The following is a 56,013-nucleotide window of genomic DNA, read 5'->3' as shown; positions in this document are numbered from 1 at the left end:
GGTGGCGGTGTCCATCAGCGTCACCCGCCCGTCCCGCCCGCCCGGTCGCCCGCCGATCGCGAACGCCGCGATCAGGACGAACGGCAGGACCGCCAGCACACCCCCGACCACCAGCGTGCGCCGCCGCCGCAGCTGCCGCGCCGCCTCGACCCGCAGCGGCAGGGTGCGCCCCGCCCGGTACCCGGGCGCGGCGGCCGCCGGCGTGCTCGTGCCTGCGGTCATGAGGGGCCTCCGATCAGGGTCAGGAACGCGTCCTCCAGCCGCCGGTGCGGGCCCACACCCGTCACCGGAACCTCCAGCCGGACCAGTTCCACCAGCAGTTCCGGGGTGCTCGCGCCGTCGAGGCGGACCAGCAGCCCGCTCTCCGCGCGGACGGCCGACGCCACGCCGGGCAGCGCGCCGACCTTCTCGGCGACGGCCTCGGACACCTCGCCCGCCACCCCGACCAGCAGCGTCTCGCCCGAGCCGGTGATCTCCGCGACCGGGCCCGCCGTCACCAGCCGGCCCCGGTCCATCACCACGAGGTGGGTGCAGCTCTGCTCGACCTCGGCCAGCAGATGGCTGGACACGATCACCGTGCGCCCGGCCGCCGCGTACCGGATCATCACCTCGCGCATCTCGCGGATCTGCGGCGGGTCCAGGCCGTTCGTCGGCTCGTCCAGGATCAGCAGGTCCGGCAGGCCCAGCATGGCCTGGGCAATGGCGAGCCGCTGCCGCATGCCCTGCGAGTACGTGCGGACGGCCCGGTCCAGCGCCGAACCCAGCCCGGCGATCTCCAGGGCCTCCTCGGCGTGCGCGTCCTCCGCCGGGCGGCCGGTGGCCCGCCAGTACAGGTCCAGGTTGGCCCGGCCCGACAGGTGCGGCAGGAAACCCGCGCCCTCCACGAACGCCCCGACCCGCGACAGCACGGGCGCGCCCGGCCGGATCGCGTGCCCGAAGACGCGCACCTCGCCGCCGTCCGGCCGGATCAGCCCCATCAGCATCCGCAGCGTCGTCGTCTTGCCCGCGCCGTTCGGCCCGAGCAGCCCGAGCACCTGGCCGCGCTCCACCCGGAACGACAGATCGCGGACGGCGTACCGGTCCGCCGACTTGGCGTACCGCTTGCTCAGCCCGTCGATGACCAGCGGCACGTCCGCGAGCGCCGGGTCCGGCGCCGGGACGGGACCGCGCCGCCGGCCGGTCAGCAGCAGCGCGACGGCGACCACCAGCCCGCCGGCCGGCAGCCCCCACGTCCACCAGGGCAGCGCCGCCGAGCCGGTACGGACGCCGGGCGCGGTGGGCACGCTCAGCTCGCGGTCCGCGAGGGAGACGGTGTACGAGGCCGGGGCCGTCGGCGAGGCGTAGCCGAGGTCGGTCGCGGAGAGGACCAGCCGCATCCGGTGCCCGGCCTCGAAGACGTGGTCGACCGCGGGCAGCCGCACCTCTACCGTCCGGCCGCCCTTGGCGTCCGTCACCCGCAGCGGGGTGACCAGCTGGCCGGGCAGCTGCTGCCGCCCGTCCGGGCCCACGTCGTACACCTTCGCGAACAGCACGGCCTCGCCGCTGTCCGAGGCCACCCGGACCCGCGCGACCGGTGTGCCGGTGGCGCGCACGCTCTCGGTGAGCTTCGGGGAGTCGAACCGCGCGTACTGGCCCGGGAAGTCGAGCGACACTCCGACGCCCAGGCCGGAGAGGCGGGAGAGCCCGCCGAGCCCCGGCACGGCGGACACCGCGGGCGGCGAACCGCCCGCCGGGTTGCCGAAGCGCCGCTCGCCGCCGGTCAGCGGCACCGGCCGGGTGTCGGCCCGCAGGCCGGGGTAGCGGCCGGCGGTCGCGCCGCGCAGCCGCGCGGTGCCGTCGGTGGTGTCCAGGCCGCCGGTCCGGCTGATCCGGAACGCGGGCCCGGTGCCGGCGTCCTCGTCGTCCTTGAGGTAGCGGTCGAACCAGGCGCGGGTACGGGCGGCGACGCGGTCCTCCTCGTCCGATCCGCCGGTGTCGTGGCCGCCCGCGATCCAGTCGACGGCCACGGGCGCGCCGTTGCGGGCCAGGGCCTCGGCGGCCCGGTCCGACTCCGTGAGCGGGAACAGGGAATCGCTCTGGCCCTGGACGAGCAGGGCCGGCACCTTGATCCGCCCGGCCACGGCCGACGGGCTGCGGCGCTCCAGCAGTGCCCGGGCGTCCGCGTCCGGCCGCCCGGCGACGGCGACCCGCTCGTACATCGCGCACAGCTCCGGTGCGAACCGGCCGCAGCCGCCGCCGGAGCCCTTCGCACCGGTGGCGGTGGAAGTGGAGCCAGTGGTGAAGAAGACGCCCGCCCAGAGCTTCTTGAACACGTCGTTCGGGAAGAGGGCGCTGTTCAGGTCCCAGTAGGTGATCTCCGGGGCGATCGCGTCGACGCGCTTGTCGTGCCCGGCCGCCAGGAGGGCGACGGCGCCGCCGTACGAGGCGCCCGCGATGCCGACCCTGGGGTCGCCCTTACGGTCGAGCCGCACCTCCGGGCGCTTGGCCAGCCAGTCGATCAGGCGGCTGACGTCGGCGACCTCGCGGTCGGGGTCGTTGAGGCCGATGCGGCCGGTGGAGTCGCCGAAGCCGCGGGCGGACCAGGTGAGGACCGCGTAGCCCTGCCGCGCCAACTCCTCGGCGCGGCCGCGGAGATCGTCCTTGTCGCCGCCGAAGCCGTGGGCGAGGAGGACGGCGGGTCTGCGGGTGTCGCTGTCGGTGGTGAAGAACGAGGTGTCGACGCGGACCGTCGCCTTGGTGCCGTCGGCCGTCGACTCCGGCATCGTGAGGAAACGGTCCTCGCGGTGCACCGGGGGGTCGCCGCCGGTGGCCTCCGCCGCTGTCCAGGTGCCGGCGCCGGCGAGGACGCCGAGCGCGGCCAGGGCGGCGGTCAGGCGGCCGCGGCCGCGGCTTGGGCGCCGGGGGCGGGGCAAACGCAGCTTCATGTCGCGAATGGTATGCGGGGCGCTGCGCGGGCTGGGCGGATGGGGGTTTGCCCCGGCCCCTCCCCCAGAGGGGGCACCCCCATTCGCCGTTTCCTGCGGGGCGAGCCCCCGCGCCCCCACAGCACGCTGCGCGCGCTGTCCTCAAACGCCGGACGGGCTGGAAAGGGCTGGTGGCGGTCGTCCGTCCTCTGTTAGCTTGATCCTTATGCAGCGCGCCAACCAGCACTCCACGACGACGCCGGATCCGTCCCGGCGCGCTGACAGCTGACATTGTCCGAAGCCCCGGGGCGAGTGCCCCGGGGCTTCGCGCTGCTGCGGTCACTCGCCTCACCGCTCCTGAGGAGACCGCCGTGCACGACCACCGCCGACTCGGCCGTGAGCTCGACCTGTTCGACACCGATCCGCTGATGGGCGCGGGCCTCCCGTACTGGCTGCCCGACGGTGCCGCCGTGCGGCACGCGCTGGAGGAGTACATCCGGGAGGTCGAACGCCGGGCGGGGTACCGGCACGTGTACTCGCCCGTGCTCGGGAAGCGGGAGCTCTACGAGATCTCGGGCCACTGGGCGCACTACGACGACGACATGTTCCCGCCGATGGACCTCGGCGGTGAACAGGTCGTGCTGCGGCCCAGCATGTGCCCGCACCACGCGCTCATCTACCGCTCCCGCTCCCACAGTTACCGCGAACTGCCGCTGCGCTTCGCCGAGCTGGGCGGCATGTACCGTTCCGAACTCTCGGGCGTCCTCGGCGGGCTGACCCGGGTCCGGGCGATCCAGCTCAACGACGGGCACATCTTCTGCACCCTCGACCAGGTGGCCGAAGAGGCAGCCGGAGCGCTGGAGCTGATCCGCCGGGCGTACGAGGCGCTGGGCATCGTCCCGGCCCGCTACCGGCTGTCCCTGCCCGGGCCGGGCGGCAAGTACGTGGCCGCGCCCGAGCTGTGGGAGCGGTCCGTCGCCCTGCTCACCGACGTCCTGGACCGGTCCGGGCTGCCGTACGAGGCGGCCGAGGGGGAGGCCGCGTTCTACGGGCCGAAGATCGACGTACAGATCGCCGACGCGGCGGGCCGTGAGGCGACCCTGTCCACCGTCCAGATCGACTTCCACCAGCCCGAGCGGTTCGACCTGCACTACATCGGCGCGGACGGCGCCCGGCACCGCCCGGTGATGGTCCACCGCGCGGTCATCGGCAGCGTCGAACGGGCGGTGGCCCACCTCATCGAAGCGCACGGCGGGGCGTTCCCCGCCTGGCTCGCCCCCGTCCAGCTGGTCCTCCTCCCCGTCTCGGAGGCGGAGCTGCCCGCCGCCGAGTCGCTCGCCCGGCGCTGCCTGGAACTCGGCCTCCGCGCCGAGGTCGCCGCACCGGACCGCGGCACCCTCGGCGCCCGGATCCGGGAGGCCCGGCTCGTCCCGTACCAGGCCGTCCTCGGCCCCCGGGAGGCCGCCGCCGGGCAGCTCGCCGTCCGGCTGCGCGACGGCCGCAGGCTCGCGCCGCTGCCCGCCGACGCGTTCCTGTCCCGGGTCCTGGGCCTGGTCGAGGCGCACCGCACCGACCTGTGGGACGAGCCGGCGGCCGGGTGACGGTCAGAGCGCGTACGGGTACAGGGCCACCCGCGTGGCCGGGCACCGCAGTTCCACCCACCCGCCGTCGGCGGCGTCCGGCGGCGGCCCGGTGACGTCGAGGAGGACGACCGCCGGGCCCCAGGCGAGCCACGCCGTGCCGTCCGCGCCGGCGTGGAGGCGTCCGCGCAGCACCACCTGGCCGCCTTCCGGCCACAGGCCCGGCGCGGGCACGGCGGCCGGGCGGGTGTTCCGTCCCCACACGACGTCGTCGTCGACCGTCCACTCCACGGGGTACGCGCCGTCGGCCGCGCCGGGCGGGCCGCACCAGCGCACGACGGCCCGCCCCCAGGCCGTGCGGACGCGTGCCCGGGGCGGGTCGTCGCGGAGGAGCCGGACGGCGGCGAGCATGCCCCGATGATGCCGGACGCCGCCGGCACCCGCCGCGCGGGGGAGCCGCGTTCCGCCGCGCGGCGGAGGAGCATCGGCTCCGGGGACGAGGTGCCGCCCGCGTGGGCGGCGGCAGGGTGGTGTCCGGCCGGGGGAGAGCCCCGGCGGACCGCCTCACCGCCCGTCTCACCAACTCGTCAGGAGAACCCCGATGCCCCGCGCCCGCCGCCCCCTCACCGCCGTCGCCACCGCTCTCGCCGGCGTCACGGCGATGGCCCTCACCACCGGCGCCGCGAGCCCCGCCACGGCCGATGGCCCCGGGCGGACCGCCGCCGCCCGGACAGCCGACGAGCCGTCGCTCACCGGCACCGGCAAGCTCGCGCGGAAGCCCGGCGACGACGTCCACTTCACCTTCGACGCCCACGGCTTCCTCGACAAGGCGCACGGCACCTTCCAGGTGAGCCACCGCTACGGCCCGAAGTGGAGCGCCGCCTTCAAGGGCCGCGTCGACTGCCTCGTCACCGGCGGCCCGGTCGCCGTCGCCACGGGCGTCGTCACCGAGTCGCACGTCACCGACGCGCCCGGCATGCCGAGGATCGGCGACCTCAAGGGCAAGCGGTTCGGGTTCACCGTCCTCGACCAGGGTCGTAAGGACCGGCTCGGCTACAGCTGGGCCCTGGACGGGCTGCCGCGGAACAGTGTGCCCAAGTGCGTGGGCAGCGCGCCCTTCGAAACCCTGGCGAAGGGCGACTACAAGGTCCACCACTGGATGCCCCGGCGCTGACGTCGGTCCGGGGCGCCCGTGTACGGCTCCCGTTCCGGAGGGGGGAGCGGGAGCCGTACACGGGCGCCCCACGCCCTTGCCACCCCGGCACTCCGGTGCTGGCATGGAAGCCGGCCGCGCTCCGCGGCAGCCTGCGGGTACCCCCCACGGACCACGGCGAGGTTCCATGGACACTCCGTCAGCCCCGCCCGCTGCGGCGCACTGCGCCCACGACCGCGGACACGTCGTCGACTCCCTGTTCCACGGCAACGCGTACGGCACCCCGGCCAGCCGCCGGATCTTCTGCGACCGCTGCCGGCTGCAGCGGTGGCTGTATGTGGAGGCGGTGCTGGCCGCCAGCCAGGCCGAGACCGGGATGCTGCCCGCCGCGACGGCCGAGGAGATCGTCCGCGCCTGCGCGCCGGGGAGGGTCGATCTCGACGCGCTCGCGCCCGAGTTCCGGCGCACCGGGCACTCGCTGGTGCCGCTGCTGCGCGGGGTGGAGGCCGTCTGTACCGGGGGCCGGGGCGAGATGGTGCACCTGGGGGCCACCACCCAGGACATCCAGGACACCGCCCAGGCCCTGGAGATGCGTGACGTCCTGGACGAGGCCGACCGCGAAGTGGCCGCCATGGTGGCCCGGCTCGCCGACCTCGCGGAGGAGCACCGCGACAGCCTGATGACCGGGCGCAGCTACGGGCAGCCCGCCGTCCCCATCACCTTCGGGCTGAAGGCGGCGGGCTGGCTCGACGAACTGCTGCGGCACGCCGGGCGGCTGGCGCGGCTGCGCGAGGAGGCGCTGGTGGCGCAGCTGTTCGGCGGGGCCGGCACCATGGCGGGCTTCGGTCCGTACGGCGGGGCGCTCCTCGACGTGTTCGCGCGGCGGCTCGGTCTCGGCGTCCCGGACGTCTGCTGGCACACCGCGCGCGACCGGCCGGCCGAGTTCGGCACCGTCCTGGCCCTGCTCGCCGCCGGCCTGGCCCGGATCGCCAACGAGGTGCACACCCTGTCCCGGCCCGAGATCGGGGAGCTCGCCGAGGGCTGGGAGCACGGGCGGGTCGGCAGCAGCACCATGCCGCACAAGCGGAACCCCGAGCGCTCCGCCCAGGTCGTCGTCCTCGCCCGGCTGGCCCGCGCGAACGCGGCGCTCGGCATCGAGGGCATGGTCCAGGAGCACGAGCGCGACGCCCGGGGCCTGCGCATGGAGTGGGTCGCGCTCGCCGACGTCTCCCACCACACCCTCGCCGCCCTCGCCGCGCTCAACACCGTCCTCGCCGGCCTGCGGGTGGACCGCGAACGGATGGCGGAGAACGCCCGGCGGATGGGCGAGCAGCTCTGCAGCGAGACCCTGATGCTCGCCCTCGGCCGCGCCATCGGCAAACAGAGCGCCCACGCCCTCGTCTACGAGGCGAGCCAGCACGCCCAGGACGACGGCGGCTCCTTGCGGGCCGCCCTCGCGCGGCACGACGTCGTGGGCCGGTACGTCGACGCCGCCGCCCTGGAGGAGCACCTCGACCCCGCCCGCTACCTGGGCGCGTCCGGGGAGCTCACCGACCGCACCGTCGAACGGGCGCGGCGCTGGCTGGCCGCCGCCGCACCGGCACCCGCCCACCGCTGACGCCCCGGAGGCCCGTATGACCGGCTACCTGCGCTTCGACGGCGACCGCGCCACCGAGGCCGACGCCGAGGCCCACACCCCCGAACTCACCGGCCAGCGCGCCCACCTGCGCTCGCTGCTCGCCCTCCGCCCCGGGGAACGCGTCCTCGACGCCGGCTGCGGACCCGGGTACCTGCTGGAGGAGATGGCCGGCGAGGTCGGCCCGGACGGTGTCCTCCGGGGCGTCGACGTCAGCCCGTCGATGCTGGACCTGGCCCGGCGGCGGTGCGGCGGCGACGGGCGCGTGGGCCTGGAGGAGGGGCGCTGCGAGGAACTGCCGTTCCCGGACGGCTCGTTCGACGCGGTCGTCTCGTCGCAGGTGCTGGAGTACGTCGAGGACGTCGAGGGCGCTCTCGCCGAGTTCGCGCGTGTGCTGCGGCCCGGCGGCCGGGTGGTGATCCTCGACACCGACTGGGACTCGCTGGTGTGGCACACCCGTGACCGGGCCCGGATGCGGCACGTGCTGCGGCTGTGGGACGACCATGTGGCCGACCCGCGGCTGCCCGAACGGCTGGGCCCGCTGCTGGCAGGGGCGGGGCTGCGGGAGGAGCGGCTGACGACCCTGACGTTCGTCAACCGCGCCTGCCACCCCGGCGTCTACAGCCACTGGCAGCTGGGCTTCATCGAGGCGTTCCTCGCCGGGCACCCCGGGGCCGACCCGGAGACCACCCGCGCCTGGGCCGGCGAGCAGCGCGAACTGGCGCGCACCGGGCGGTACTTCTACAGCCTGGGCCGCTACGCGTTCACCGCCGTCCGGCCCGCCGGCTGACCTTCACCCGCGCGTACCTCACCCACGCGTGCCTCACCCGTGGCTGCGCTCGTACTCGCGGAGGAAGCCGGCCAGGGCCCGGACGCCGGCCGGGGGCATCCCGTTGTAGACGGAGGCGCGGATCCCGCCGACGCTGCGGTGGCCGGCGAGCCCCCGCAGCCCCTCCGCCTCCGCGCGGCGCAGGAAGTCGGCGGTGGCCGGGGCGTCGGGCAGCCGGAAGGTGATGTTGGTGACGGACCGGTGGCCGGGATGGGCGGTCGAACGGTAGAGCGCCGACCGGTCCAGCTCCCGGTAGAGCAGGTCCGCCTTGTCCCGGTTGGCGCGCTCGACGGCGTCCAGGCCGCCCTGCTCACGGACCCAGTCCAGGACGAGGGAGAGGACGAACAGGGCGAAGGTGTTGGGCGTGTTGTGCAGCGAGCGGCTCTCGGCGTACACCGCGTAGTCCAGCAGGAGCGGCGTCCCGGGCAGGGCGTGCCCGAGCAGGTCGTCCCGGATGACGACCAGGGCCAGGCTCGACGGGCCGAGGTTCTTCTGGAAGCCCGCGTAGACGACGCCGAAACGGGAGAAGTCCAGCCGCCGGGAGAGGATGTCGGAGGTGGCGTCGGCCACCAGCGGGGCCGGGAGGCCGTGCGGGAAGGAGTGCCACCGCGTCCCGTACACCGTGTTGTTGCTCGTCAGGTGGACGTACGCGGCGTCCGGCGGGCAGTCCTCCGGGCGGACGGGCGGTATGCGGTCGAAGCCGGTGTCCGCGCTGCTGGCGATCACGGCGGCCGTGCCGTGGCGGGCGCCCTCCGCCCGGGCCTGCCGGGCGAAGAGGCCGGTCTCGACGTAGCCGGACGTGCGGCTCGGCGAGCGGGAGACGAGGTTGAGCGGCACGGCGGAGCACTGCATGCGCGCCCCGCCGTGCACGAACAGCACGTGGTGGCCGTCGGGTATCCCGCACAGTTCCCGGAGCCGGGCCACGGTCGACTCCAGCAGCGCGGTGAACCGGGGGCTCTTGTGGCTGATCTCGACGATCGAGGCGCCGTCGTCCGCGTGCGCCGCGAACTCCTCGCGGACCCGGCGCATCACCGACCGGGGCAGCGTGGCCGGCCCCGCGCAGAAGTTGTACGCGTACCGGCTCCTGGCGCCCTCGCCCCCGGCCATCGCGTCACAACCGCAGCCGGTCGACGAGCGCCTCGACGCCGTGCCGCTCCAGGCAGGCGACGGTGTCGGCCGACGGGCTGGTGCGGTCCGCCAGCCGGCGTGCCAGCGGCGCCAGTTCGTCCGCCGGAGCCACCGGGTCGCGCCGCAGCGATGCCTCCGCCAGGTCGAACGCCGCCGCCCCCCACTCCGGGAGCGGCCGCCCCCGCAGCCGGGCCGACCAGCCGTTGGCCAGGACGTCCTCCGTGGCCGACCGGACGTCGTCCAGCGTCCACTCCGCGGTCAGGGCGCGGCAGCCGTCCAGGTCGCCCAGCCAGCCCAGGAGCATCGCGAGCCACGCGAACGTCTCGGCACGACCCATCGTCGGCAGGTGCCGGATCTCGACGAAGCAGCCGCGCCCGCCGTCCGCCAGGACCTCCTCGGCCCGCCCGGCGGCCACCGCGGCGACGAGGTCCGGCACGTCGAGGGTCTCGTCCAGGCGCAGCCGGATCCGGACGGCCGGCCAGTAGTAGACCAGTCCGGCGGCCAGGTCCGCGGGCGTGCAGCGCAGCGTCCGCTTCACGCCCTGCCGGTCCACGAAGTCCGCCCGGCCCGCGGCCGCGAACTCCGCCGTCGTCAGCCCCGCGTCGACCGGGCTGTGGACCGCGCCCTCCCGCTCCACCTGGAACACCGGACGCGCCCACGCCTCCCGCACGTAGTCGGACAGATCGCGGTAGAGGTGGTGGGGGAGGAGCAGCCGGTGCGCGAAGAACGGGTTGGACGCGGCGAGTTCGGTGTAGCCGCGGAGCCGGAGGGAGTGCCACGGCCGCACGGTCCCGCCGAAGACCGCGTCGTTGGACCCCCAGGCGAAGATCAGCGGCGTGAGCTTGATCAGCGTGTCGCAGGCGGTGACGGCCGCGGCCAGGGGGACGTCGACGTTGAACTGCACCGCCGCGAAACCGGGCCACGCGTCGGCCGCGTAGTGGCCCGGGTACCGCTCGGCCCGCTCCAGCCAGAGCCGGTAATGGTCCTTGTCGGCGAGCCAGGGCGCGCCCAGGGTCTCCGTCCGCGGCTGGCAGCCGTGGCCCAGCGCCGACAGCCCCTCCGCGGCGAGCGCCGGCAGCAGCACGTCGTCCAGGCAGGCGTGCCACGCCGCCTTGGCCCGGACGAAGTCCTCCTCCGGCGGCAGGGCCGCCTCGACGGTGCAGAACCCGTAGTCGGTGCCGATGTCGAGCGTCCCGCCGGGGAGCGCCGCCCGGACGCCCAGGGGCTCCCCGCCCGGCCGGTCGGCATACGAGCGGAAGCCGTCCCGCCCGGCGAGGCGGCGGAACACGGCCCGCACCGCCTCCCGCCCGGCCGCGAAGCCGTGCCGGTCGACCACGGGCAGTTCCGACTCGATGCCGATCTTCATCTGTGCGGGCCTCCGTCGCGCGGGGTGGGGGTGACGGGGGACACGCTAGGGGCGGTGGGGACCGGGCGCTCGTCGATGAGCTGGTCTTCACACTTGACGGTGACCTCCAGGCCCGCGCCGACGGGGACCACTTGACTGCGGGCGTCGGACAGCCCGGCGAGGTGCCGCCGGTAGCCGGCGATCACCACCGCGTTCTTCTTCGGGGTCAGGATGTTGTCGGCCACGACCAGCCCGCCCGGCGCCACGGACGGCCAGCACGCCTCGAAGTCGCGCACGTACAGCTCCTTCCAGTGGTCCAGCAGCACCAGATCGAGCGGCGCGGGCAGGGCGGGGACCAGCGCGGGCGCCTCGCACGCCGTCAGCTCGACGACGTCCTCCAGCCCGGCCGCCCGCAGGTTCGCCCGCTGCTCGGCCCGCTTCCCGTCGTCCGGCTCGATGGAGTACACCCGGCCCCCGGTCGCCCGGGCCGCCTCGGCCAGCCAGACCGTCGAGTAGCCCACCGATCCGCCGACCTCCAGCACGGTCCGGGCCCGGACGGACCGCACCAGGGTGTTCAGGAACAGGCCCGACGCGGGGCCGACGTCCAGCATGAACTCCGCCGCCCGCTCGCGCAGCGCGCCGGCCGCCCGCAGCGCCTCCATCTCCGCCCGCTCCTTGTCCGACCGCTCCTCCAGGGCGCGGAGGACCGAGGCGACGCGCGGGCCGAGGCCGGACGTGACGGCGGCCGTCCCCGCCGTCCCCGCCGTCTCCGCTGTCCCCGCCCTCTTCGCCGGGTCGCCGGTCACGGGACGGCCGGGTCCTCGGCCGCGGCGCCGTAGAAACGGAGGGCGTTCTCGTACAGGATCTTGCGCTTCTGCTCCTCGCCGACGTCCTTGCGGTCCGACAGCCCGGTGACCGCCCCCGGGAAGACGGCGTCGAAGTGCGGGAAGTCGCTGGCGAACAGCAGATTGTCCTCCAGGCCCTGGTCGATCAGCATCGGCAGCAGCGGGTCCTCCGGCTCGATCCCGAGGTAGCACTGGCGCTTGAAGTACGCGCTCGGCGGCTCCGGCAGCGGCGGCCGGTCCTTGGCGAACTGCAGCACGTGGTCGTCCATCCGGTGCAGCCAGAACGGCGCCCAGCCGGCACCGCTCTCCATGAAGGCGAACCGCAGCCCCGGGAAGCGCTCCAGCACCCCGCCGGTGATCAGCAGCATCACCGCCGTCATGTGCTCGAAGGTGTGGCTGACGAGATGGCCCTGCATCGTGTCGTGCGTGCGCTCCGTGCCGATCCGCGGGATCTTCGCGACCCCGAACCCCTCGTGGAACGCCACCGCCGTGCCGTGCCGCTCGCACTCCTCCCACAGCACGTCGTAGACCTCGTCGTCGACGTTCGTGCCGGCGACCGTGTTGGGCCGCAGGATGACGGACCGCACGCCCTTGGCGCGCACCCGCCGCAACTCCTCGACGGCGAGCACCACGTCGTGCTGCGGCAGCACCGCCACCGGGACCAGCCGCTCGGGAGCGGCGGCGCAGTAGGAGACCGCGTAGTCGTTGTACGCCGCGGCGAGCGCGGCGGCGAAGGCCGCGCTGCGCAGCGCGGGCAGCAGCCCCAGGACCTTGGACGGGAAGACGAACGCCTTGTCGATGCCCTCGTGGTCCATCGCGGCGATCCGGTCGCGGGGGTCGAGCCCGCCGCGTTTCAGCGCGCTCAGCACCTCCACCACGGCCGGGTCCTCCAGCGCCCAGCTGCCCGGCGTGTAGGTGGCCCCCTGGGTACTGCCGAACCAGGCCGCCTGGGTGGGGCGGCCGTGGAAGGTGGGCGACGGCGTCTCGATGATCCGGCCCTCGGCGACGAGCACGTCGTTCTCGTAGCGGGGCATCCACGGCGCGTACTTCTCCGGAAGGCTGTCCCGCCACCAGACGTCGGAGTCGGGGAGCACGATGTGGCAGTCGGCGTCGAGCACAGGATGATCAGGGCGTGCGGTCATGGCACCACTCCAGGGGTCTCTGCGCTGATCCCCGGACTCTCTACCCGGTCTACCCGGGTAGACCACCCGGAACGCGGGGGTCCGCCCCCGGGGCCTGATGTCGGCGCGAACCCGGCGGGGCGCCGCCGGGTGTGAGGTGTCGGGTGTTCCGGGGCGTTGGCCCGAACGGGGGGCGCGCCCCCAAAGCCGTCCGGCCGGCCGCGCGGCCTTCCTAAGGTGAGGGGAACGGCCGTCCCCTCCCCGCCTGGAGGTCCTGTGCCCGTCGAGCGGATCACCCCTCTGCGCCCGCGTCCGGCCCGCGGCTCGCGGGTGTCCGGTGGCGGACCGTTCCTCCAGGGCGCGGCCCACGCGGTGGGAGCCGCCGTCGGCTACCTGCCCGTCGCCGCCGCCTTCGGCGCCATCGCCACCCGCGCGGGCCTGCCCCTCTGGCTGTCGGTCCTGATGTCCGCGTGGGTCTACGCGGGCGCGGCGCAGATGGCCGGGCTCCAGGCGCTGGCTTTCGGACAGCACCCGCTGCTCGTCGCGGCGGGCATGCTCGTCGTCAACCTGCGGCACATTCCGATGAGTCTGGCGGCCGGGCCGCTGCTGCGCCGGGCGCGGCCGGTGGGCCGGCTGGCGCTCGCCCACACCCTCACCGACGAGTCGTTCGCACTGGATCTCGGGCGGCCCGAGCGGCCCACCGGGTTCCGGTACGGGGTGCACGCCGCTTGCTGGACGGCGTGGGCCGGCGGGACCGCCGTCGGGGCGGCGCTGGGGCCGGTCGTGCCCGAGGGCGCCACCGCCTTCGCGCTGCCCGCGCTGTTCGTCGCCCTGGCGGTGGACGCGCTGCGGGCGGTGGACGGGTGGTGGGGGCGGGTGTGGGTGCCGGTCGTGGCGGTCGCGGTGGTGGTCGCTTGTCGTCCGGCGGGGAGCTTCGCGGAGCTTGCGGCGATGGTCGTCGTGACCGGGCTTCTGGCGGTGGCGGACGGGCGGGGGGCTCGCGTCCGGCCCCCCGGGGGCGGGGAGGTGGTGTGAGTACCTCCGCCGCTCTGCTGGCGTCCGCCGTCGCGGGTGCCGGGACGCTTCTCATGCGGCTCGCCGGTGTGACGCCTCTCAGCCGCCGCCTTGGGGAGGTTCCCTGGATACGGCATGTGCCTTTGGCGGTGCTGCTGGTGCTGGCGGTGTCCGCTGTGGCGGGGGGCGAGGTTGCGGTGCCGTCGCCTGCTGTTGTCGCGGGTACCGCCGTGGTGGCTGGTGCGGCGGCTTGGCGGGCGCCGCTGTTGGTGAGTGTGGTGGTGGGGTGTGGGGTGTATGTGGCTGTGGGGGTGGGGTGGCCGGGGTGGTGAGGCGGGGGTGGGGTTGGGGGTTTCGCCCCGGTCCCTCCCCCAGAGGGGGCACCCCCATTCACCGTTTCTTGCAGGGGCTGCGCCCCCGCACCACCCGAAGCGCGCTGCGCGCGCTGTCCTCAATCGCCGGACGGGCTGGTGGGTCGCATCCGTAGCGTCACGATCTCGAACGGGCGTAGTGTCAGCTCCACCTTCCCGTCCGTCGACTCCGCCTTCTCCAGCGGGCGTTCCAGCAGGTCGCAGCGGTGCACGGTCGCCGTCGGGAAGTCGAGTGCGACGGTCGTGCGGGCGCGGCCGCCCAGGGATTCGTAGAGGCGGACGACCACGTCGCCGCTCCCGTCGTCCGCCAGCTTCACCGCCGACACCACCACCGCCTCGTCGTCCACGTGCACCAGGGACGGCGTTCCCCGGTCGCCCGGGACGCGGCGTTCCGGGATGCCGAGGCGGTGGCCCTCGCACACGGCGTCGTCGATGCGGGCGCCCGGCACCAGGGCGTAGCCGAAGCGGTGTGTGCCCTGGTCGGTCCGGGGGTCGGGGAAGCGTGGGGCGCGGAGGAGGGACAGGCGGAGGGTGGTGGTCGTTCCGGGGGTGGACGACTCCGGAGCCCGGGCCGTGCGCGTCACGTCGTAGCCGTACGTCGAGTCGTTCACCAGCGCGACGCCCCAGCCGTGCTCCTCCACGTGGACGAAGCGGTGGGCGCACGCCTCGAACTTGGCCGCGTCCCAGCTGGTGTTGGTGTGTGCCGGACGGTACAGGTGCCCGAACTGGGTCTCGGCGGCCACCCGGTCCGCGTGCACGTCCAGCGGGAAGGCGGCCTTCAGGAACTTCTCCGTCTCGTGCCAGTCGACCTCCGTCGTGAAGTCGACCCGCCGCACCCCGTCCGGCAGGGCGATCCGCTGCTCGGCCCGGGACGCGCCGAACGCGCGGACCACCCGGACCGCGCCCTCGTCCGTGAGCTCCATCGACTCCACGTCCGTGAGGTCGGTGACGGTGTTCCGGTAGAACCGGTCGACGTCCCACGCGTCCCACATGTTCGGGAAGTCCTGGTGCAGTTGGAGGAGGTTGGCCGCCGTGCCCGGGGGGATCGTCTCGCGGCCGGTCTCTTTGTCGACAACGGAGACGACGAGGCCGCGGGCGTCGATCTCCACCCTCAGCAGGCCGTTCTCCAGGACGTACCCGCCGCCCTCGCGGGCCATGGCCGTCGCCGCCACCGGGCGCGGCAACTCGTCCGCCGGCCTGGCGGACCGGGCCGGGACGCAGGCGCGGCCGTGCGGCGCGGCGTTGAAGACGACCGTGCCGCCCGCCGAGGCGTCCCCGGCGAGGGCCGTCAGCGCGTCCGCGATCAGCGACTCCAGTTCGGCGGCGACCGCCGCGTACGTGGCCGCGGCCTCCCGGTGCACCCAGGCGATCGACGTGCCCGGCAGGATGTCGTGGAACTGGTGCAGCAGCACGGTCTTCCAGAGGCGGTCCAGTCGCTCGTACGGGTACGGGAAGCCGGTGCGCACCGCCGCCGTCGCCGACCACAGCTCCGCCTCGTACAGCAGCCGCTCGGCCCGGCGGTTGCCCTGCTTGGTGCGGGCCTGGCTGGTGAGCGTGGCCCGGTGCAGCTCCAGGTACAGCTCGCCGGCCCAGACCGGCGCGTCCGCCGCGTACTCGGCGTGCGCCTTCTCGAAGAACGCCGACGGCCGTTCGAACACCACCCGCGCCGAGCCCTCCAGATCCGCGAGCCGCCGGGCCCGCGCCAGCATCTCGCGTGTCGTCCCGCCTCCACCGTCCCCCCAGCCGGTCGGGGCGAGGGAGCGGGTGGCGCCGCCCTTCTCCCGGAAGTTGCGGACGGCGTGCGCCAGTTCCTCGCCGGAGAGCTGGGCGTTGTAGGTGTCGATGGGCGGGAAGTGGGTGAAGACGCGGCTGCCGTCCAGGCCCTCCCACCAGAACGTGTGATGAGGGAATTTGTTGGTCTTGCTCCAGGAGATCTTCTGGGTCAGGAACCACTTCGAACCCGACAGCCGCACCAGTTGCGGGAGCGCGGCCGAGTAGCCGAACGAGTCCGGCAGCCACACCTCCTCCGTCTCGATCCCGAACTCCTCCAGGAAGAACCGCTTCCCGTGGACGAACTGCCGGGCCAGCGCCTCCGACCCCGGCATATTGGTGTCCGACTCCACCCACATCCCGCCGACCGGCACGAACCGCCCGTCCGCCACCGCCTTCTTCACCCGCGCCCAGACCTCCGGCCGGTGCTCCTTCACCCACGCGAACTGCTGCGCCTGCGACATCGCGTAGACGAAGTCCGGCTCCTCCTCCAGCAGCGTCGTCATGTTGGACGTGGTCCGGGCCACCTTGCGGACCGTCTCGCGCAGCGGCCACAGCCACGCCGAGTCGATGTGGGCGTGCCCGACCGCGCTGATCCGGTGCGCCGACGCCTGGGCCGGGGCCGACAGGACGCCGGCCAGCAGCTCGCGGGCGCGGCCGGCCGTTCCGCCGACGTCCTGGAGGTCCACGGCGTCCAGCGCCCGTTCCACCGCCCGCAGCACCTCCCAGCGGCGCGGCGACTCCTCGGACAGGCCGGTCATCAGCCCGTCCAGCACCTCCAGATCGTGCACCAGTTCCCACACGGCGGCGTCGAACACGGCCAGGTCCATGCGGCCCAGCCGGTAGCGCGGGCGGCGGTCGGCCGTCGCGAGGTCGCCGAGCTCGGTCGGGCGGAACGGCTCGTAGTCGAGGATCACCGGGTTGGCGGCGGCCTCGACGTGCAGGCGCACCTCCTCGCCGCCGGCCACCGGGGCGCCGATCCGGACCCACTGGTTGCGCGGGTTGAGGCCCTTCACCGGCGAGCCGTCCGAACGGTAGACCAGGCCTTCGCACTGGAAGCCGGTCATGTTCGGGTCGAACCCCAGGTCCAGCAGCGCCTCGACGGTCCGCCCCGCCCACGTGGCCGGCACCGTGCCGGTCACCGTGAACCAGCTCGTCCCCCAGGCCGGGCCCCAGACGTCCCCCGGCCCGATGGGCTCGCGCGGCGCCGCCAGACCCTCCGCGACGGGCACGGGCTCACCGGGCGCGTGCCACACGCCGACGGTCAGCGGCACCGACTCGGGGTACACGGCCGGGCGGATGCGCTCCTCCAGCACCCGCCGCAGGCGGTCTTCGGTGGTGGTGCGGTCGTTGTGCATCGAGTGTCCTTACCGATCGGGTTACCGGGGGCTCGTTACCGGGGTTTGTTACGGGAGTTCGTTACCGGGACTTCTGGTTCGGCCAGCGGAACCGGACGACGGCGGGGGCCGAGGAGGTGTACAGCTCGTCCACCGCGCGCACCTCGACGCACGTGACCGCCTCGCCGGCCGTACGGCGCAGCTCCGGAACGTAGGAGGCATGCCCACAGGTGCCGCCGAGGAAGCGGACGCCGCCACCCGGCAGGCGCTGGTGGAGGAGGTAGTGGCGGACGGGCCGGGGGGGACGCGCCCCAGGCCAGGCGGAGGGCCGCGGTGCCGCCGGGGCGGACGGCCGCCGCGGTGATCTCCGGGCGGCCCGGTCGTCCGGGCGGCCTCGGGGCGCCGTCCCGTACCGCCAGCCGGCCCAGCCGCCAGCGCACCGGCCCGCCGCCCGGCGCGGTGAGGCGCACGCCCAGCGTGCGGAGCGTGCCCCGGGCGCGGCCCCGCAGCAGCGCGCCTGCCCGGACGGTCACCGTGGTCCACGCCGGCCCGGCCCGCCCGGCGGCCAGGACACCGGCGCGCCCGTCTCCCGCGTCCGCGACGAACTCCACCCGCACCGGCGCGCTCCCCGCGTCCGTGCGGTACGTCAGCTCGACGATCGTGGATGGCGACAGCGGCAGCCGGGCCGCGTACAGCTCCACCGTCGCGGGCTCCGGGAGCGGGCCGGCGACCAGCAGGCTGCCGCCGCCGTGCCAGGCGTCGGCGAAGTCGTAGCCGACGGACGGGGCCGGGTCCGGGCCGGCCGTCACCCGGCGGCGGCCGGGCAGCCGGTCCTGGAGGCCCAGGTGGTGCCAGGGGCCGGACGGCACGGGCCGCCCCCGCTCGTACCAGCCGAGCCCGTGGCCGGTGTTGAACACGGTCGCGAAGGGGAGGGCGGTGAGGGTGGAGCGGTCGGCGACGGACGCGGCGGGGGCGCGCCAGGTGCCGTCGGTGAGGGTCCAGAAGCGGTCGTCGCGGGTGTGGAAGGCGGCGGGGGAGCGGTCGGCCGCCTGCTTCCAGGTCCACTCGGGGCGGTACAGGCCCAGCGAGGTGACGTGCGGACGGTCGGGCGGGAGGACGGCGTCCCAGTCGACGCGCGTGTCCCGGCCGCGCGCCTCCACGTCGACGCCGGCCCACAGCTCGTACCGGTCCCGGCCCATGGCCTCGGCCCGCTCCCCGGACGACCGCAGGCCCCCGCGCGTCCAGCCAAAGTTGACGAACATCGTGCCGGCGGCGCGGAAGAAGGCGTCGTTGCGGTCGTTCAGCTCGTTCTGCCAGGCCACGTCCCCGGAGATCGCCAGCGCGTCGTACCAGGTCACGCGGAGCCCGGTGGCGCGGAGACGCGCCACGAAATCGCGCATGTCCGCGCCCAGCCGGGCGTCGCCGCCCTCCGTCTCGGCGTTGAGGAACCAGCCGTCGAAGCCGTACGCGCGGGCCACCGCGGCCAGCCGGCCGGCCAGCGGGAAGCCGCCGTCCGGCCCCCGGCGCAGCAGGTCTCGCGTCCACTCCAGCCGGCCGCCGAAGGCCGCCGGGGGCAGGAACACCGTGCCCAGGACGGGCACGCCGTGGCGGTGGGCGGCGTCCACGACGGGCGCGGTGGGCGCGAGGATCAGGCCCTCGCCCGAGGAGCCGCCCCAGAAGACCAGCTCGTCGAGGTGGGCCCAGTGGGTGAACGCGTAGTGGTCGGCGGTCGGCCCGCCCTGGGACGGGTGGCCGGAGGTGGGGGCGAAGGAGACCAGGGCGCTGATCCGGGCCTGCCCGGCCCGGGCGCCGTCGCGAGGTGGGGGAGTGAAGCGCGGGGCGAGCGGGACGGACGAGCGGTTGAAGGGGAGGTCGGGGTCGTCCTCGGGTCTCCACCGGGCGAGGCTGCGCCAGACGACGCCGGGCGGGGGCGTTCCGGGCGGAGGGGTGTCGGGGAACCAGTAGGCGGCGTACGGCTGGAGGTCCGGGGGCGCGTGCGCCGCACCGGCACTCGGTGCGCCGCCCCCCGCCGCGCCGCCCCCCGGAGAGACCGCCCGCCCGGCGGCCCGTGCCGCCGACGGCCGGGCGAGCGGCGCGGCGAACGCGGTCGCGAAACCGGCGGCGAGGACGGCACGGCGTGCGGGACCGTCGGCGGCAGGCGAGTGGCGGGTGGGTCCGGTGGGGGCCGACCGGCGGACGGGGGCGTCGGCCCCGGCTGGTACGGGTCCGTGGGCGGGCGCGGGCGGGACGGATCGGTCGGCGGCCTCGGCGGCTCCAGCGACCTCGGCAGCCCCGGCGGGAGCGGCGGGAACGACTGGGTGGGCGGATCCGGCGGTTCCGGCGCCGGCGGTCGGCCGGGCGGACCCGGTGGGCCCGGATCGGTCGTTCGGTTCGTGCATGAGGCTCCTCCGAGGGGATATGCGGAGGGACAGCCCCCGGCCCCGGGGATCGCGCCCTCCTCGTTCGGCTCCGGGTCCGCGGGCGGACCGGGCCCGCGGCGGTGTCCGGCGGCGGTCAGGGGAGCCGGTCGACGGCGACGGTCTCCTTGATGCCCCGGCCCGCCAAGTGGCCCGGTTCACCGATCCGTTGGGCGAGCACCACGGCCGGCCGGACACCGTTCGCGGCGTTCCGCATCCACGCCTCGAAGAAGGCTCCGCCCGGCGCGCACAGTGGCCGCAGCGGCGCGCTCTCCACGTCGCCCGCGTCCAGGATCAGCGCCGTGCGCCGGGGCGCGGGTTCGGCGTACGCGCCTTCCCTGCACTCCCGTACGACCCGGGCCAGTGCCTCGCCCGCCGGTTTGAGCCGGCGGTCGTTGGTGAACAGCCCGAGGTCGTACTCCAGCGCCGGGAAGTCGGCCAGGGCCCGGTCCACATCGTGCGAGCACCACCAGGTGACGCCCCACAGCCCGGGGCAGTCCAGCGCGTTGCGGACCGTGGTGCGCGTGAACTCGGCCGCCCGCGCGGGCGGTACGTGCGGCGCGGGCGCCCCGACCTCCTGGAGCCAGACCGGGCGCGCCGGGTCGTCCGCCCACGCCTTGGACAGCTCGATCAGGTACGCGGCGTGCAGCCCGGTCGCCGCGCCGTCCGGGCCGTGCCGCTGGGCGGTGCCGTTGAACACCCAGGAGTGCACGGCGGTCATGGCGCCGATCCGGGCCGCGTGCGCGGGCGTGAACGGGTGCGTGCCGTCGTACCAGGCGGCGTCGTACGCGGCGTGCAGATGCGTCCGGCCGGGCGCGGCCCGTTCGCACGCCTCCGTCATCCGGCGCAGCCAGTGGCCGGCTTCGGCGGTGGTGACCCGGTCCGGGTCGGGGTGCGGGTCGCCGGCGAACTGGTTGGTCTCGTTGCCGACCGTCATGCCGAGGAAGTTGGACCGTCCGGCGAGCGCCCCCGCCAGCTCGGCGAGGTAGCGGGCCTGGGCGTCGACGACGTCGGGGTCGGTGAAGAGGTTGCGGCGGTGCCAGGTGGTCACCCACGAGGGCAGGAAGTCGAAGCTCGACAGGTGTCCCTGGAGCCCGTCCACGGCGACGTCGAGTCCGCGCTCCCCGGCCGCGTCCACCAGCCGGACCAGCTGCTCGACGGCGCGCGGCCGGATCAGCGTCCGGTTCGGCTGGAACAGCGGCCAGAGCGGGAAGACCCGGACGTGGTCCAGGCCCAGCGACGCCACACTGTCCAGGTCGGCGCGGACGTCGTCGAGGTCGAAGTCGAGCCAGTGGTGGAACCAGCCCCGGCTCGGGGTGTAGTTGACGCCGAAACGGACGCTCATGGAGCTCCTCTCCGGAGAACGGGGTCGGGGGGCCGGGTCAGCCCTTGACGGCGCCCTCGCCGGTCCCGCGGAAGAAGTACCGCTGGAGGCAGGCGAACAGCACCACGAGCGGGGCCACCGCGATGACGGTCCCGGCGGCGACGAGCCGGGGGTTCTGCTGGAAGGTGCCGTGCAGGAAGTTCAGGCCGACGGTCAGCGTGTAGCGCTCGGAGTCCGAGAGGACGATCAGCGGCCAGAGGAAGTCGTCCCAGGCGCCCATGAACGCGAAGATCGCGACGACGGCCAGGGTGCCGCGCACCGACGGCAGCGCGATCCGGGTGAACCGCTGCCAGGTGTTCGCGCCGTCGACGACCGCCGCCTCCTCGATCTCGCGCGGGATGCCGGCGAACGCGTTCCGCATCAGCAGGACGTTGAGCGCGCCGACGGCCCCGGGCAGCACCACGGCGGTGAGGGTGTTGTTGAGGTGGAGGTCGCGCATCATGGTGAACTGCGCGACGACCAGGGACTCCGCCGGCACCAGCAGCGCCGCCACGAAGGCCAGCCCGGCGAGACCGCGGCCCCGGAAGCGCAGCCGGGCCAGCGCGTAGCCCGCCGTCGACGCCCCGGCCAGGTTGGTGAGCACACTGGCCGCCGCCACCTTCAGCGAGTTCAGGGCGTAGTCCCAGACCGGGACGATGTCCGCCACCTCGGCGTAGTTGTGCGCGGTCGGGTGCTCGGGCAGGAAGCGCGGCGGCGAGGTGTAGACGTCCTCGGTGGTGCCCTTGAACGAGGTGGACAGCTGCCAGAGGAACGGGCCGACGGTCAGCGCGAGCACCGCGAGCAGCAGCACGTAGCGGAACACCTTCTCCGCCCACGACATCCTGGTCACCGGCGCTCCTCCCGGTCCGCCGCGTCCCCGCCCCGGCCGGCGCGCAGCACCAGCAGCATCAGCAGCAGCGCGATCACGAAGACGACGAGGGAGAGGGCCGAGGCGTAGCCGACGCGCCCGTCGAGCCCGGTGCCCGTCCGCTGCACCAGCATCACGAGCGTGGTGTCCTCGCCGGCCGGCCCGCCGGTGGGTCCGGCCAGCAGGAACACCTCGGAGAAGACCTTGAACGCGGAGACCGACGACAGGGCGCCGACCAGCACCATCGTGGAGCGGACGGCCGGCACGGTGACGCTGGTGAAGCGGCGCAGCGGGCCGGCGCCGTCGACGGCCGCGGCCTCGTGCAGCTCGCGCGGCACGTTGGCCAGCGCGGCGAGGTAGATGACCATGTAGTAGCCGAGGCCCTTCCACACGGTCAGCGCCATCGCGCTGAACAGCAGCAGCCAGGAGTCGCCGAGGAACGACACCGGTCCGGCGCCGAGGACCTTGAGGATGCCGTTGACCAGCCCCCGGTCGTCCAGCATCCAGGACCAGATCAGCGCCACCGCCACCACCGACGCCACCACCGGGGTGTAGAAGGCGGCCCGGAAGAAGCCCGTCCCCGGCAGCCGCTTGTGCACCAGCAGCGCCAGCAGCAGCGGCAGCAGCACGGTGAACGGGACGACGAGGACCACGTACAGCGCGCTGTTCCGCAGGGCCACCCAGAACTGCTCGTCGTGCAGCATGTCCCGGAAGTTCCGCAGCCCGACCCAGTGCCCGGGGACCAGCGTCCGGGCGTCGGTGAACGCGTCGTGGACGGTCGTCAGGAACGGGAACAGGCTGAACGCGGCGAGGACGCCGAGTCCGGGCAGCAGGAGCAGCCAGGGGGTCGCGGGGTGGTGGAGGCGGACGCCTCTGCGGGCCACGCCTCTGTGGGCCACGCCTCTGTGGGCCACGTCTCCGCGAGTCATGTCTCTGCGGGCCATGGCCGGATCACTTCCGCCGCAGCAGCCGGTCGCTCTGCGCCACCGCGTCGTCGAGCGCCTCCTTCGGCGACTTCTTTCCCTGGAGGGCCTTGGCGACCTCGTTCCGCAGAATCGTCTTCATCTCGTCGCTCATCACCACGGGTGTGTAATTCACGGCGCCTTTCAGCGCTTTCGCGGAGGCGACCCGGACCCGGCCCTCGTCCGTCCCGTCGTCCTTCGTCCAGTACGGGTCGTCCAGCGAGCCCTTCGTGCTCGGGAAGACGGCCACCCGGTGCGCGAACGCCTCCTGGTTCCTCCGGTCGGTCACGAAATGGGCGAAGGCGATGGCCGCGGCCTTGTGTTTGCTGTTCTTGTTGACCGCGAGACCCATGACGTACATGTTCGGCTTCCCGGTGTTGTTCGGGGCGTCGGTGATCCCGAGATCGCGGTACAGACTCGGCGCGTTCCTGCGGAAGTTCGCCAGGTCGTTGGCGCCGCCCGGATTCATGGCGACCTTCTGCTCCAGGAATTTCCGGCCCGCCTGTTCCGGGGTGCTCGTCAGCGCCTGTGGATCGAGCCCGCCGTCGTCGTACAGCCGCTTGTAGCGGGTCAGCAGCTCGACGCCCTTGGGCTCGTTGTACGTGAACCGGGTGGCGTCGTCGTCCATCAGCCGCACGCCGTACCGGCCGAAGTCCTCGATCGCCGGAGTGCCCGCCAGGGTGGCCGTCCGGCCGCCGGACCGGCGGGACATCTCCGCCGCCGCGGTGAACAGCTCGTCGTAGGTGCGCGGCGGCTTCTCCGGGTCCAGGCCGGACTCCCGGAACAGGGACTTGTTGTAGAAGAGCGGACCCGTGGTGAGGTACCAGGGGAACGCGTAGGAGCCGCCCAGCCCCGGCAGCGTATTGCCCCGCCACGCCTCCGCCGTGTACTCGTCCCGGAACTTCGCGGCCACCGGCTCCTTGTCGAGATTCAGCAGCACGCCCGCCTTGGCGAGCGGATAGGAGAGGTCGGGGGAGACGTTGACGACATCGGGCAGGGTGCCGGCGGCGGCATCCGCGCCGAGTTTGTCCGCGTAGTGCTCGGCGGGCTGGTCCAGCCATTTCACCGTGACATCAGGATGCTGTTTCTCGAATTCCTTCGCCAGGGACTCGAAGTAGTCCTTGTAACCGGCCCGGAGGTTCCAGGTCTGGAACGAGATCCGGCCCTCGATCCGCCCGTCCGCCGCCGAACCGCCACCCCCTCCGTCATCGGAACCGCAGGCGCTCAGCGCCAGCGCGAGGGCGAGCAGCGGAACGGCCGGCCGGACGGTTCTCCGGACGACTCCACGGGACGGGTGCATGGCCGGGCTCCTTCGGTCGGGCCGGAAGGTGGCGGTCCAAAAGGTGCACCCGGAAAGGGAGTCACGTCAATACTTCCGTCAACGACTAATGCGCTTTAGTGTGTTGGGGCCCGGGCCGGTGCCGGGCCCGCTCCGGACGCCCGAGGAGACCCCCATGCGCCGCCTGCCGGCCCGCCGCCCGACCATCCGCGACATCGCCCGCCGCGCCGGGGTGTCGGAGAGCGCGGTCTCCTTCGCGCTCAACGGCCGCCCGGGCGTCTCGGAGGGCACCCGCGAGCGCGTCCGGCGCGTCGCCGAACAGCTGGGCTGGCAGCCCAGCACGGCCGCCCGCGCGCTGTCCGGCGAGGGCTCCGCCACCGTCGGCCTCGTCCTCGCCCGGCCCGCCCGGACCCTCGGCGTCGAGTCGTTCTTCCTCCGGCTCGTCTCCGGCGTCCAGGAGGCGCTCGCCGCGCGCGGGCTCGGCCTGCTCTTCCAGGTGGTCGAGGACGTGGCCGCCGAGTGCGCCGTGCACCGCCGCTGGTGGGCCGAGCACCGCGTCGACGGCCTCCTCGTCGTCGACCCGCGCGCCGACGACCCCCGGCCCGCCCTGCTCGCCGGGCTCGGCCTGCCCACCGTGGTGATCGGCGCAATGGACGACCCCGCCTGGGAACCGGCCCCCGACGGCGCCCTCTCCAACCTCTGGGCCGACGACGCCGAGGCCATGGACTCCGTCGTCGCCCGGCTGGGCGCCCTCGGCCACCGCCGCGTCGCCCACGTCGCGGGCCTCGGGGAGCTCGCCCACACCCGGCGCCGCGCCGCCGCCCTGCGCCGCGCCGCCGAGCGCCACGGCCTGCTGGTCACCTCCGAGACCACGGACTACTCCGACGCGCAGGGCGCCGAGGCCACCCACCGGCTGCTCGCCGCGCCCCGGCCGCCCACCGCCGTCGTCTACGACAACGACGTGATGGCCGTCGCGGGCCTCGCCGCCGCCGCCCGCCGCGGCCTGGCCGTCCCCGCCGACCTCTCGATCGTGGCCTGGGACGACTCCGTCCTCTGCCGCAGCACCCACCCGCCCCTCACCGCCCTCGCCCGCGACACCGCGGCCTTCGGCCGGCGCGCCGCCGAGGAACTCGTCGCCCTGCTGGACGGCGGCCCGGCCCGCCGCACCCGCGACGCGACGCCCCGGCTGGTGGAACGGGGATCGACGGGACGGCCCGTGGGCTGACGGCCCGCGGCCACCTGACACACCCCGCCCACCTGGCGTACCCCTGCCACCTGAGACCCACCTGACACACCTCTCCCACCTCGATCATGGCCACTCCGCGCGATGCGATTTAATTGCGAGGTATTCGCAACAGCAACCGAGAAGTGAACTGGGGTGGAGGGCATGACGGCCCGGTCCATACGGGTGACGGCCGCCATGGTCGCGGCGGGCACGCTGGCCACGGGCGCCGCCGCCTGCGGCAAGCCCGGCGGCGGAAACGGCGGGAACGGTTCCGGCGGGGTCAGGGACTCCCTCGTCGTCGGCATCGCGAACGAGCCGGAGACCCTCAGCCCCCTGCTCGGCTACGGCAAGGACGGCAACTCCAAGATCTTCGACGGCCTGCTGCGCCGCGACGCGGACATGAAGCTCCGCCCCGCCCTCGCCGCGTCCCTCCCGAAGGTCACCGACGACGGCCGCACCTACACCTTCCCGCTCCGGCACGGCGTGAAGTTCAGCGACGGCAAGCCCTTCACCGCCGAGGACGTCGTCTTCACCTACCGGACGATCCTCGACGAGAAGACCAACAACGCCGACAAGGGCGAGCTCGCCGCCGTCGACAAGGTCACCGCCCGGGGCGACGACACCGTCGTCTTCTCCCTCAAGTACCCCTACGCGCCCTTCGCCGAGCGCACCGTCCTGCCGATCGTCCCCGAGCACGCCGCCAAGGGGCAGGACGTCAACACCGGCCCCTTCAACACCAAGCCCGTCGGCACCGGCCCCTACGTCCTCACCGGCTGGAGCAAGGGCGAGAAGCTGACCTTTAAGGCCAACCCCGAGTACTGGGGCGGCGAGCCGAAGGTCAAGAAGCTCACCATGGCCATCATCAAGGACGACGACGTCCGGGCCACCCGGCTGCGCAGCGGCGACCTCGACGGCGCCATCCTGCCGCCCAACCTCGTCAAGGGCTTCCAGGGCGACGACGGCAAGACGACGATCACCGCGAAGACCACCGACTTCCGGGCCGTGACCCTGCCCACCGCCAACAAGGTCACCGGCGACACCGCCGTCCGCCGCGCCCTCGACCTCGCCGTCGACCGCGACGCCATGGTCAAGAGCCTGCTGGAGGGCGCCGGCCGGGCCGGCTACGGGCCCGTCCCCACGAACAGCGACTGGTTCGCCAAGGGCACCGAGCGCCCGTACGACCCGGAGAAGGCCAAGAAGATCCTCGACGACGCGGGCTGGAAGCCCGGCGGCGACGGCGTCCGCGAGAAGGACGGCGTACGCGCCGAGTTCACCCTCTGGTTCCCCGCCGGCGACAAGCTCCGCCAGGAGCACGCCCTCGCCTTCGCCTCCGACGCCAAGAAGATCGGCATCCGGGCGAAGGTGCAGAGCGGCACCTGGGAGGTCATCCAGCCGCGCATGAAGGACGACGCCGTCCTCGCCGGCGGCGGCAACCCGGCCGACCCCGACTTCGACCTCTACAACCTCCTGCACTCCTCCCTCGCCCTCGACGGCTTCAACAACATGGCCGCCTACAAGAACCCCGAGGTCGACAAGGCCCTGGAGGAGGGCCGCCGCAGCGGGGACAAGGCCGTCCGCAAGGCCGCGTACGACAAGATCCAGCACGCCCTCGCCGACGACCCCGGCTACGTCTTCCTCACCCACGTCGACCACCTCTACGTGATGAAGGACAACTGGAAGGACCTCACCACCCAGGTCGAGCCGCACGACCACGGCCTCGGCGCCGGCCCCTGGTGGAACGTCGAGGACTGGCAGCCGAAGCGGTGAGCACCCGCGGGACCCGCAGGAGTCGTAGGACGGCCCTGCCCTGGGGGCCGATGGGCCGCATGGCGGGACGGCGGCTGCTCGCCGCCGTCCCCGTCCTGCTCGTCGTGACCTTCGCCGTCTTCGCCGTCGCCGCCGCCTCCCCGTTCGACCCCGCCCGGGTCTACGCGGGCGGCGGCGGCCCCGGCACCGGACAGGACGTCCTCGACCAGCTCCGCCACAACCTGGGCGCCGACCGGCCGTTCGCCGCCCGCTGGTGGGACTGGCTGACCGCCGCCCTCGGCGGCGACCTCGGCGTCTCCACCACCCTGCGGCAGCCCGTCGCCCAGGCCATCGGCGAACGCATCGGCTGGTCCGTGCTGCTCTGCGGCACCGCCTTCGCCGCCGCCGTCCTGGCCGGCACCGCGCTCGGCGTGCTCGCCGCCCGGCGCCGCGGCGGGCTCCTCGACCGGGCCGTCACCTCCCTGGCGTACGTCCTGGAGGCGGCGCCGCCGTTCTGGCTCGGCCTGCTGGCCGTCTGGTTCTTCGCCCTCAAGACCGGCGCACTGCCCGCCGGCGGCCTCACCGACACCGGCAGCGACACCGTCACCGCCGGCCAGGTCGCCTCCCACCTGGTGCTGCCCTCGGCCGTCCTCGCCGTCACCCAGCTCCCGTGGTTCGTGCTGTACGTCCGCCAGGGCGTCGGCGACGCGCTCGACGAGGACCCGGTGCGCGGCGCCCGCGCCCGCGGCCTCTCCGAACGCACCGTGCTGCTGGGCCACGCCCTCCGCTCCGGACTGCTGCCGGTCCTCACCCTGATCGGCTCCCGCGTCCCCGAACTGATCACCGGAGCCCTGCTCGTGGAGACCGTCTTCAGCTGGCCGGGCATCGCCTCCGCCACCGTCGACGCGGCGACCGGCGCCGACTTCCCGCTGCTCGCCGCGCTCACCGTGCTGGCCACGGCCGCCGTACTGATCGGGAACCTGCTGTCCGACGTGCTGTACGGGCTGGCCGACCCGAGGGTGGGCTTCGATGGCTGAGCTCGCGATATCCGCCCGGCGCCTCCCCAAGGGCGCGGTGAGCGCCGCCCTCGTCGCGGTCACCGTGCTCACCGTCCTCCTGGTCCCGCTCTTCGTCCCCCTCGACGAACAGGCCGTCGACCTGGCCGCCAAGCTCCGGGCGCCGAGCGCCGCCCACCCCTTCGGCACCGACGAGGTCGGCCGCGACCTGCTGCTCCGCTCCGTCTACGGGCTGCGGGTCTCGCTCCTCGTCGGCGCGGTCGCCGCCCTCGTCGCCACCGTCGTCGGCACGGCGGTGGGCGCCCTCGCCGGGGCGCTCGGCGGCTGGGCCGACCGCGTCGTCATGCGCGTCGTCGACCTCTTCTCCTCCGTGCCGCACCTGCTGCTCGGCATCTTCGTGGTGGCGATGTTCCGCCCCGGCGTCGGCCCGGTCATCGCGTCCATCGCCGTCACCCACTGGCTGTCCACCGCCCGCATCGTCCGCGCCGAGGTGCTGTCGCTGCGCTCCCGCCCGTTCGTCGACGCGGCCGTCTCCGGCGGCTCGTCGCGGCTGCGGATCGCCGTACGGCACCTGCTGCCGGGCGTCCTGCCGCAGGCCGGGCTGGCCGCCGTGCTGATGATCCCGCACGCGATCTGGCACGAGTCGGCCCTGTCGTTCCTGGGTCTGGGCCTGCCCACCCACCAGGCCAGCCTGGGCAACATGGTGCAGGCCGCGCGCGGTTCGCTGCTGGCCGGAGACTGGTGGCCGACCCTCTTCCCCGGCCTGTTCATCATCGTCCCCACCCTGGCCGTCGCGGGCCTGGCGGCCGCCTGGCGCGAACGCCTCTCGCCCCGGCGGCGATCGGAGCTGACGCTGTGACGGTCCCCACCCCGCCCCGACCCGATTCCCGCGGGGGAAAGCCCCCGCGCACCCCCCGGACGCCCGGGGACTCCACCCCCCGCCCCCCGCAACCGCGCTCCGCGCGGCCGGCCTCAAGCGCCGGCCGGGCTGAATCGGCCGCCCCGGTGCCCCGGGCCGAGCCGACCGATCGGCGCGTGCGGGCCACGCCGGCCCGGTCGGCACCTGAGGCCGAGCGGCAGGCGCACGAGCGAGGCGTACCAGCCCGGCCGGCGCTTGAGGCCGAGCGGCGCAGCCGCGACGAGGCGGGGGCGCGCGGGGGCGCAGCCCCTGCGAGAAACGGGAAGGGGCGGGACCGGGGCACAGCTCCGCAGGACACCACCCCCCTCCTGGACGTCCAGAACCTTTCCGTCCGCTTCCGCATGCGCGGCGCCCGCGACATCGCCGCCGTCACCGACGCCACCTTCCGCCTCCACCGAGGCGAATGCCTCGCCCTCATCGGCGAAAGCGGCTGCGGCAAATCCGTCCTCGCCTCCGCCCTCCTCGGCCTCCTGCCGGGCAACGCCCGCACGGAAGGCCACGCCTGGCTCGGCGGCGGCGACGACGGCACTGGCGACGGCAGCGGTGACGGCAGTGGCGCCCGCCTGGACCTCCTCGCCGCGGACGAGCGCACGCTCGCCCGCACCGTGAGAGGCCGCCGCATCGGCCTCATCCCGCAAAGCCCCGCCGCCCACCTCACTCCCGTCCGCACCGTCCGCTCCCAGCTCCGCGAGACCCTCCGCGAGCTGACCGGCCGGCGCGACGGCGAGGAGGCCGCCGCCGAACGCGCCGCCTTCCCCGCCGACCACCTCGACCGGCACCCGCACCAGCTCTCCGGCGGTCTCGCCCAGCGCGCCGCCACCGCCCTCGCCCTCGTCGGCGACGCCCCGCTGCTGCTCGCCGACGAGCCGACGACCGGACTCGACCGCGAGCTCGTGGACCGCACGGTCGACGCACTGCGCGCCCAGGTGGACCGGGGCCACACGCTCCTGATGATCACGCACGACCTGGCGGCGGCCGAGCGGATCGCCGACCGCGTCGCCGTGATGTACGCCGGCCGCATCGTCGAACTCGCCGACGCGGCAGCCTTCTTCGGCGAACCCGGCCCCCGCCACCCCTACGCCCGCGGCCTGCTCGACGCCCTGCCCGAACGCGCCTTCACCCCCATCCCCGGCATGCCCCCGGAACTCGGCGACCTGCCCGCCGGCTGCGCCTTCGCCCCCCGCTGCCCGCGCGCGGCGGACGCCTGCGCCGCCGTCCCGCCGCTCACGGACGGCGTCGCCTGCCACCACCCGAGGAGCGACCGTGCTTGAGCTGCGCCGCGTCACCGCCGGCTACGAGCCGCGCCGGCCCGTCGTCCGTGACGCCTCCCTCACCGTGGCCGCGGGCGAGGCGGTCGGGCTGCTCGGCCCCAGCGGCTGCGGCAAGTCCACCCTGGCGAGGGTCGCGGCGCTGCTGCACCGCCCCGACGCCGGCACGGTGACCCTGGACGGCGAACCCGCGCGCGGCTGGCGGCACCGCGCGCCGCGCGAGCAGCGCACCGCGTTCGGCGTGGTCTTCCAGCAGCCGAGGATGTCCGCCGACCCCCGGCTGCGGCTCCACGACCTGATCGCCGAACCGCTCCGCGCGACCGGCCGCCGCGCCGAGGCCCCCGACCGCGTCCGCGAACTCGCCGCCGCCACCGGCCTCACCACCGACCTGCTCACCCGCCGCCCGCACGAGGTGAGCGACGGCCAACTGCAACGCGCCTGCCTGGCCCGGGCCCTGGCGCTCCGGCCGCGCTGGCTGGTCTGTGACGAGATGACGGCCATGCTCGACGCCTCCACGACGGCCGCCCTGGTCGCCGTCGTCGAGGACTACCGCCGGGAGACCGGCGCCGGCCTGCTGGCGGTGGGCCACGACCCCGTCCTCCTGAACCGCTGGTGCGACCGGACGGTCCGCTGGCAGGAGGTGGCCGGCGAGCCGGCCGGGGCGGCGCGGACCGGTGAACGGGCGGCGGCCGCGGCGGTTCCGTCGGCCCGGGAGGTGGCCTCCGACGCGCGAGCGGGCAGGAGCGAAGGGCCCCCGCCCCCCGACTGACGGCCGTTCACCGCCCCGTGTCGTGCTCGACCACCGACCCCTCTGCCCCGCCAGGCGGAGCCGCCCCCCGTCCGGCGGGGACGAACCCGCCCCTGGGCCCGCGCGACGGTCACCGCATCCGGCCGCCGCCCTGACCGATGGCCGCTTGCATCCCGATCGCGGGCCCGGAGGGCGCCGGGCGGTCCGCTCGGCGGGGGCTGACGGGCCCGGGCCTGGGCGACAACGCCGCGGTCCTGTACCGGCCCGCCCTCCCGTCCGACGCCACTCCTCTCCGCTCCGTCCCTGACCAGGAGGACCCCCATGACCGCGCCCGCCAGGAAACGCCCCCGCCGCGCCGACACCGCCGCGTCCGCGGCGGACCGCTGCACCGTCACCGTCTGCCGCGGCTGCTGCTGCGGCACCCCCAAGATCCCCGGCGTCGACCACGCCGCCCAGCTCCGCGAGCTGCGCCGGGCCCTCGACGGCACGGCCACCGTGCGCGTCACCGACTGCCTGGACGTCTGTGAACAGGCCAACGTCATCGTCGTCCAGCCGTCCCGGGCCGGCCGCGAGGCCGGTGGCCGTCCGGTCTGGCTGGGCCTGTGCAACGATCCCGACGTCCCCGCGGACGTCGCCGCCTGGACGGAGGCGGGCGGCCCCGGCCTCGCCGACCCGCCGGGCGTCCTCGACCTCTACGTCTTCGCGCCCTCCCGGCGGGTGCGCGGAGGCGTGGCGGACTAGCCGGCCGGTGGCGGCCTCCCGCCACGCCCCTCTTGGCCGAAAGCCCTTTACGGGAGCGCATCCGTGTGATGACCTTGCCCGGCCGACGAGAACGGCCGATACGAGAACAGCGGATACGCGCACGGCTTCCGGGGGCGGGGCCGTAGGGGTGGGGGAGAACACACCGGTGCCCGACACCACAGAACGGACGACCGGGACGTGCCCGCGGTGCGGGGCCGAAATCCGGGCCGACGAACGGTTCACCGCCTGGTGCGCCGCCTGCGACTGGAACGTGGACCCGGCGCGGCCCGAGGAGCGGCCGGGCCGGCGGGAACGGACGCAGCGGGCGCTGGCCCGCCGGCACGGCGAACGGCTGCACGCCGAGGTGACGTCCGGCCGGCCGCTGCGGCCCCGGCGCGACGCCTCCGCGGTCCTCGCGCAGGTGATCGCGCTCGCCGTCCACGCAATGACCGCCGTCCTCGCCGTGGCGGGCGTCTGGCTCCTCCTGGCCGGCCTGGGCGGCGCCGGAATGGTGCTGGGGCCGGTCCTCCTGGTGCTGGCGTGGGTGCTGAGACCCCGGTTTCCCGGGCTGTCCGCGAAGGGCCCCGTCCTGCGGCGCGCCGACGCTCCCGAGCTGTACGCGCTCGTCGACGAGATCGCCGCCGTGGTCGGCACCCGGGGCGTGGACGCGATCGCGGTCGACACCGACGTCAACGCGAGCGTGACGACCTACGGAGTGCGCGGCCGCCGCCTGCTGACGCTGGGCCTGCCGCTGTGGGAGACCCTCACCCCGCAGCAGCGGATCGCCATCCTGGGCCACGAACTCGGCCACTACGCCCACGGGGACACCCGTCACGGGCACGTGGTGGCGACGGCCTACTGGTCGCTGACCACCTGGCACTACATGCTCGCCCCGATCGCGCGCCCGTCCCTCGCCGAAATGGCCGCGAACGTCTTCGGCCTCGTGCCGCGCCTGCTGGTCCGGGGCTTGCTCACGCTGCTCGACCACCTGACGCTGCGGGCCACCCAGCGGGCGGAGTACCTGGCCGACGCCGCTGCGGCCAGGGCCGGTTCCACCGAGGCGGCCGTGGGCTTCATGGACCGGCTCCTGGTCGCGGAGTCCGTGGTCACCGCCCTGCGCCGCGAGGCCGGTACCGCCCGGACGGGCCGGCGCGACGCCGGTCGCGACGAGGCCGCCCGGGCGGACGGGCTGTGGGCGCGTCTGGCCGAGCACACGGAGTCCATCCCCGAGCACGAGTACGAGCGCCGCCGCCGGGCCGGGGCCCTGCGGGGCCACGCCGTCGACTCGACCCATCCCCCGACCCACCTGAGGCGCGCCTGCCTGCTGCACGGTGAGCCTCTGCCGCCGGCGGTGACGGCGGACGACGGAAGGGAGCGGCGGATCGCCGCCGAACTCGCCGACGCCCGCGGCGCGCTGGCGCGGGAGCTCGTCCGTTACGGCGTGCGCGGTTAGCCGGGGAGGCACCGCTCACCCGGCCCGCTCACCCAGGCCCCCGCTCACCCACGCCCGCTGAACCAGACCCTCGCTCACCCAGGCAGCCTCACCGGTGCCGCACCAGCGGGAACGGCAGTGTCTCCCGGATCGACAGCCCCGTCAGGAACATCACCAGCCGGTCCACCCCGATCCCCAGCCCGCCCGTCGGCGGCATCGCGTACTCCAGGGCGCGCAGGAAGTCCTCATCCAGTTCCATCGCCTCGGGATCGCCGCCGGCCGCCAGCAGGGACTGCGCGGTCAGGCGGTTGCGCTGCTCCACCGGGTCCGTCAACTCCGAGTAGGCCGTGCCCAGTTCCGTACCGAACGCCACCAGGTCCCAGCGCTCGGCGAGCCGTGGGTCCGCGCGGTGGGGGCGGGTGAGGGGGGAGACGTCGGTGGGGAAGTCCTTGTAGAAGACCGGCAGGGTGGTCCGTTCCTCGACCAGCCGCTCGTACATCTCCAGGACGACGTCCCCGCGCCCCTGTTCCGGCCGGTGCGGCACCCCCGCCGCGTCGCAGTGCCGCCGCAGCTCCGCCTCGGGGGTGTCCGCGGACACCTCCTCGCCGAGCGCCTCCGAGAGCGCGCCGTACACCGTCCGTACCGGCCACACCCCGGAGATGTCGTGCCGGACGGTCTTCCCGGACTCCTCGGTGCGCACGGCCACCGCCGTGCCGTGCGCCGCGACCGCCGCCTCCTGGATCAGCTCCCGTGTCAGGTCCAGCATCACGTCGTAGTCGGCGAACGCCTGGTACGCCTCCAGCATGGTGAACTCGGGGTTGTGCTTGTAGGAGACGCCCTCGTTGCGGAAGGTGCGGCCCAGCTCGAAGACCTTCTCCAGGCCGCCCACGCACAGCCGCTTCAGATACAGCTCGGGGGCGATGCGCAGGTACAGGTCCAGGTCGTAGGCGTTGATGTGGGTGGTGAACGGGCGGGCGTTGGCGCCGCCGTGCACCTGCTGGAGCATGGGCGTCTCCACCTCCAGGTAGCCCCGCTCCAGGAGCCCCGCGCGCAGCGCCTGCACGGCCGCGCTGCGCGCCCGTACCGTCCGCCGGGCGTCCGGCGACACGGCGAGGTCCACGTAGCGCATCCGCACCCGGGCCTCCGGGTCGCTGAGGCCGTGCCGCTTGTCGGGCAGCGGGCGCAGGCACTTGGCGATCAGCCGGGCCCGGGTGACGAAGAGGGTGAGCTCGCCGCGGTCGGTGGTGCCGATCTCGCCCTCCGCCTCGATGTGGTCGCCGAGGTCGAGCCGCGTGAAGCGGCGCAGCAGCTCGGGACCGGAGCCGTCCCGCGTGACGGTGAGCTGGAGATCGCCCGACCAGTCGCGGAGCACGGCGAAGGCGATCCCGCCGTGGTTGCGCAGCAGCAGCACGCGGCCCGCCACGGCCGCCCGCTCCCCGGTGCGCACGCCGGGCGCGAGCCCCGCGTGCGCCGCGCGGACGGCGGCGGCCGTGTGCGTCCGGTGGGCGTCCGGCGGATACGGGTCGACGCCCTCCCGGCGGAGCCGCTCCAGCTTGCGGCGGCGCACCCGCACCTGCTCGGGCAGCCGCTCCAGCTCGTCGAGGACCAGGTCGCCCCCGGCCTCGGGGCCGCCGAGGCCCAGTTCGGACAGCGGCGGCAGTCCGGCCGTCGACGCCGGGCTGGCCATGCCGCGCGCCCGCCCCCGGCCCCACAGCTGCCCCAGGCTGGGCACCGAGACGAAGCCCTCGGCGATGCCCGAGGCCAGTCCGATCCGGGCGAGGGCGCCGGCGTCCGCGTAACAGAGGAAGCGGGGATGCCACTCGGGGTTGTACTTGACGTTCGACCGGTAGAGCGCTTCGAGCTGCCACCACTTGGAGAAGAACAGCAGCAGCCTGCGCCAGAGCCGTAGCACCGGCCCCGCGCCGATCCGGGCGCCCTCCTCGAACGCCGAGCGGAACACGGCGAAGTTGAGGGAGATCCGCTTGATCCCGAACCGGCCGGCCTGCGCGCACAGCCGCGCCACCATGAACTCCATGACGCCGTTGGGCGCCGCCCGGTCGCGCCGCATCACGTCGAGGGAGACCCCGTCCCGCCCCCAGGGCACGAAGGACAGGAGGGCGATCATCCGCCCCTCGCTGTCGAACGCCTCGACCAGCAGGCAGTCCCCGTCCGCCGGGTCGCCCAGCCGCCCCAGGGCCATCGAGAAGCCGCGCTCGGTCTCGGTGTCCCGCCAGGCGTCCGCGCGCCGGATGACCTCGCGCATCTCCTCGTCGGAGAGCGCGGCGTGCCGTCGTACGCGGACGGACGCGCCGGTGCGCTCCACCCGGTTGACGGCCTGCCGGGTCACCCGCATCTCCCGGCCCTCCAGGTCGAACGAGGCCACCTGGAGGATCGCCTCGTCGCCGAGCTGGAGCGCGCCCAGGCCCGAGCGGGCGTACGCCCGGGCGCCCTCCTCCCCGGCGCCCATCACCGCCGGCTGCCACCCGTACCGTCCGGCCAGCTCCAGCCAGGCGTCGATGGCCGGAGTCCACGCCTCCGGGTCGCCCAGCGGATCGCCGGAGGCCAGGCAGACGCCCGCCTCCACCCGGTAGGTGACGGCGGCCTTGCCGCTGGGGGAGAAGACGACGGCCTTGTCCCGGCGCGTCGCGAAGTAGCCCAGCGAGTCGCGGCCGCCGTACCGGGCGAGCAGGGCGCGGATGCGCGGCTCCTCGTCGCCGTGCAGCGCGGCCTCGAGGCGCTGCGAGCGGAACAGCGTCATCGTCGCGTTGAGCAGCGCCAGCGCGCCGAACAGGCCGAGCAGGAAGTACACCGGGTGCGGCGGGTGCCCGGCGAAGTGCCGGTTGCTGACCAGCCCGCCGCACACCTTGTTGGCCACGAACAGCAGCCGGTTCCCGCCGCCGCGCTCCAGCGACCCGGGGAACAGCTCCACCAGCCCCCAGCCCACCAGCGTGCCCGCCACGAGCCCGGCCACCAGCACCAGCAGCGCCCGGACGAACGCGCCCCGGCGCACCTGCGCGTAGAACTCGCGGCGCGCCAGGACGAGCAGGGCCATCGCGGCCAGCGACAGGACCAGGGACGGGATCGTGTCCCAGTAGCCGACGGCGAGCAGCAGCGCGTCCGCCAGCACCAGCAGCGTCAGATAGGCGAGCACGAACCAGAGGGCGGGCCGTTTGCGGGCGGCCGTCGCGGTGGCGAGCAGCAGCAGGAACACCGCGTACGCCAGGTTGGGCGCCGTGGGGACGGTGAGGGTGTCCAGGGCGTTCGTCAGCGGGTGCGCCGCGCGGCGCAGCGGGGGGATCAGCGAGGTGAGCGCGCAGAACAGGCCGAGCAGGCCGAAGAAGAGGGCGAAGGCGCCGGGCACCCGGCGCAGCGGCCGACCGGGAGCCGGTCCGGCTTCCTCCGCGTCCCGACCGCCGGCGTCGCGCGCCGGTTCCCGCTCCACCGCGGTGCGCCCGCGCTCCCGGACTGTGCGGCTCATTCCGTCAGCCTAGGCAGGCCCGCGGCCGCACGCCCGTCGAACACCCCTGGAACGTAGACACGGGACATCACCCGTCCCGTGGCGTGGCTCGGACCACCCACTGACCCGATCGGGAGTTTGTCACCCGAAGGGAGGACATGTGCCATGCCGGGGCGCATGGCGCGATACGCGAGACTTGCGGACGACCGAAGCTCCGCCGAGGAGGCAACCATGGCCGTTTCCATCTCCGTGATCCTGCTTCTCGTGATTCTGGCCGTGGTGTTCCTGCGCAACGGGGGCCTGCGGGCGTCCCACGCGCTGGTGTGCGTCCTGCTCGGGTTCATGCTGGCCAGCACCAGCATCGCCCCGACCATCTCGCACGGCATCACCGCGACCGCCGACCTGGTCGCCAGCGTGCGGCCCTGACTCAGGGTGGCGGGGCAGCGTCGCATCGGCGCCGCACCGCGGTACCGAGGCGCCGTCCGGTGCGGACGGCGCCTCGTCGCTGCCCGGGGGCTCACGGCGGGTTTATCCGACGAAGACCCCGATGCCGTTGGGCACCGCCCGCTCCGCCCCGCCCGACGGGTGGTTGCGCACCGCCGCGCGCCCCCCGGAGCCCCGGGTGACCAGCGTGCTCGACCCGCCGCCGTCCAGGTTGAACGCGTCGACCGCGCCCAGCTTCCGCAGGGCGGCCGCCAGTTCGGCCAGGGTCAGCCCGGCGCGGTACTCGGCCCGGCCGTCCAGCGCCAGCAGATAGAGGCGCCGGCCGTGGTCGGCCACCCCCGCCGCGGTGCGCACCGCGGCCGTCGTGGCGTCCAGCCCGCCGAGGGCGCGGCCGTCCCGCAGGATCGGGAAGCCGCCCAGCGCGAAGCGCACCGCCCCGGACTCCCGCGCGCGCAGCCGCTTCGACACCTCCACCCGGTCGCCGACCTCCAGCCGGTTCAGGTCCCGGGCCCCGCCGTCCCGGCCCAGCAGCACCACGGAACCCCGGGGGACCGCGCCCTTGCCGGGCCGGTGGGAGACCGCCGCCACCCGGCCGTTCCGGACCGTGACCTCCGTCGTCGTCCGGCTGCACGGCGCGCCGCGGTCGGTGTCGGTGCCGCAGGTGGCGCGCAGCCGGGACGCCGGACCCCAGTCCGGGGTGTACGCGCCCACGCCGCCGACCGGCAGCGCGTACTGGTTGAAGCCGCTCAGCTCCAGCTCGTCGCCCCCGGACCGGACCACCCCCTCGAACCGCAGCCGGTCCAGGCGCGCCACCCGGTCGGTGCCCACCGCGAGGACGTCCTCGGTGGTGACCCCGCGCGGCATCGCCGGGCCGAAGCGCTGGCCGTCCAGGACCGCGGACTTCAGCGCCCGGCCGCCGGCCACGGCGGGGCCCACGGGCGCGCCGGTCGCGTCGACTCCGGGATGCTGCTCCTCCGCGATGTTGAAGAAGTCGCCGTTCACCCCGCCGACGGCGCCCCGCCGGTCCGCCAGCCGGGAGACGCTCTCCCGCGCCCCGACCACACCGGGGTACAGCAGGTCGACGGAGACCCGTTTCTCCCGCAGGTCCACGGTCAGCAGGTGCCCGTGCGCCGGCCCGTGACTCCCCCTCAGCGAGAACTCCCGGTAACCCACGCCGGGCGCCACCGCCGCCGGGGCGCCCAGCGACAGGGCGTCCGGCGCGCCGCTCACTCCGTCCGGCCCGGCCCACGCGCTGGCCCCGCCGGCCCCCGCGACCAGGGACACCCACGCCACCAGTCCCGTCAGCACCGCGCGCACGCGGCATCCGCGTCTCATCACCGTCACCCCTGAAGACCCGTCGACTGCACCACACCACAAGGGGCCCTATCCCTGCCCCGGAAGAACGGCGGCGAAAGCACCGGCGTCGAACCCGGCAACTCTCGGCACGTCCCTCCCGAACAGCCCTTCGGGCCCCGATACTTCACTGACAGCAACACGCGCAGCACAGGCGTATCCCGCGCACGGCCCGCGTGCGCGTTCCCCGAACTCCCGCTCCCCTGGAGGGACCGTGACCCCGTCCGTCTCCGGCCGTCCCGGACCGTCGCGCCACACCCGCCGCGCCGTCGTCGTCACCCTGGGCGCCGCCCTCGCGGGCACCGTCGCCCCGCCCGCCCTCGCCGGCACCGCCCGGGGCAGACACACCCCGCCGCCCCTGCGCCGCGCGCACGCCCACAACGACTACGAGCACCCGCACCCGCTCACCGACGCCCTCTCCCACGGCTTCGGCAGCGTCGAGGCCGACATCTGGCTCGTCGGCGACCAGCTCCTCGTCGCCCACGACCCCGCCGGCCTCGACCCGCGCCGCACCCTCGCCGCGCTCTACCTCGACCCGCTGCTGCGCCGCGTCCGGGCCAACGGCGGGCACGTATACCGGGGTTACGACACGTCGCTGCAACTGCTGATCGACATCAAGTCCGCGGGCGACGCCACGTACCGCGCCCTGTCGCGGGAACTGCGCCGCTACCGGGAGATCCTCACCGGCTGCGCGGACGGCCGGGTCAGGACCGGCGCGGTGACGGCCGTGGTCTCCGGCGACCGCGCGGCCCGCGGGCCGCTGGAGGCGGAACGGGTGCGGTACGCCTTCTACGACGGGCGGTTGACGGACCTCGGCACCGCGGCGCCCGCCTCGTTCCTCCCGCTCGTCAGCGACAACTGGGGGCAGAACTTCCGCTGGCAGGGGGCGGGGCCGATGCCCGCCGGGGAACGGGCGGCGCTGCGGGGGATCGTCCGGCGGGCGCACGCCGAGCACCGGCGGGTGCGGTTCTGGGCGACGCCCGACCTGCCCGGCCCGGCGCGGGAGGCGGTGTGGCGGGAGCTGCTGGCGGCCGGCGTCGACCACCTCAACACGGACGATCTGGCGGGTCTGGAGGCGTTCCTCCGCGCAGCTCGCTGAGCACGTGGCGGAACGCCTCCTCCGGCACCCGGGGCAGCAGCAGAGCCACGGCGTGGAGGAGCTTGCCGAGCAGGAACGTGGTGTCGGGCGTGGTCCGGACGAGCTCACGGACCGCGTCCCGGTCCTCCCGCCACACCGACTCCAGCAGCAACGCGACATCGGGCGCCGCCTCCTCGTCCGTCCGGACCCAGCCGGGCTCGTCCGGCGACCGGCCGGCGAGGTGCCGCAGCACCCGGTCGGCGACGCCGGGCCGGTACACCTTGCGGACCGCCTCGTTGGCGATCCAGACGAGGGCCGCGACGAGGTACCGGGCCTCGTCCGCCGCCATGTCGCCGGGCAGGCCGTCGTCGAAGGCGCGCTGGTTGCCGTGCCGGAAGGCCAGCAGGAGGCAGGCGGCCCGCGCCTTCGCCGCGGCGACATTCTGGTGCATATCGACTGTCATCCGGAAAATCGTACGGTCGGATCGTCGGGCCGGTGGGGTGCGCCACGCGGGCGGGAGCGGGGACCAGGACGGCGCAGGGGACCAGGACGGCGCAGGGGACCATGGCGACGCAGGGGACCGTGACGGAATGTCATGCTCCCGCGCGGGACGTGTGACGGTCCTGTCACCCCGCGGTGGCGGCGGCGCCCGGCGGAGGACGCTGGACGCATGGCCACCCCGCCCCAGCCGCCCCGTGACCGCCCGCCCGGCCCGCCGCCGGGCCCGCCGCCCGGCGCCTTCGGTCCCGCGCCCCCGGGCTGGCCGCCGCCACCGCCGCCGCCCGGGACGGGCCCGGAGGACGGCACGGACGGCGGGGAGGGCGGGGGCGGTTCGCGCCGGCGGTGGCTCCTGCTCGGCACGCTCGTCGGGGTGCTGGTGGGCGGGATCGGGCTCGCCGTCGCGCTGGTCGCGAAGGACGACCGCGACCGGCCCGCACCGGACGGCACCCCGACGGCCGGCGCCTCGGCGGGCCCGTCGCGGGACGTGTTCCCCACGTCCCTGCCGAGCCGGCTCCCCACGAGCCTCCCGACCCGGCTGCCCTCGGGCTTCCCGTCCCGGCTGCCCTCCGGGTTCCCCACGGAGCTGCCCACCGGCTTCCCGACCCGGCTCCCGCGCCTGCCGACCGCGCTCCCGACGGCCCTGCCGCCCGGGCTGCCCGGTGGGGTGTCGGCGGTCGGGGCGCGGTGAAGCGACGCCCCTCACCGGCGAGGTGACCACCTGTCGGGCGCTCGGAATCACCCGGCGCCCGGCCGGCTCCCGGCGCTACTGTGAGCGCCGGCCCCGGACCGTCGCACCGTGCGCCGGTGGCCGGGCCGGGGGAGGGATGGCCGATGAGGACGAGCGATACGGTCGAGGCGGGCGACGAGCGGGCGCGTCCGGTGAGCGGGCCGGACCACGAGGGGCGGTTCAGGGCCGGCGCGTGGGGACTGATCCGCCGGGACGACGGGCGGGTGCTCCTGCTGCTCCACGCCCGCGCGGGCGTGTGGACGCTGCCCGGGGGCCGGGTGGAGCCGGGGGAGACGCCCAAGGAGGCCGCCGTGCGGGAGGTGTGGGAGGAGACCGGCCTGCGCGGCACGGCCGGCCGGCTGCTGCTCGTCCGGCACGCGCGGGCCGGCACCTGGTTCGGCCCGCTGCGGCGCACCGCCGACGCCCTGCACTTCGTCTTCGCGATGGACGTCCCTGCCGGCCGGTTCGCCGACTTCCGCCTGCAGGAGGAAGAGGCCCTGGACGCGTGCTGGTGGGCCCCGGGCGAGCCCGTGAACGGTACGGACGCGCCGCTTCCGGCGCTCGTCACGGCCGCGGTCGAGGCGGCGGCGGGACGGCTGGAGGCGGCCGTGTACCTGGAGGACGAAGAGGTGAGATGACCCCTGGGGGGTGCGTCAGCGACGCGGCCCCCGGAGCGTCACGAGCTCGGCCAGCTCGGCGTCGCTCAGCTCGGTCAGCGGGGCGACTCCGCCGTCCCCGGCCGTCAGGACGGCGTCCGCCAGCGCCTGCTTGCGGCGCAGCAGTGCGGCGATCCGGTCCTCGACCGTGCCTTCGGTGACCAGCCGGTGCACCCGTACGGTCCTGGTCTGGCCGATGCGGTGGGCGCGGTCGGTGGCCTGGGCCTCGACGGCGGGGTTCCACCAGCGGTCGAAGTGCACGACGTGCTCGGCGCGGGTCAGGTTCAGGCCCGTGCCGGCGGCGCGCAACGACAGGAGCAGCACCGGCAGTTCACCGCTCTGGAAGCGCCGGACCAGGTCCTCCCGGCCGGCCACGGGAGTGCCGCCGTGCAGCAGGCGCGCGGGCACGCCGCGGTCGGCGAGGTGCCGTTCGAGGAGGCGGGCCATCCGCACGTACTGGGTGAAGACCAGGACGCTCGCACCGTCGGCGAGGGCGGAGTCGAGCAGGCCGTCCAGCAGCTCCACCTTGCCCGAGCGGCCCGCGAGGCGCGGTGCTGTGCTCTCCTCGCTCCCTTCGGCCTCCTTGAGGAACTGGGCCGGGTGGTTGCAGATCTGCTTCAGGCTCGTCAGGAGCCGGACGACCAGTCCGCGCCGCCGGGGGCCGTCCGCCTCCGTGATCTCGGCGAGCCGTTCGCGCACCACGGCCTCGTACAGCCCGGCCTGTTCGGGCGTCAGCGGTGCGACGAGGTCGGTCTCCGCCTTGGGCGGGAGCTCGGGCGCGATGCCCGGGTCGGACTTGCGGCGGCGCAGCAGGAACGGCCGGACGAGCGCGGCGAGGTGCCGGGCCGCGTCCGGGTCGGTGCCGGACTCGACGGCCCGGGCGTGGCGCCGGCGGAACGCGTCCAGCGGGCCGAGGAGGCCGGGCGTCGTCCAGTCGAGGATGGCCCAGAGCTCGGTGAGGTCGTTCTCCACGGGGGTACCGGTGAGCGCGACGCGCGCCTGCCCGGGGACGGCGCGCAGCCGGCGGGCGGTGGCGGAGTGCGGGTTCTTGACGTGCTGAGCCTCGTCGGCGACGACCAGACCCCACTCGGTGCTCTGGAGGTCGCCGCCCCGGAGGTCGCCGCCTTGGAGGCCGCCGCCCTGGAGGTCGTCGCCCTTGAGGTCGTCGGCGGACCGCCGCACCGTGCCGTACGTCGTGAGCACGAACTCGTCGGCCGACAGGCCGGCCAGGGAGCGGGACGTGCCGTGGAAGCGGCGGACGGGGACGCCGGGGGCGAAACGTTCGATCTCCCGCTGCCAGTTGCCCAGGACGGAGGCCGGGCAGACGACGAGCGTCGGACCCGCCGTCCCGGGCCGGGCGCGGCGGCGCAGGTGCAGGGCGATGAGGGTGACGGTCTTGCCCAGCCCCATGTCGTCGGCCAGGCAGCAGCCGAGACCGAGCGAGGTCATGCGGTCCAGCCAGGCGAGGCCGCGGAGCTGGTGGTCGCGCAGGGTGGCGGCGAGGCCGGCGGGGTGGGACACCGGCTCCCGGACGGCGCCGGGGTCGGCGATCAGGTCCCGGAGGGCCGCCAGCCGGCCGACCGGGCGGACCTCCACCGTCTCGTCGGGGCCCTCCCCGGTCGCGGCCCGGCCGGTGAGGGCGATGCCCAGGGCCTCGACCGGGGTGACCGCTCGCGCGCGCCGCTCACGGGCGCGGCGGACGGCGGCCGGGTCGACCAGCACCCACCTGTCCCGCAGCCGCACCACCGGACGGCGGGCCTCGGCGAGCCGGTCGAGGTCGGCGCGGCTCAGCTCCGCGCCGCCGAGGGCGTGACGCCAGCGGAACTCCAGCAGGGCGCCGGAGGAGAAGGCGGGCGGCCCGGCCGGGCGCCGGTCCGGGAGGGACGGTCCGGTGGTGCTCTCGGTGCTCCCGGTGCTTCTCGTGTCCTTTGCGCTGTCGGTGACGCCGGTGGCGTCCTCGGGGTTCTCCGGGGGGCCGACGACGGCGTGCGCGGTGAGGGTGCGGGCGAGTTCGCGCGGCCAGTGCACCTCGACGCCGACGGCGTCCAGCGCCGTGGTGGCGGGGCCCAGGAGTTCGACGGTCTCCGCGTCGGTCAGGTCGAGGGCGTCGGGTGCGGCGGCCGAGAGCAGCGGCTTCAGGGCGGGCCAGGCGCGGGCGGCGCGGCGGAGGGCGAGCCGGGCGCCGGCCCGGGCGCCCGGGCCGTGCAGGGACACGGCCGGAGACGCGCCGGACCACACCTCGGCGGCGTCGGCGACCAGCGCCGGGTCGGCGAGGTCGTGCACCTGGAGGACGGCCCGGAGGCGCGGGCCGGAGTCGCGGTCGCCGGTCGCCGTCAGGCCGTGGGCCTCGACGCGGAGGGAGAGCCGGACGGGCCTGGGGGTGGCCTCCGGTGCGGGCTCCGGTGCGGCCTCCGGGGTCGGTGGGCCGGGGGCCGGCCGGTGACGTGGTGGGGGTACGGCGGCGGGGGAGCGGGGCAGGCCGTCGGCGACGGCGTCGAGGAAGGCGAGGACCAGCCGCTCCGGTTCGGGCGCGGGGAGCGGGCCCGCGGCGGGTGGCAGGGCGGCGGCCAGGTCGCGGACGCGGCGGAGGTCCTCGGCGGCGAGGGGCGCGGTGTCGCCCGTCCGCGGGAACAGCCGCCCGCGCGCCGCCAGTTGCAGGGCGAGGACGGCGGCGGCGCCCCAGAAGGCGGTGGTCCCGTCGGCGCCGGCCGCGCGGGCACGGGTGAGGGCGGGCAGGGCGGCGCGCACGGGCAGGATCAGGGCGCTCACCTCCACCGGGGCCGCACCGGAACCGACGGTGATCGCCTCCACGGGCCCGCGCGCCTCGGGAGCCGTCCCGTCCGACCGCCAGAAGGCGACGCGGCCCGCGCCGGGCGGCTCGGTCGGCTCGGCCGGCAGGAAGGCGGCGGAGCAGCGGGCGAGCAGGGCGGCCTCGGCGGCCGTCGGGGTGGGCGTTGGGTTGGGCGGCGGGGTCACGGAGTGGTGCGTTCCTCGGGGCCGGGCGTGGGGTGCGGCGGTGGTGCGGGCGGGGCCGCCGAGGGTACAGGGCGGGCGGCCGGGCCCGTCGGCGAGGGCACCGGATCGCCGGGCCGGGAGCACACTGGAGGCGGGAACCGGGCGCGGACGCCGGGCGTTGTGCGGGCGACGTGGAAAAACGCGGAAGGACGCGGAAACCGGTCGGAGCGCGAGTCGCAGCGCGCATCGGAGCGCGAGGAGGCATGGAGATGAGCGGCAGGGCGAAGGTCGCCGCCGGTGGCGTGGCGGTGGGAGCGCTCCTCCTGCTGGTGCTGCCCTTCTGGCCGGCGGTACTGGTGATGGTGGGCGTGCCCGTCGGCGCGTACCTCCTGCTCGACCCCGCGCAGCGCAAGCGGCTGCGCCGGGTGTCGCGGAAGGAGCTGGGGCGCTAGCGGGGGCCGTCCGGCGGGTCTTCGGGGAGCGGCGAGCCGCGTCCGGCGGATGCGCGTCCTATCGCGAGCGGAAGGCCGCCCCTGTGCCGGGCGCCCCCGGCCGCGGCTGACGAGGCGGTTGAGGATGCCGGCCTGCCGGGCGTCGGGCCCCGCTGCCTGCCGGGTGTGGGGACCCGCTGCCCGCCGGGCGGCGGGAGCCCGTGCCTGCCGGGTTGTGGAGTCGGCGCCTGCCGGGCGTGGGGAGCCCGTGCCTGCCAGGCGTCGGGAGCCGGGGCCTGCCGTGCGGCGGGGGTCGGCCCCTGCCGGGGGTGGGTTAGCCCGTGCCTGCCAAGCGTTCGGAGCCGGGCCTGCCAGGCGACGGGAGCCCGCGGTGATCCGTCGGCAGGCTCTGGGTCCCGGCGGGTCCGGTGGCTCTCCGGGCAGCCTGCCCAGGGCGCGCGTGCTCACGCGCACGTCGCGGCCGCCACCTCGGCGATGGCCGGCCCTCTCAGCCCGGCTGCTGGCGGCGTACATCGCTGTCCTGGCGCAGCCGGTCCGTGTGCCGGGCGACCGCGTCCACGCGCGCGGCGAGATCCGGGTGGTCCGCGCGCAGATGCGGATGGGTGTCGGCCAGAGGTCCGACGAGGTGGGCCGCGTCGTCCTGGGCCAGGGCGCGGGACAGGTGGTCGATGGGGGCGGCGGCCTCGGCGGGGAGGCCGGGCAGGGACGTGATCTGGCCGGCGAGCCGCCGCAGGTCGGCCGCGTTGTCCCGGGCCCAGGCGGTGACGGTGCGCTCGGCCGCGCGGCGGTCGCGGGTGGCCTTGACCCGTTCCTCGCCGGTGGCCCCCGTGACGTCGGGGCGGAGCCGCAGATAGCGGCGCTCGGCCGCCTGGCGGCTGGTCACGCCCAGCGGGCGGGCGAGTTCGGCCCAGCTGGCGCCCGCGTCCCGGGCCGCCTCGATGAGGCCGGGCTCCCATTCGGCGAGCTGGTGGCGGACCTCGCGCAGCAGCAGGAGCGTGGCCAGGGCCTGTTCGACGCGGGTCGCCCCGGCGGTCGGGTCGTCCCCGCCCCCGTCCTCCCGCGCCGTCGCGCCGGCGCCGCGCACGGCCCGGTCGATGGTGCTGAGGGCCGCGGCGGCGGCCAGGAGCGAGGCCGGCCCGGGGGCCGGGGACGCTTCGGGGCGGTCGGCTGGTTCGGACACTGGATCTCCCTCCCGGATGTCACCCTTCTGACGACATCGCGCTTGTCATCATTCCGATGACATGCTACAACAGGAACAGGTGAAGCGCATTGGCGAGTGCCCGAACCAGTGGAGGTGTTTCCCGATGTTGATGCGCACCGACCCGTTCCGCGAGCTCGACCGGCTCACCCAGCAGCTCCTGGGGACGTCCGGTACGTGGTCGAGGCCGTCCCCGATGCCGATGGACGCCTACCGCGAGGGCGACGAGTACGTGATCGCGCTGGACCTCCCCGGCGTCTCCACGGACGCCATCGACATCGACGTCGAGCGGAACATGCTGACCGTCAAGGCCGAACGGCGTCCGGCCGTGAAGGCGGACTCCGTGCAGATGGAGCTCTCCGAGCGGCCGCTGGGCGTCTTCTCCCGCCAGCTGATGCTCGCCGACACCCTCGACACCGAGCGCATCAAGGCCGACTACGAGGCGGGCGTGCTGACGCTGCGCATTCCGATCGCCGAGCGCGCCAAGCCCCGCAAGATCACCATCTCCGGCGGGGAGCAGCCCAAGCAGATCAGCGGCTGAACGAGCAGATCAGCGGCTGAGCGCGGATCAGCGGCTGAACCGGAAGCACCGCGTACAGCGCGCGGCGGGCGGGCCCGACCCACCCGCCGGGCGCGCATCCGAGGAGGCGGCGGTGACGCACATGAGGAACGACGCGTTCCTGGAGGCGGTCCGGGAACGGGGCGCGTACGCGTCGCGGCAGGAGGCGGACCGGGCGGCCCGGGTCGTCCTCGCGCTGCTCGGCGCGCACCTCGTAGGGGAGGAACGGAACCGGCTGGCCGCCCGGCTGCCCGAGACCTACGCCCTGATCCTCCTCAACCCGCTGCCGGCCGCCGAACCGCTGAGCGCGGAGCGGTTCGTCCGCGCGACGGCGGCCTGGATCGAGGGGGCGACCGAGGAGACGGCCCTGTGGGACACCGGCGCCGTGCTCAGCGTGGTGGCCGAGGCCGTCGACGCCGATCTGATGCGACGGCTCCTGCTCCAGCTCCCGCCGGGTTACGACCTCCTCTTCGGCCGCCCGGGGGAGGCGTGACCGCCCGACGCCCGGCCGCCCGACCGCCCCGGGGCGGTGCCGCCTCCGGGGTCCCGATCGTGAGCAGAACCGTGAGCAGCACTGTGAGCACGACCGTGAGCAGCACTGTGAACAGGACCGTGAGCAGGAAGGAATCGGAACGCATGACCTGGCACGACCTCGTGCGGCGGATACGCGCCGCCGGCCGGTACGCCACCGACGAGGAGGCGGAGGACGTCCTGCGGGCCGTCCTGGCCGTCCTGGGCGGGCACGTCACCGGTGAGGAACGCTGCGAACTCGCGGCGCTCCTGCCCCCCGAGGCCGGCGCGGTCCTGGCGGGCAGCATCCCGCTCACCCAGCCGCTGACCGCCCCCGCGTTCGTCGAGGCCGTCGCCGCCGCCCTGGACACCGCGCCACCGTCCGCCCGGTGGGCCACCGGAACCGTCCTCACCGAACTCGCCGGTACGGCCGGCGAAGAGCTCACCGGCCGCATCCTCGCCCAACTGCCCCGGGGCTACGCCCTCCTCTTCGGCCGCGTCGAACTGGCGCCCGCGGCCTGAGCGTTGCCCGGGGGGGCCGAAGAGGAACGCTCTCTCCCACGCCCGCGCCCACGCCCGCGTCACTCCGGCGTCATTTCCGCGGCGCCGGCGTGAACACCGGAGCCAGGGCCGCCTCCATCAGCGTCCGCGGCCGTCCGGACCCGTCGGCCGGCACCGTCCACAGGTCGGAGCCATAGTCGCCGGGCAGTGAGTACACGAGGGTGTGCCCGTCCCGCCAGACGGCCTGATCGTCGATGTTCCGCCGTTCTGCCGTCGCGGTCTCCCGCAAGGTGCGCAGATCGAGTACGTAGAGCCGCCAGGGCGCGTCCGGCGACGCACCCGCGACGCGCTTCTTGTAGGCGACGCGGGTGCCGTCGGGGGAGAGTGACGGGCACTCCACGTTGGTGTGCAGGGAGCGCAGGGTCTTCGCCGCGCGGTCGCCGCGGACGAGATGGGTCCGGCCGCCGGTGGCGACCGTGGCGTAGAAGTGGTCGTCGTCGGCGAAGGTGACGCCCCAGACGTTGAGGTCGGCCGCCCGGTGCTCCCTGCCGTCCAGGAGGAAGCGGTACGTCTCCAGGCTGCGGTCCAGGCTTCCCGACCGGAGGTCCAGGATCGACGTACGGGTCGAGAAGGAACTGCCGGCGTACGAGTCGCCGCTGACGAAGACCGTCCACGCCACGACCCGCCCGCCGGGCGCCACCCGGGCCCGGCTGGGGATGCCCGCCAGGGCGTACCGCCGGACCTCCCGCAGGCGCGCGTCCAGCACGACGGCGCGGTAGCCGTCCCGGAGTGCCCCGCGCACCGCCTGGAGGCAGACGCCGGTGCCCGCGTCGGAGTGGAACCGCAGGCACCGCACGCCTGAGGCGGTGCGCGGACCGGACGGGTCCGCCTCGGCCACCGAGGTGAGCTCGTCCCGGTGCGGCCCCCACGCCATGTTGCGGAACACCGCGCGGCCCGGCGTCCCGAGGACCACGTCACCGGAGCGCACCTCGGGACCGCCGGCCTGGACACGGTCCTTCTCCGCCGCGCGGTCCGCCGCGTGCAGGGTCGCCGCGAGGGCCACACCGCCCAGGACGAGGACCGCGACGAGCAGCACGATGATCCGGTGTGCGCGCCTCAACGGACGCCCTCCCCCGTGCGATCGTGGCCGCCCGGCGTGCCGGGCCGCAGCAGGCGGGCGCTCGCCAGCGCCGAGACGGCCAGCCCGACGGCCGCCAGGCCCAGCGCCGTACGGTCGCCCCAGGCGGTCCATGCCGCGCCGAACGCGATCGAGCAGACGAACCGGGCCCCCGCCTGACCGGTCTGCACCACGGCCAGACCGCTGCCGCGCACCGCCTCGGGCACGGCGTCGGCCGTCGCCGCCGCGAGGACGCCGTCCGTGGCCGCGTAGAAGGAGCCGTGCAGCACGAGCACCGCGCCGGCGAGCGCGGGGGAGTCCCCGAACGGCGCGACGAGCAGCACATACGCCCCCAGCAGCGCCAGATGGCCGCAGACGAAGCACAGCCGACGGCCGAACCGGTCCGCCAGGATGCCCACCGGCACCGCCAGCAGCAGGAAGGCCGCCGCCGTGCCCAGCGGCAGCAGCGGGAACCAGGACTCCGACAGGTCCAGACGGCGTTGCAGTGTCAGGTAGAGGAACGAGTCGCTGACCGTCGTCAGCCCCAACAGCGCCGCGCAGACCGCCAGTCGGCGGACCGCGGACCGTTGTAGCAGCGCACGAACCGGCGTGCGATGCGCCCTCCGCGCCGTACGACCGGACGCCCGCTCCGGCGTACCGGAGCGCCCGGGGACGAACAGCAGCAGGACGAGCACCCCGAGCGCCGCCGCGCACCCGCTCACGGTGAACACCGCGTCGTAACCACCGGCCGCGACCCGGAGGATGAGGAACGCCGCCACCGGTCCGAGCAGCGCGCCGGCCGTGTCCATCGCCCGGTGGGCCCCGAACGCCCGTCCCCGCTCGGCCGGTTCGCAGGCCAGCGAGATCATGGCGTCGCGCGGCGCCGTGCGCAGCCCCTTGCCCGTACGGTCGGCGGCGAGGACCGCCCCGATCAGCGGCACGGTGTGCGCCGCGAGCAGCAGGGGCTTGCAGAGCGCCGACAGACCGTAGCCGGCGGCGGCCACGGCCTTGGGCCCCGCGCCCCGGTCGGCGAGCCCGCCGCCGAGGAGCCGGACGAGGGCGCTGACCCCGTTGTAGACGCCGTCCAGGAGGCCGAACCCGAGCGGGGAGAGCCCCAGTCCGGCCACGAGGTAGAGCGGCAGGACGGCGGTGACCATCTCCGAGGAGACGTCGGTGATCATGCTGACGGTCCCCAGGACGAGCACCGTGCCGGGGACGGCGGCGTACCGCCGTCCCCGATCTGGGCGTTCGGGCGGGTCGGCGGACGCGGTGCCCGCCGGGGACGTACGGCTGTCCGCGAGGTACACGGTCAGCTGTTCCAGACGCCGGTGATGTCCTTGCCGCGCGCCGCGTTGCCGGCGTGCGCGGTCCCGTACATGTCCTCGATCGTGCGCAGCACGTCGTAGTGGTTGTACGTGGTCGCGGAGGTGGCACCGGCCTTGACCGGCTGGCCGTAGAGGACGGTCGGGATCCGGTTGCCGCTCAGCCGGTTGTCCTCGTCGAAGGTCACCAGCAGCAGGCTGTTGTGGGTCTTCGCCCAGTCCGCGTAGCCCTTGAGGTTGTTCTTGAGCCAGGTGTCACCGGTGGACACCGAGCAGTCGTGCATGTCGCTGCACATGTTCGGGACCACGAAGGACACCGTCGGCAGCTCGGTGTAGTCCTTCGGGAAGGCGCCGAAGGTGTGCGCGGTGCTGGTGGGCACGTTGCCGAAGCCGAACCACGGGTTGTGCTTCTGCCGGTACCGGCCGCTCGAACAGGTGGTGGAGCCCTCGGCGGGCAGCGACTCGTTGTAACTGGCCCAGGTTCTGCCCTTGTCGGACAGTTCGGCGGCCAGGTTGGGCGCGTCGCTGAAGCCGACGTCCACACAGCTGTCGTCGGTGACGCCCTGGGTGTCGCCGGAGAAGAGGGCGTAGTAGTTGGGCTGGCTGGGGTGGGTCTCGGCGTAGGAGGCGGTGAGGTTGGCGCCGCCCGCCGCCAGGGAGCTGATGTAGGGGGCGGAGGAGGAGCCGATGACCTGGTCGTACGCGTGGTTCTCGAACACCACGACCACGACGTGGTCCGGCGTGGGGACCGCCGCCGTGGGGGACGCGGAGGAGGTGGCCGACCAGAGGCCGAGCGAGCCGGCGGCCAGCCCGAGGGCGGCGGCGAGGGCGCCGAGGTGACGTCTGCGGGGGCGTGGGGAGAGGGGCACGGGGGCCTCCGGTGTGGGGGTGGGGGAGCGCTGCGTGGTGACGCGGGAAGCGGGGTGCGTCGGCAGCGTAGGGCCGGTCCGTGGCATGTACACGTCTTCCCGGTGACGCTCCGGGGAACGGTCGCCGGGGTGGGGGTGGACGGGTGTACCCGGTCCATCGGGGCCGTCGAGCCTGGGGGTGCCGAGTTGGGGCTGTCGAGCCGGGGTCGTCGAGCCTGGGGCGCTGAAGACCGCCGTCGACCGTCGGAAGCGGTCCGTCCCGTTCGGAGTCCGTCGGGTCTCGGGCGGCGGCGGTCAGGTGCTCAGGTGCTCGGGCGGTCAGGCGGCCGGGAGGCCGAGCAGGCTCCGCGCCACGTGCTGCGGCGACGTGCCGCGCTCCCGCGCGAGCGCGACGAGGGCGCGGCAGGCGAGCTCGTTCACCCCGAAGCTGAGCGCCTCGGGGGAGACCCAGCGTGCGGCCTCGGCGCTCCGGTCGGGATCGTTCTCGGCGCAGGCCGCGACGTAGACGGCCGCGGCCTCGAACAGGTTGTGCTGCCGCTCCGGCGGGCGCGGCGGGGGCGCGCCCCCATCCTGTCCTGCCGGCCGTAAGTGCCTGCGAAACCTTTCGAGCACGCGGATCACCTGCCCCCATGAGCGGCTCTTCCTGCGGTTGTGCAAGTGTGCCCGGTTCACGGGGTGTTGAACCCGTGGGCAGGGGAGGAGGGTCGGCCGGTGCGCCGAGCGAGCGTTCGCCGTCGCCCACGCGTCCGTCCGTCAGCGCATAAGACGGATGCGGGATATGTCGAATCGATCTATCCTCTCGGTCGTCACCACCGGACGGTGGCCACGGGACGACGACAAGGGGAGACGGACGGGCATGGCGATGCGGGAGACGGAGTTCACCTCCGGCGGGGCGCGGATCCGGTGGACCGAGGCGCGGGGGGGACGGCGCGCCGCTGGTGTACGTCCACGGGCTCGGCGCCGCCTCCGCCGCGTACCACGCCCACATCGCCGCGCACCCGGCCCTCGTCGGCCGGCGCTCCCTCTTCGTCGACCTGCCCGGCCATGGGACGAGCGACCGGCCCGCCGACTTCGGCTACACCCTGGAGGAGCACGCCGACGCGCTCGGTGCCGTCCTGGACGCGGCGGGAGCCGGCGGTGCCGAACTCGTCGCGCACAGCATGGGCGGAGCGGTCGCCGTCGCCCTCGCCCACCGCCGGCCCGGCCTGGTCTCGCGCCTCGTCCTCGCCGAGGCCAACCTCGACCCGGACCCGCCCGCGACCGCGGGCAGCAGCGGCATCGCGCGCTACACCGAGGAAACGTTCGTGCGGGGCGGCGGTTTCGAGGAGACGCTGGACCGGGTGGGAAGCGCGTGGGCGGCCACGATGCGCCTGGCCGACCCGACGGCGCTGCACCGCAGCGCCACTTGGCTGGTCCGCGGCACGCGGCCGACGATGCGGGCGATGCTGACCGGTCTGCGGATCCCGCGGGTCTATCTGCAGGGCGAGTTGAGCGGTGAACTCGCGGGGCGGGAGGGGCTGGAGGAGTGCGGTGTGGTGGTGCGGACCGTTCCGGGCGCCGGCCACGTGATGATGTTCGACAACCCGGACGCCTTCGCGGCGGCGGTCGCCGGGGTTCCGCAGGCCGGACGCGGGGAGACCGCCGGTCGGCCGGCGGTGCTCGCGGAGGACCGCTGACCGCCGCCCCGGCCGCGCGTACGCGGCCTCCGGCCGCCGGAATCCGCCCGGGATCGCGTGCTTGCCGACCGCCGACGGGTGAGCGAGGCTTGCACGACACTGCCGGGGAACGCGGAGCGGGAGGCGGCGCATGGGGCTCGGCAAGGGGTTCGGCAAGGGATTCGAAGCGATACTCGACGACCTGACGCGGCGGGCCGAGGGCATACGGCATGCCCTGGTGCTGTCCAACGACGGCCTGGTGACGGGTGCCAGCGAAGGGCTGACCAGGGAGGACGCCGAGCACCTGGCCGCCGTCGCCTCGGGGCTGCACAGCCTGGCCCAGGGCACCGGGCGGCAGTTCCGGGCGGGCCGGGTGCGCCAGACCATGATCGAGTTCGATGGCGGCGTCCTCTTCGTGACGGCCGCCGGGGACGAGAACTGCCTGTGCGTGCTGGGGAGCGGTGCGGCGGACGTCGGGACCATCGCCTACGAGATGACCGTGCTGGCCGACCGGGTGGCGGCGCGGGCCGCGGGGGCGGGTGGCGGGTCCGAGGGGCCGGGCAGAGGGTCTGGCCTGGGCGATCCACGGCAGGACCCGGGGGAGTGCCACGGTCGGCCCGGGTGACGGGAGCGAGCGCGGGACTGGTGGGTACGGGGGTGTGCCGGCCCGGTGGGTACGAGGTGGGCGGGCCTGATGAGTGCGGGGTCGGCCGGTGAGTACGAGGTGGGCCGGCCCGGTGTGACGGGGTGAGCCGCCCTGCTGTGTGAGCGCTTCCGGCGTGACGGGAGCGACGCCTGAGGTGTTGTCAGACCCCTCCTCTACAGTCGTCACCAAGAGTAATCGACTGGTAGTAGGAGAGTGTCATGGCGGATCGGTGCACGTCCGGTAGCGCGGCGGAGAACGGCGTCCCCTTCGGGCGCGCGGCGCGGGAACTGGGGCTGAAGGTCGGTGAGTTGGACCTCGCGGTGCAGCTCGGCGAGGTGCGGACGGTCGCGTCCGGGCCGGAGGGCCCACGGCGGGTGCTCGGGGAGGACATCGAGCGGCACCGGTCGGCCGAGGGGTTCCCCGACGCGCTCCGGGCCCGGTTGCGGACGGTCGGCACGGCGGAGGGCGCCGAGCTGGCGGGCATCGCTCCGGCGCGCTTCACCCGGCTGGCCCGGGGTGGCCTCCTCGTCCCGGTGCGGTTCTGGATCAACCGCTACGGGGCGGTCGTCTGGCGGTACCTGGCGTCGGACGTCGCCGAATTCGCCGAACGCCGGCCGGCCCTGCTGACCGGCAGACTCCCGGCCGACCTCCGCGCGGCGACGGACGACGGCGGCGACCGGCGGGGCATGCGCTGGCGCGGCCTGCGGGTGGAACAACTGGAGGCCCAGGCCGGAGACCCCTGGCGGCGGGCGGCGGCCCCCGCGGCCGTCCTCTCCCCGGACCTGCTGGTTCCCGCCGTCCCCGACCCGGTCGCCCGCGCCTGGCTCGGCGCCCACCGCCCGGCGCTGACCTCGGCACGGCCCTCGGCGCCCGCCGGACGCGCGGCGGTGGAGGGGCTGGTGTTCGCCGACGGGCCCGACGAGGTCGCGCACTATCAGGCGCGCGTGGCGGCCCTGACCGCCGTGGCCCAGCGGTGGGGAGCGCCGCCCGGGCCGGAGAGCGCCAGGTCGGGGGAGACCGCATACGGGGTGGCTGCGGCCGTCGGCGGCGGGTCCCTTCTGCTCGTGCCGTCATCGGATGCGCCCCCGCGCACGGAGTCCGTGGGCCGGGGGACGGCCGATGCCGCCCCGGGCGAACGGGTGCCACTGCCTGCACCCACACCCGCACCGGCGGGCGGGCCGGGCGCGGGCGAACGGGAACAGGCGGCCGCGACCGCGACCGCGGCCCCGGCGGCCGGTGGCGCGGCGTCGGATCCGCGCCCGTCGGGCGGCACCCGTGTCCCGCGCGCGGGACGCGACGTACTCGGCGCCGGTGTCCCCGCTCAGCCGGCCGCCCCCGGTGGCCTGCGCTCCGTGTGGCGGGTTCTCGACCGGCTCCTCGCGCGGGGCGGACGGCCCGGAGCGTCGGCTCGCCGGGAGCGTTCCGCCGGGTGGTCACGCACGGTGCCGGGACTTTCCCGGCGGCGGAGGGCCGGGCGGCCGGCGCGGCGGTGTCCCGCGGACGTGGGCGCGCGAAGGCGGTCCGCGTCCGGGCGGATCAGCGGACGACCTTGATCCCGAAGGGGGTGCCGAAACCGAGGGCGAAGCCGATGGCGGAGTGCATGTGGGCGTACATCTCCATGCCGCGGGCGGAGACCAGCGGGCCCAGGTCGAGGACGTCGGTCCAGCCGTAGGCCCTCAGCAGGTCGGTGACGGTCGCCTTGGCATCGGCGTGGTCCCCCGCCACGAACATGGTGTGGTCGCCCCCGCCGACGGCCTTGGGGTCGACGACGGTGTCCTGCTCCTGGGTGACGAACGCCTTGACGACCTTCGTCCGCGGCAGGGCGCGCTGGATCCGCTCGGCGAGGCTGTCGGTGTCGCACGGGTCGAGCTTCGGCATCGAGCCCCACGGCGTCGGCCAGGGATGTTGGACGTCAGGGTTGTAGACGAACGGGACGGCGTAATCGGCGAGCGTCTTGCCCGCCAGCTGCTCCTCGGCCGCGGACAGGGCGGCGACCGCGTTGTGGCCGTCGATGCCGTTGACGACCAGCTCGGGCGCCCGCTCGGCGGCGTCGGCGAAGGTGTGCAGCTCGACGCCCGGGTGGTCGGCGAGCCAGGTGCCGAACGGCGGGGCGCCCATCATGTCGGGCTCGGTGCGGGCGAGCGTCGCCTCCGGGTCGCGCGTGCCGACGTGCACCTCGTGCCCGAGCCCGGCGAGCCGGGCGATATGGGCCCGCGCGCCGCCACCGGTACCGAGAACAGCGATCTTCATAGGGGAATCCTCCTGTTTTGTCCCTTGGGTGATTCCCACGGTAGGAAGGATGTAGGACAGTGGCTGTCCTTTACGGTACGCAGAGTGAAGATCATCGCGAGCGGCGCGACCGCCCGCCCCCTCCTCCCCTGTGCCACCGCCGCCCGGACCCGGCCCGTGTCGGGGCAGGGTCCGGGCGGCGGCAACGGCGGGCGTCAGAGCTGGCCCACGTCCATGACGCGGATCACCGCGCGGCCCTCCTCGTCCGACGCCGCCAGGTCCACCTCGGCCGAGATGCCCCAGTCGTGGTCGCCGTTCGGGTCGGCGAAGGTCTGGCGGACGCGCCAAAGGCCGTCCTCCGGCTTCTCCTCGATGCGCAGCAGCTTGGGCCCGCGCGCGTCGGGGCCGGTGCCCAGCTCCTCGTACTCGTCCCAGTAGGCGTCCATCGCGGCGCCCCAGCGCTCCTCGTCCCAGCCGGACTCGGCGTCCATCTCGCCGAGTTCGCCGACCCGGTCGAGAGCGGCCAGCTCGACGCGGCGGAACAGCGCGTTGCGGACCAGCACCCGGAAGGCGCGGGCGTTGGCCGTGACCGGCTTGACCTGGTCGGCGCGCTCCTGGGCCTCCTCGGCCGTCTCCACCTCCGGGTTCGCGAGCTGCTCCCACTCGTCCAGCAGGCTGGAGTCCACCTGCCGCACCATCTCGCCCAGCCAGGCGATCAGGTCCTCGAAGTCGTCCGACTTCAGGTCGTCCGGCACGGTGTGGTCCAGC

General features: G+C 75.1%; 48 protein-coding genes and 1 pseudogene (2 of these 49 cut by a window edge). 25 read left to right on the top strand and 24 right to left on the bottom strand.

The genetic code is table 11. The features are described from left to right. Both K7I03_RS02970 and K7I03_RS02965 read right to left on the bottom strand, forming a co-directional pair. A protein-coding gene (locus K7I03_RS02970) for an ABC transporter permease (protein ID WP_185942803.1) crosses the window boundary here: on the bottom strand, window positions 1–222 show its beginning. 645 nt of this gene lie to the left of the window's left edge; 222 of the gene's 867 nt are visible here — the first part of the coding sequence; its start codon is at window positions 220–222; the stop codon falls past the left edge of the window. After that, window positions 219–2,924, bottom strand: a complete 2,706-nt coding sequence (locus K7I03_RS02965) for an alpha/beta fold hydrolase (RefSeq protein WP_185942804.1) — start codon at window positions 2,922–2,924, stop codon at window positions 219–221. The genes K7I03_RS02970 and K7I03_RS02965 overlap by 4 nt, the downstream gene beginning before the upstream one ends. 269 nt (window positions 2,925–3,193) lie before the next feature. Here K7I03_RS02965 and thrS point away from each other — a divergent pair, with 269 nt between their 5' ends. Continuing rightward, a complete protein-coding gene (gene thrS, locus K7I03_RS02960; protein WP_185942925.1) occupies window positions 3,194–4,504 on the top strand; it encodes a threonine--tRNA ligase in 1,311 nt (436 codons plus the stop codon). A 3-nt stretch (window positions 4,505–4,507) separates the two neighbouring features. Here the strand turns inward: thrS and K7I03_RS02955 are convergent, their stop codons facing one another. Then, window positions 4,508–4,894, bottom strand: coding sequence for a hypothetical protein (locus tag K7I03_RS02955; RefSeq protein WP_185942805.1), 387 nt, complete (start codon window positions 4,892–4,894; stop codon window positions 4,508–4,510). Window positions 4,895–5,084: 190 nt separating this feature from the next. Between K7I03_RS02955 and K7I03_RS02950 the strand changes: the two genes are divergently transcribed. The 3 genes from K7I03_RS02950 (at window position 5,085) to K7I03_RS02940 (ending at window position 8,062) form a co-directional block, all read left to right on the top strand. Continuing rightward, the gene (locus K7I03_RS02950) at window positions 5,085–5,657 is read left to right on the top strand and encodes a hypothetical protein (protein ID WP_185942806.1); all 573 of its coding nucleotides are present in this window, start codon (window positions 5,085–5,087) and stop codon (window positions 5,655–5,657) included. A 166-nt stretch (window positions 5,658–5,823) separates the two neighbouring features. Continuing rightward, the gene (locus tag K7I03_RS02945) at window positions 5,824–7,254 is read left to right on the top strand and encodes a class-II fumarase/aspartase family protein (RefSeq protein ID WP_185942807.1); all 1,431 of its coding nucleotides are present in this window, start codon (window positions 5,824–5,826) and stop codon (window positions 7,252–7,254) included. Between the two features lie 16 nt (window positions 7,255–7,270). Continuing rightward, complete coding sequence (locus tag K7I03_RS02940; protein WP_185942808.1) at window positions 7,271–8,062, top strand: methyltransferase domain-containing protein; 792 nt, start codon at window positions 7,271–7,273, stop codon at window positions 8,060–8,062. 33 nt (window positions 8,063–8,095) lie between these two features. Here K7I03_RS02940 and serC read toward each other — a convergent pair whose 3' ends face one another. From serC to K7I03_RS02920, 4 genes are read right to left on the bottom strand one after another with little or no spacing between them, the layout of a single operon-like run. After that, a complete protein-coding gene (serC, locus tag K7I03_RS02935; RefSeq protein ID WP_185942809.1) occupies window positions 8,096–9,208 on the bottom strand; it encodes a 3-phosphoserine/phosphohydroxythreonine transaminase in 1,113 nt (370 codons plus the stop codon). Window positions 9,209–9,212: 4 nt separating this feature from the next. Further along, the gene (locus K7I03_RS02930; protein WP_185942810.1) at window positions 9,213–10,595 is read right to left on the bottom strand and encodes a glutamate-cysteine ligase family protein; all 1,383 of its coding nucleotides are present in this window, start codon (window positions 10,593–10,595) and stop codon (window positions 9,213–9,215) included. Continuing rightward, window positions 10,592–11,380, bottom strand: coding sequence for an O-methyltransferase (locus tag K7I03_RS02925; RefSeq protein WP_185942811.1), 789 nt, complete (start codon window positions 11,378–11,380; stop codon window positions 10,592–10,594). The genes K7I03_RS02930 and K7I03_RS02925 overlap by 4 nt, the downstream gene beginning before the upstream one ends. Then, a complete protein-coding gene (locus K7I03_RS02920; protein ID WP_185942812.1) occupies window positions 11,377–12,561 on the bottom strand; it encodes an amidohydrolase family protein in 1,185 nt (394 codons plus the stop codon). Before K7I03_RS02920 ends, K7I03_RS02925 begins: the two co-directional genes overlap by 4 nt. Window positions 12,562–12,816: 255 nt before the next feature. Here K7I03_RS02920 and K7I03_RS02915 point away from each other — a divergent pair, with 255 nt between their 5' ends. Together K7I03_RS02915 and K7I03_RS34180 are read left to right on the top strand one after the other, a co-directional pair. Beyond that, window positions 12,817–13,575 carry an AzlC family ABC transporter permease gene (locus tag K7I03_RS02915; protein ID WP_185942813.1) on the top strand — a complete coding sequence of 253 codons (759 nt, stop codon included), beginning with the start codon at window positions 12,817–12,819 and terminating at the stop codon, window positions 13,573–13,575. Beyond that, the gene (locus tag K7I03_RS34180) at window positions 13,572–13,886 is read left to right on the top strand and encodes an AzlD domain-containing protein (RefSeq protein ID WP_185942814.1); all 315 of its coding nucleotides are present in this window, start codon (window positions 13,572–13,574) and stop codon (window positions 13,884–13,886) included. The genes K7I03_RS02915 and K7I03_RS34180 overlap by 4 nt, the downstream gene beginning before the upstream one ends. Before the next feature lie 119 nt (window positions 13,887–14,005). Here the strand turns inward: K7I03_RS34180 and K7I03_RS02910 are convergent, their stop codons facing one another. From K7I03_RS02910 to K7I03_RS02885, 6 genes and pseudogenes are all read right to left on the bottom strand, one after another. After that, the gene (locus K7I03_RS02910; RefSeq protein WP_185942815.1) at window positions 14,006–17,053 is read right to left on the bottom strand and encodes an alpha-mannosidase; all 3,048 of its coding nucleotides are present in this window, start codon (window positions 17,051–17,053) and stop codon (window positions 14,006–14,008) included. A 61-nt stretch (window positions 17,054–17,114) separates the two neighbouring features. Further along, window positions 17,115–19,179, bottom strand: a pseudogene (locus K7I03_RS02905) (endo-beta-N-acetylglucosaminidase); the annotation flags it as partial. A gap of 367 nt (window positions 19,180–19,546) precedes the next feature. After that, window positions 19,547–20,794, bottom strand: a complete 1,248-nt coding sequence (locus K7I03_RS02900; protein WP_185942817.1) for a glycoside hydrolase 5 family protein — start codon at window positions 20,792–20,794, stop codon at window positions 19,547–19,549. Window positions 20,795–20,831: 37 nt separating this feature from the next. Then, window positions 20,832–21,653 carry a carbohydrate ABC transporter permease gene (locus K7I03_RS02895; protein WP_185942926.1) on the bottom strand — a complete coding sequence of 274 codons (822 nt, stop codon included), beginning with the start codon at window positions 21,651–21,653 and terminating at the stop codon, window positions 20,832–20,834. 5 nt (window positions 21,654–21,658) lie between these two features. Further along, entirely contained in the window at window positions 21,659–22,609 is a 951-nt protein-coding gene (locus K7I03_RS02890; RefSeq protein WP_185942818.1) for a carbohydrate ABC transporter permease, read from the bottom strand. 22 nt (window positions 22,610–22,631) lie between these two features. Next, complete coding sequence (locus K7I03_RS02885) at window positions 22,632–23,942, bottom strand: ABC transporter substrate-binding protein (protein WP_185942819.1); 1,311 nt, start codon at window positions 23,940–23,942, stop codon at window positions 22,632–22,634. A gap of 154 nt (window positions 23,943–24,096) precedes the next feature. Between K7I03_RS02885 and K7I03_RS02880 the strand changes: the two genes are divergently transcribed. The 8 genes from K7I03_RS02880 to K7I03_RS02845 all read left to right on the top strand — a co-directional run bounded on the left by K7I03_RS02880 (window position 24,097) and on the right by K7I03_RS02845 (window position 33,037). Then, window positions 24,097–25,146, top strand: a complete 1,050-nt coding sequence (locus K7I03_RS02880) for a LacI family DNA-binding transcriptional regulator (RefSeq protein ID WP_185942820.1) — start codon at window positions 24,097–24,099, stop codon at window positions 25,144–25,146. Window positions 25,147–25,308: 162 nt separating this feature from the next. Beyond that, on the top strand, window positions 25,309–26,913 hold the full coding sequence (locus tag K7I03_RS02875; RefSeq protein WP_185942821.1) for an ABC transporter substrate-binding protein: 1,605 nt from the start codon (window positions 25,309–25,311) through the stop codon (window positions 26,911–26,913). A gap of 50 nt (window positions 26,914–26,963) precedes the next feature. Next, window positions 26,964–27,929, top strand: a complete 966-nt coding sequence (locus tag K7I03_RS02870; protein ID WP_185942927.1) for an ABC transporter permease — start codon at window positions 26,964–26,966, stop codon at window positions 27,927–27,929. After that, window positions 27,922–28,767 (top strand): ABC transporter permease, encoded by an 846-nt coding sequence (locus tag K7I03_RS02865; protein WP_185942822.1) that lies wholly within the window; start codon window positions 27,922–27,924, stop codon window positions 28,765–28,767. The genes K7I03_RS02870 and K7I03_RS02865 overlap by 8 nt, the downstream gene beginning before the upstream one ends. 401 nt (window positions 28,768–29,168) lie before the next feature. After that, window positions 29,169–30,098 carry an ABC transporter ATP-binding protein gene (locus K7I03_RS02860; RefSeq protein WP_185942823.1) on the top strand — a complete coding sequence of 310 codons (930 nt, stop codon included), beginning with the start codon at window positions 29,169–29,171 and terminating at the stop codon, window positions 30,096–30,098. Then, window positions 30,091–30,864 carry an ABC transporter ATP-binding protein gene (locus K7I03_RS02855; RefSeq protein ID WP_224346836.1) on the top strand — a complete coding sequence of 258 codons (774 nt, stop codon included), beginning with the start codon at window positions 30,091–30,093 and terminating at the stop codon, window positions 30,862–30,864. The genes K7I03_RS02860 and K7I03_RS02855 overlap by 8 nt, the downstream gene beginning before the upstream one ends. Before the next feature lie 300 nt (window positions 30,865–31,164). Next, window positions 31,165–31,584 carry a (2Fe-2S) ferredoxin domain-containing protein gene (locus K7I03_RS02850; protein ID WP_185942824.1) on the top strand — a complete coding sequence of 140 codons (420 nt, stop codon included), beginning with the start codon at window positions 31,165–31,167 and terminating at the stop codon, window positions 31,582–31,584. Window positions 31,585–31,750: 166 nt separating this feature from the next. Next, window positions 31,751–33,037, top strand: a complete 1,287-nt coding sequence (locus K7I03_RS02845) for a M48 family metallopeptidase (RefSeq protein WP_224346835.1) — start codon at window positions 31,751–31,753, stop codon at window positions 33,035–33,037. An 88-nt stretch (window positions 33,038–33,125) separates the two neighbouring features. On the opposite strand, the gene lysX is transcribed toward K7I03_RS02845, so the two are convergent. Further along, on the bottom strand, window positions 33,126–36,494 hold the full coding sequence (lysX, locus tag K7I03_RS02840; RefSeq protein ID WP_224346834.1) for a bifunctional lysylphosphatidylglycerol synthetase/lysine--tRNA ligase LysX: 3,369 nt from the start codon (window positions 36,492–36,494) through the stop codon (window positions 33,126–33,128). Between the two features lie 210 nt (window positions 36,495–36,704). Here lysX and K7I03_RS02835 point away from each other — a divergent pair, with 210 nt between their 5' ends. Then, entirely contained in the window at window positions 36,705–36,899 is a 195-nt protein-coding gene (locus tag K7I03_RS02835) for a hypothetical protein (RefSeq protein ID WP_004940230.1), read from the top strand. 102 nt (window positions 36,900–37,001) lie between these two features. On the opposite strand, the gene K7I03_RS02830 is transcribed toward K7I03_RS02835, so the two are convergent. Continuing rightward, the gene (locus tag K7I03_RS02830; protein ID WP_221902963.1) at window positions 37,002–38,252 is read right to left on the bottom strand and encodes a phosphodiester glycosidase family protein; all 1,251 of its coding nucleotides are present in this window, start codon (window positions 38,250–38,252) and stop codon (window positions 37,002–37,004) included. Window positions 38,253–38,484: 232 nt separating this feature from the next. Here K7I03_RS02830 and K7I03_RS02825 point away from each other — a divergent pair, with 232 nt between their 5' ends. Beyond that, entirely contained in the window at window positions 38,485–39,369 is an 885-nt protein-coding gene (locus K7I03_RS02825) for a phosphatidylinositol-specific phospholipase C/glycerophosphodiester phosphodiesterase family protein (RefSeq protein ID WP_185942825.1), read from the top strand. Here the strand turns inward: K7I03_RS02825 and K7I03_RS02820 are convergent. Further along, complete coding sequence (locus K7I03_RS02820) at window positions 39,317–39,811, bottom strand: hypothetical protein (protein WP_185942826.1); 495 nt, start codon at window positions 39,809–39,811, stop codon at window positions 39,317–39,319. The two genes, K7I03_RS02825 and K7I03_RS02820, sit on opposite strands and share 53 nt — an antisense overlap. Window positions 39,812–40,018: 207 nt before the next feature. On the opposite strand from K7I03_RS02820, the gene K7I03_RS02815 reads away from it, so the two are divergent. Further along, the gene (locus tag K7I03_RS02815; protein WP_224346833.1) at window positions 40,019–40,537 is read left to right on the top strand and encodes a hypothetical protein; all 519 of its coding nucleotides are present in this window, start codon (window positions 40,019–40,021) and stop codon (window positions 40,535–40,537) included. 143 nt (window positions 40,538–40,680) lie between these two features. Beyond that, window positions 40,681–41,214, top strand: a complete 534-nt coding sequence (locus tag K7I03_RS02810) for an NUDIX hydrolase (RefSeq protein WP_185942827.1) — start codon at window positions 40,681–40,683, stop codon at window positions 41,212–41,214. A 15-nt stretch (window positions 41,215–41,229) separates the two neighbouring features. On the opposite strand, the gene K7I03_RS02805 is transcribed toward K7I03_RS02810, so the two are convergent. Next, a complete protein-coding gene (locus K7I03_RS02805) occupies window positions 41,230–44,208 on the bottom strand; it encodes a DEAD/DEAH box helicase (RefSeq protein WP_185942828.1) in 2,979 nt (992 codons plus the stop codon). A gap of 248 nt (window positions 44,209–44,456) precedes the next feature. Between K7I03_RS02805 and K7I03_RS02800 the strand changes: the two genes are divergently transcribed. Further along, the gene (locus tag K7I03_RS02800; RefSeq protein WP_185942829.1) at window positions 44,457–44,639 is read left to right on the top strand and encodes a hypothetical protein; all 183 of its coding nucleotides are present in this window, start codon (window positions 44,457–44,459) and stop codon (window positions 44,637–44,639) included. A gap of 487 nt (window positions 44,640–45,126) precedes the next feature. Here K7I03_RS02800 and K7I03_RS02795 read toward each other — a convergent pair whose 3' ends face one another. Then, a complete protein-coding gene (locus K7I03_RS02795; RefSeq protein ID WP_185942830.1) occupies window positions 45,127–45,819 on the bottom strand; it encodes a type III effector protein in 693 nt (230 codons plus the stop codon). Window positions 45,820–45,943: 124 nt separating this feature from the next. Between K7I03_RS02795 and K7I03_RS02790 the strand changes: the two genes are divergently transcribed. The 3 genes from K7I03_RS02790 (at window position 45,944) to K7I03_RS02780 (ending at window position 47,428) form a co-directional block, all read left to right on the top strand. Beyond that, the gene (locus K7I03_RS02790; protein ID WP_185942831.1) at window positions 45,944–46,378 is read left to right on the top strand and encodes an Hsp20/alpha crystallin family protein; all 435 of its coding nucleotides are present in this window, start codon (window positions 45,944–45,946) and stop codon (window positions 46,376–46,378) included. 121 nt (window positions 46,379–46,499) lie between these two features. Then, window positions 46,500–46,889: a DUF2267 domain-containing protein gene (locus K7I03_RS02785; RefSeq protein WP_185942932.1), complete on the top strand. Its 390-nt coding sequence runs from the start codon at window positions 46,500–46,502 to the stop codon at window positions 46,887–46,889. 143 nt (window positions 46,890–47,032) lie between these two features. Beyond that, window positions 47,033–47,428 carry a DUF2267 domain-containing protein gene (locus tag K7I03_RS02780; protein WP_185942832.1) on the top strand — a complete coding sequence of 132 codons (396 nt, stop codon included), beginning with the start codon at window positions 47,033–47,035 and terminating at the stop codon, window positions 47,426–47,428. Window positions 47,429–47,498: 70 nt separating this feature from the next. On the opposite strand, the gene K7I03_RS02775 is transcribed toward K7I03_RS02780, so the two are convergent. The 4 genes from K7I03_RS02775 to K7I03_RS02760 form a co-directional block, all read right to left on the bottom strand. After that, window positions 47,499–48,527, bottom strand: a complete 1,029-nt coding sequence (locus K7I03_RS02775; protein ID WP_185942833.1) for a TolB family protein — start codon at window positions 48,525–48,527, stop codon at window positions 47,499–47,501. Next, on the bottom strand, window positions 48,524–49,831 hold the full coding sequence (locus K7I03_RS02770) for an MFS transporter (protein ID WP_185942834.1): 1,308 nt from the start codon (window positions 49,829–49,831) through the stop codon (window positions 48,524–48,526). Before K7I03_RS02770 ends, K7I03_RS02775 begins: the two co-directional genes overlap by 4 nt. Window positions 49,832–49,833: 2 nt before the next feature. Next, on the bottom strand, window positions 49,834–50,715 hold the full coding sequence (locus K7I03_RS02765) for an alkaline phosphatase family protein (protein ID WP_185942835.1): 882 nt from the start codon (window positions 50,713–50,715) through the stop codon (window positions 49,834–49,836). Window positions 50,716–51,033: 318 nt separating this feature from the next. Then, the gene (locus K7I03_RS02760) at window positions 51,034–51,336 is read right to left on the bottom strand and encodes a hypothetical protein (RefSeq protein ID WP_185942933.1); all 303 of its coding nucleotides are present in this window, start codon (window positions 51,334–51,336) and stop codon (window positions 51,034–51,036) included. A 317-nt stretch (window positions 51,337–51,653) separates the two neighbouring features. Between K7I03_RS02760 and K7I03_RS02755 the strand changes: the two genes are divergently transcribed. The 3 genes from K7I03_RS02755 (at window position 51,654) to K7I03_RS02745 (ending at window position 54,569) form a co-directional block, all read left to right on the top strand. Further along, window positions 51,654–52,391: an alpha/beta fold hydrolase gene (locus K7I03_RS02755; protein ID WP_263457555.1), complete on the top strand. Its 738-nt coding sequence runs from the start codon at window positions 51,654–51,656 to the stop codon at window positions 52,389–52,391. A 130-nt stretch (window positions 52,392–52,521) separates the two neighbouring features. Further along, window positions 52,522–52,995 (top strand): roadblock/LC7 domain-containing protein, encoded by a 474-nt coding sequence (locus K7I03_RS02750; RefSeq protein WP_185942836.1) that lies wholly within the window; start codon window positions 52,522–52,524, stop codon window positions 52,993–52,995. Between the two features lie 239 nt (window positions 52,996–53,234). Then, window positions 53,235–54,569, top strand: a complete 1,335-nt coding sequence (locus K7I03_RS02745; RefSeq protein ID WP_185942837.1) for a DUF6397 family protein — start codon at window positions 53,235–53,237, stop codon at window positions 54,567–54,569. Here the strand turns inward: K7I03_RS02745 and K7I03_RS02740 are convergent. Continuing rightward, window positions 54,553–55,266 (bottom strand): NADPH-dependent F420 reductase, encoded by a 714-nt coding sequence (locus K7I03_RS02740; RefSeq protein ID WP_185942838.1) that lies wholly within the window; start codon window positions 55,264–55,266, stop codon window positions 54,553–54,555. The genes K7I03_RS02745 and K7I03_RS02740 overlap by 17 nt on opposite strands. Before the next feature lie 194 nt (window positions 55,267–55,460). Beyond that, window positions 55,461–56,013 carry the final stretch of a DEAD/DEAH box helicase gene (locus tag K7I03_RS02735; protein WP_185942839.1) on the bottom strand. Its footprint extends 1,961 nt past the window's final position, so 553 of the gene's 2,514 nt are visible here — the last part of the coding sequence; its start codon lies beyond the right edge, outside the window; the stop codon is at window positions 55,461–55,463.

The organism is Streptomyces mobaraensis, assembly GCF_020099395.1.
Taxonomy (GTDB): Bacteria; Actinomycetota; Actinomycetes; order Streptomycetales; family Streptomycetaceae; genus Streptomyces.
Note: the sequence above shows the minus strand (reverse complement) of the source record. Positions and strands in the feature narration are given on the sequence as shown.

Excerpts from the sequence above, each read along its gene's own strand:
- K7I03_RS02965 (WP_185942804.1), bottom strand. The coding sequence starts at position 2,924 with ATGAAGCTGCGTTTGCCCCGCCCCCGGCGCCCAAGCCGCGGCCGCGGC.
- K7I03_RS02955 (WP_185942805.1), bottom strand. The coding sequence starts at position 4,894 with ATGCTCGCCGCCGTCCGGCTCCTCCGCGACGACCCGCCCCGGGCACGC.
- K7I03_RS02950 (WP_185942806.1), top strand. The coding sequence starts at position 5,085 with ATGCCCCGCGCCCGCCGCCCCCTCACCGCCGTCGCCACCGCTCTCGCC.
- K7I03_RS02945 (WP_185942807.1), top strand. The coding sequence starts at position 5,824 with ATGGACACTCCGTCAGCCCCGCCCGCTGCGGCGCACTGCGCCCACGAC.
- K7I03_RS02940 (WP_185942808.1), top strand. The coding sequence starts at position 7,271 with ATGACCGGCTACCTGCGCTTCGACGGCGACCGCGCCACCGAGGCCGAC.
- serC (WP_185942809.1), bottom strand. The coding sequence starts at position 9,208 with ATGGCCGGGGGCGAGGGCGCCAGGAGCCGGTACGCGTACAACTTCTGC.
- K7I03_RS02930 (WP_185942810.1), bottom strand. The coding sequence starts at position 10,595 with ATGAAGATCGGCATCGAGTCGGAACTGCCCGTGGTCGACCGGCACGGC.
- K7I03_RS02920 (WP_185942812.1), bottom strand. The coding sequence starts at position 12,561 with ATGACCGCACGCCCTGATCATCCTGTGCTCGACGCCGACTGCCACATC.
- K7I03_RS02910 (WP_185942815.1), bottom strand. The coding sequence starts at position 17,053 with ATGCACAACGACCGCACCACCACCGAAGACCGCCTGCGGCGGGTGCTG.
- K7I03_RS02900 (WP_185942817.1), bottom strand. The coding sequence starts at position 20,794 with ATGAGCGTCCGTTTCGGCGTCAACTACACCCCGAGCCGGGGCTGGTTC.
- K7I03_RS02895 (WP_185942926.1), bottom strand. The coding sequence starts at position 21,653 with ATGTCGTGGGCGGAGAAGGTGTTCCGCTACGTGCTGCTGCTCGCGGTG.
- K7I03_RS02890 (WP_185942818.1), bottom strand. The coding sequence starts at position 22,609 with ATGACTCGCGGAGACGTGGCCCACAGAGGCGTGGCCCACAGAGGCGTG.
- K7I03_RS02885 (WP_185942819.1), bottom strand. The coding sequence starts at position 23,942 with ATGCACCCGTCCCGTGGAGTCGTCCGGAGAACCGTCCGGCCGGCCGTT.
- K7I03_RS02880 (WP_185942820.1), top strand. The coding sequence starts at position 24,097 with ATGCGCCGCCTGCCGGCCCGCCGCCCGACCATCCGCGACATCGCCCGC.
- K7I03_RS02875 (WP_185942821.1), top strand. The coding sequence starts at position 25,309 with ATGACGGCCCGGTCCATACGGGTGACGGCCGCCATGGTCGCGGCGGGC.
- K7I03_RS02870 (WP_185942927.1), top strand. The coding sequence starts at position 26,964 with ATGGGCCGCATGGCGGGACGGCGGCTGCTCGCCGCCGTCCCCGTCCTG.
- K7I03_RS02865 (WP_185942822.1), top strand. The coding sequence starts at position 27,922 with ATGGCTGAGCTCGCGATATCCGCCCGGCGCCTCCCCAAGGGCGCGGTG.
- K7I03_RS02860 (WP_185942823.1), top strand. The coding sequence starts at position 29,169 with ATGCGCGGCGCCCGCGACATCGCCGCCGTCACCGACGCCACCTTCCGC.
- K7I03_RS02850 (WP_185942824.1), top strand. The coding sequence starts at position 31,165 with ATGACCGCGCCCGCCAGGAAACGCCCCCGCCGCGCCGACACCGCCGCG.
- lysX (WP_224346834.1), bottom strand. The coding sequence starts at position 36,494 with ATGAGCCGCACAGTCCGGGAGCGCGGGCGCACCGCGGTGGAGCGGGAA.
- K7I03_RS02835 (WP_004940230.1), top strand. The coding sequence starts at position 36,705 with ATGGCCGTTTCCATCTCCGTGATCCTGCTTCTCGTGATTCTGGCCGTG.
- K7I03_RS02830 (WP_221902963.1), bottom strand. The coding sequence starts at position 38,252 with ATGAGACGCGGATGCCGCGTGCGCGCGGTGCTGACGGGACTGGTGGCG.
- K7I03_RS02820 (WP_185942826.1), bottom strand. The coding sequence starts at position 39,811 with ATGACAGTCGATATGCACCAGAATGTCGCCGCGGCGAAGGCGCGGGCC.
- K7I03_RS02815 (WP_224346833.1), top strand. The coding sequence starts at position 40,019 with ATGGCCACCCCGCCCCAGCCGCCCCGTGACCGCCCGCCCGGCCCGCCG.
- K7I03_RS02810 (WP_185942827.1), top strand. The coding sequence starts at position 40,681 with ATGAGGACGAGCGATACGGTCGAGGCGGGCGACGAGCGGGCGCGTCCG.
- K7I03_RS02800 (WP_185942829.1), top strand. The coding sequence starts at position 44,457 with ATGAGCGGCAGGGCGAAGGTCGCCGCCGGTGGCGTGGCGGTGGGAGCG.
- K7I03_RS02790 (WP_185942831.1), top strand. The coding sequence starts at position 45,944 with ATGTTGATGCGCACCGACCCGTTCCGCGAGCTCGACCGGCTCACCCAG.
- K7I03_RS02785 (WP_185942932.1), top strand. The coding sequence starts at position 46,500 with ATGAGGAACGACGCGTTCCTGGAGGCGGTCCGGGAACGGGGCGCGTAC.
- K7I03_RS02780 (WP_185942832.1), top strand. The coding sequence starts at position 47,033 with ATGACCTGGCACGACCTCGTGCGGCGGATACGCGCCGCCGGCCGGTAC.
- K7I03_RS02750 (WP_185942836.1), top strand. The coding sequence starts at position 52,522 with ATGGGGCTCGGCAAGGGGTTCGGCAAGGGATTCGAAGCGATACTCGAC.
- K7I03_RS02745 (WP_185942837.1), top strand. The coding sequence starts at position 53,235 with ATGGCGGATCGGTGCACGTCCGGTAGCGCGGCGGAGAACGGCGTCCCC.
- K7I03_RS02740 (WP_185942838.1), bottom strand. The coding sequence starts at position 55,266 with ATGAAGATCGCTGTTCTCGGTACCGGTGGCGGCGCGCGGGCCCATATC.